Consider the following 47,855-nt stretch of genomic DNA (forward strand, 5'->3'; position numbering starts at 1 on the left):
GCGGGTCCTTTTCGCCGTCGGCTGCGTTGCTCTTCCTCGCGTGGTACCCGCCACTGCTCGTCATCGCGCCTTGCCGACGACAAAAATGCCCTCGCGGATACATCAAGCTATTTGTGACGCAGGACACTAGCCTGCTTTCCGTGGAGAACCTGTTGATGAACCGCTTGGCCAACGAGACTAGCCCGTATCTGCTGCAGCACGCCGGCAATCCGGTGGACTGGTACCCCTGGGGCGAGGAGGCCTTCGCCAAGGCGCGGGCGGAAGACAAGCCGATCCTCCTGAGCATCGGCTACTCGGCCTGCCACTGGTGCCACGTGATGGAGCACGAGTCCTTCGAGAACGAGTCCATCGCCGCGCTGATGAACGAGAACTTCGTCAGCATCAAGGTGGACCGGGAGGAGCGCCCCGACCTGGACGAGATCTATATGAATGCCGTGCAGATGCTCACCCGGCGGGGCGGCTGGCCCATGACGGTGTTCCTTACCCCCGAGGGGAAACCCTTCTTCGGCGGCACCTACTACCCGCCCGAGGACCGGCAGGGCATGCCGGGCTTTCCGCGGGTGCTCCTGGCGGTGGTGGAAGCCTACCGGAACAAGCGCCAGGACGTGGCCCGGAACGTCGACCAGATCGTGACCGCGCTGGACCGCATGAGCGTGCTCAGCGAGACGGGCCAGGAGATGAGCGTGGAGGTGGTGACGCGCGGGGCCGAGGGTCTCACGTCCGCCTACGACGCCGCCCACGGCGGCTTCGGCCGTGCGCCCAAGTTCCCCAACGCCGGCGTGTTCAACCTGTTCCTGCGGGCCTACCGCCTGTCGGGCAACCGCCGCTACCTGGAGATGATCACCGAGACCCTCCGGAAGATGGCCGAGGGGGGCATGTACGACCAGCTCGGCGGCGGCTTCCACCGTTACTCGGTGGACGACAAGTGGCTCGTGCCCCACTTCGAGAAGATGCTCTACGACAACGGCCAGCTCGCGCAGGTCTACGCCGAGGCCTACCGCATCACCAAGGACGGTTTTTTCAAGCGCGTCGTAGAGGAGACCCTGGAATACGTGCTGCGCGAGATGTGCCAGCCCGAAGGCGGCTTCTACTCCGCCCAGGATGCGGACAGCGAGGGCGAGGAAGGCAAGTTCTTCGTGTGGTCGCGCGACGAAGTCCTGGACCTCCTCGGCAAGGAGCGCGGCGACATCTTCTGCCGGGTCTACGACGTCACCGACCTCGGGAACTTCGAGGGCAAGAACATCCTCCACCCCATCCTGACCGTCGAGCAGGCGGCCAAGTACTTCCGCAAGGAAGAGCGGGAGATCGAGGCCGTCCTGGCGGAGTGCCGGGCACGCCTGTTCGAGGAGCGGGAGAAGCGGGTCAAGCCGTTCCGGGACGAGAAGGTCATCATTTCCTGGAACGGCCTGATGCTGTCGGGCGTGGCCGCGGCCTACGCCGTCACCGGCGACGCGCGCATCCGGGAGGCGGGCGCCCGCACGGTGGATTTCATCTTCACGCGCATGTTCGAGAACGGCCTGCTGCTGCACACCTACAAGGACGGGCAGGCCAAGCTGCTGGGCTATCTCGACGATTACGCGTTCCTCATCGCCGGCCTGCTGGATCTCTTCGAGGCGACCTTCGAGCCCGAGCTGCTGGAACGCTCCAAGGCTCTCGCCCGGACCATGGTGGAGGAGTTCTGGGACGAGGAGAACGGCGGGTTCTTCTATACCGGCAAGTCCCACGAGCAGCTCATCAGCCGCACCAAGCCCGGGTTCGACAGCTCCATTCCCTCGGGCAACTCGGTGGCGGCCATGGACCTTCTGCGCATCCACCACTACACCGGAGACCCCGACCTGCTCGACCGCGCCGAGAAGACTCTGCGCCTGCACTACGACGCCATGGCCAAGGAACCCTTCGGCCTGTCCAACATGCTCGGCGCGCTGGACTACCATCTCTCGCGGCCCGCGGAGATCGTGCTGGTGGCGGCCAGGGACGACGCGGCGGCGGGCGCACTGGCCAAGGAGATCCAGCACAGCTACCTGCCCAACAAGACGCTTCAGTGGGTCAGCCCCGAAGCCCGGCTGGAAGAGATTTCGCCGCTGCTGGAGGGGAAAACACAAGTCGGCGGCAAGCCCACGGTGTACGTGTGCCGGGACTTCACCTGCGCCCCGCCCGTGACGGACTGGGAGGGGTTGAAGCCGTTGCTGGAGGAGTAAACCAGGAGAGCGGACGAAAAAAACCCAGGGGGGTCGGATCTTGGACAATGACTTGGTTGTGTTAACCCACTGAATTCATACGAAAGGTAGAAGATGTCGGAGAAGATCAAGCTGGGAGTCATCGGCGCCAACCCCACGCGTGGCTGGGGTCCGCGCGCCCATCTACCCGCCATCGTGGCGAGCCGGGACGTCGAGTTGACCGCGGTGTGCACCAGCCGCAAGGAGAGCGCGGAGGAATCGGCCGCCAAGTTCAACGCGAAGATGGCGTTCCACGACTATCGCGAGATGCTGGCCTGTCCGGAGGTGGAGGCGGTGGCGGTGCTCCTGCGGGTGCCCGCCCACTACCAGGTGACGATGGATGCCCTTGCCGCGGGCAAGCACGTGTTCACGGAGTGGCCGCTGGGAAAGACCCGCGCGGAGGCGGTGGAGATGCGCGACCTGGCGGAGGCCAAGGGCGTCAGGCACATGGTGGGCCTGCAGGCCAGGGCCAACCCCGCCATCGTCCATGCCCGGGAGCTGGTGGCGGACGGCTACGTGGGCGAGGTCATGGCCTGCCACGTGAGCGTGGCCCGCGGCGGCGTGCTGCGGCGCCCGTCGGACCGGACGTGGCAGAAGGACAACGCGCTGGGCGCCACCACCCTGACCATCGCGTGCGGCCACACCATCGACGCGCTGCGCTACGTGGCGGGAGATTTCAGCCAGGTGTCGGGCCTGGTCAGCACCCAGGCGCGCCAGTGGTACGAGACCGACACCCAACGGTACGTGGACGTCACCGGCCCCGACAACGTGCTCGTGAGCGGCCGGCTGGCCAACGGCGCCGTCGCTTCGGTGTACGTGTCCGCTGTCCCTGTCGGCGTCGCCGGCTACCGCATGGAGATCTACGGCCGGGAAGGCACGCTGGTGGCGTCGTCTGACAACACGCCGCAACTCAAGGTCGTGCGCCTTCAGGGCATCCGCGCCGGAGACTCCGGCCTCCAGGACCTCGACGTGCCGGCCGACCGTGTGCACGCCCCGTCGGACACGCCCGAGGGCGAGCCCAAGAACGTCGGCGAAATGTACGTCCGCTTCGCCGGCGCCATCCGCAACGGCGGCGAGTGCGATCCCGATTTCAACGACGCCGTGGACACGCACCGGCTGATCGACTCCATTACGGAAGCGTCGGAGGAAGGGCGGACCGTGGGGTTGTAAATGGCCCGGACGAGCGCCTCCATCGGCTGGTTGGTCGCGGGATGCTGTTTCACGGTCGTCGGCGGCTCTCTCCTTCTCCTGACCTCGGTAGAAGAAGCGGGGATCGCGCTTATCCTGCTCGGCGCTGGTGCGTTCGGTTTCGCGGCGGGCCGCGTGCGATCGGCCAGCGTCGACCGAAGGCTCGTTACGGAGATCGAGCAGCACATCGACGAACTGCGTGAACGCGACCTGAGAGAGGTTGAGAAGCGCTGGCTTGCTGAAGGCGTGTCGCCGGTGGAGCAGGCTTGGAGCGTTCTCAACCGGTCGCACGCTTCCGAAGCGGACGGGGCACGGTCGGAACTCGACGTTCGGCTCGGGAGAATGATCGAGGCCCGCTGCGACCGCGTCTGGGACGGTATCCGCGACCGGCGCTACGTGAAGCAAGAGAATGGGGAAATCGGCGGCGTCGACGGCCGCGCCGTTTTCGAGGAAATCCGGGAGGTTGTGGTAGAAGTCGCCCAACTGTACGGAAAGGATGCCGAGAAGGCGGAGCGCGATGCGCGCATCGGTGACATCGCGCTTGCGGCGCGGTCTGCGATCGGCGACCTCCTGCAAGTCGCGCGGCAGGTGCCGGTCATCGACGTCACCGGTTGGACCGTGAGAGAAGTGATGGAGTGGCTCGAACGGGTGCAGAAGGTTCGCCGCCTCTACCGGATGTACACACCTTGGCAGCATTATGTGCGCGGCGCGGCGCTGGCTGCCCGCATTGCCCTCGGTGTGAATCCGGTGACGCTGGTAGCGTCGACTCTCGCTTGGGAGGCATCTACGCGGGTCGGCAAACACGTGACCCGGAAGTACGCCGAGGTCTGGCTGAAGGAACTGCTGGAAGGCTCGGTCGCGCTGGTCTATCTGCAGGTGGCGCGCACCTACGATCCGGCTCGTGTTGTCCGGAGCGTTGACTGGCTGGCACTCGTCGAGGCGCTTCGCATTCACAGCCTGGTTCCGGGCGTCGACCACAACCGCAAGCTCCTGCTGGACCATATTCTGCACGCGCAGATTCCGGACGAGTTCGCGAAGTTGACGTTGCTGCGCGCACTTGCCGCGGACGGTGAACCGGATTCCGCGTTGACGGCGCCCGTCGACTTGGCGTCCCTACGCCCGGCGCAACGCCAGGCAATCGCCGAGTGTCTCCGCGCGATCCTGCGGGACATGCGGGGATTGAATGAGCCGAAGGCCAGCCAGGCGATCGAGGAAGCGGAGAAACGGCTGTCGATGGGTTTGCAGGTCGATCTGATCGCTGCCGGCAGCCGTGAGGAGGTACGCATCGAAGAGGGGTTCATCCAGCTCGGGATGCTTGCCCGCGACTGGTGTCGACTCGACTTCCGGGAAGCGCGGCAGGTGATCGAAGGCAGCGCGTTCGCCGCGGCGGCGCGCAAGCGTATCGGTGACGCCGATGCGAACCGCACGCTGTTGGAGAAGGCGATGCCGGTCGCCTTCGACGATGGCGGTGTCGACTCCGACGCCGTTGGGGAATGCGAACGACAGTTGATCGAGCCGCCGCGCGATTTGGTCGGAGACCCGCTGGCCGAACCATTGATGGCGTCCTTCGTCGATCTGCTGGCGACGAAGGCTCCGGCGGATTGGCCGGTCGAACACGACCATATGGTGCTCTTCAATGCTTCGGTGTTGCTTCCGGAACGCAGGCAGGTCACTGAGGTCTGGTCGCGATATCTGCAGGCGGTGGAGTCGCGGCTGCGCGATCGCCTGAGGCACGGGACGCTGTCTACCGTCCCGCCAGGGTCGGCGCCGGCTGTCCTGCGGCAGATCGGCGATCAGGAACTCCCTGCGCCCGCGGGCCGCGTCGTCACTGCCGACGTTCGGAACCGGGCCGTCGCGGTGTTCGAGGCCTCGTCCGGCAACGGGCGGGCGCGCTGGGTGCTTCTGTTCGATGACCGTGTCGTTGTCGGGGCGGTTCCGAAGGAGGATCTGTCGCTCGACGACGGCGAGAGCTCGACCTACGTGATAGACGAGGTCCGGTTCGGCCGTCTGTCACGCACGCTGGCCGATGCGCTCGTCATCCATTGCGGTGAGAACCAGCCTCTGATCGTCGATGGTCCCGTGGCGGGCACCTTCGCGGGGTACTTCGGTCCCCTGCTCGAATCGCTGAGCCTCGATCCCGCTGCACTCGAGATCGAGAGCGTCCAGAACCCGTGAGATTGTCAAGAATCGGGCGCGCGCCCAGCCATCAAGCGCGTCGCACGGAACTCGGCAGGGAAGGACATTGCCGCGCAAGCGCGTTCCGTCGGTGGCAATGCGTGATTCAGAAGCCGGCTGAGAGTGGTCCGAAGGGCCTGCGGCGTTGGAGGGCGTCCGCAAAGAGTGCGACGGTGCTTGTTCAGCAACGCCGTGCCGCCGCGGCGCGGGCGAGGTCTTCGAGCATGGGGACGGTGGTTTCCCAGTCGATGCAGGCGTCGGTGACGCTCTGGCCGTAGGTGAGTGGGGTGTCGGGTTTGATGTCCTGGCGGCCGGCGACGAGGTGGCTTTCCATCATGACGCCACAGATGTTGTCGGAGCCCGAAGCGACTTGGGCGCACACGTCGTCGCATACCTCGGGCTGGCGCCGGTAGTCCTTCTGGCTGTTGCCGTGGCTGCAGTCGACGAGGATGCGATGCGGCAGATCGGCGGCGCGCAGGGCTTCCGCTGTTTCATCGACCACGCCTCGGTCGTAGTTCGGTCCGGCATTGGAGCCGCGCAGGATGACGTGGCAACTCGCGTTCCCGGACGTGGAGATGATTGCGGCGGTTCCCTGATCGGTGACGCCGAGGAAATGGTGCGGGTGCCGCGCGGCGCGCACGCCGTCGATGGCGATCTGGATGGAGCCGCCGGTGCCGTTCTTGAAACCGACCGGCATGGACAGGCCCGAGGCCAGTTCGCGGTGGACCTGACTTTCCGCGGTCCGTGCGCCGATGGCGCCCCACGAGACGAGGTCGGCGGTGAACTGCGGGGTGATGGTGTCGAGGAACTCGGAACCCGCCGGCACACCCATGTTCGCGAGCTCCAGCAAGAGCCCCCGGGCAATCCGTAATCCCTGGTTTATGTTGAATTTTCCGTCGAGGTTGGGGTCGTTGATCAGCCCCTTCCAGCCGACCGTGGTGCGCGGCTTCTCGAAGTAGACGCGCATCATGATGTAGAGGTCGCCGGCGAGACGGTCTGCTTCCTGTTTGAGACGGCCGGCATACTCCAGGGCCGCATCCGTGTCGTGAATGGAGCAGGGACCGGCGATCACCAGGAGTCGTCGATCCCGTCCGTTGAGGATTTCGTCAATGTCGTGCCGGGCATTGGTCACCGTGGCCGTGGCCTGGCCGGTAATCGGCAGCTCCTCGTTTACCAGGATCATTGGCGGCACCAGTGGGCGCAGGTTTTCGACTCTGAGGTCTTCGGTTGTCCGTTCCATGGCGTTAAGTCGGGTATCTAACACAGTTTTTCAGGATAGGCGAATACGGGGAGTTGGTGCTGTGCCGGGATGATGAGGCGGACGCGGGATTCCGCCGGATAGGATATAATGGTGCCCGCAAGCGCAGACCGGAGTCCTTCCTGATGTACCGAGCGGATACCATCGCGGCCGTGGCGACGCCCCCTGGCGAAGGGGGAGTCGCCATGGTGCGTTTGAGCGGACCGGATGCGGAGCGTATCGGGCGGGATATCCTTGCGCGGAAGGACAACGAGTGGGAATCGCACCGCCTGTATCACGGGAGGGTGCGGGACCCGGGCAGCGGCTCGGTGGTGGACGAGGTGATGTTTGCCTTCCTTCGGGAGCCCGGGAGCTATACCGGTGAGGACACCGTCGAGATCCATTGCCACGGGGGCCCCTACGTGGTGCGGCAGGTGCTCGGGCTGGCGCTCGCGCGCGGCGCACGGCACGCGGATCCCGGGGAGTTCACCAAGAGGGCTTATTTGAACGGACGGTTGGATTTGGCGCAAGCGGAGGCGGTGCTGGATCTGATCCGGTCACGCACCGACAAGGCCGCCGGGATCGCCCTGGGCCAGATGGAGGGCGGCCTTTCCCAGGAGGTTCAGGCTCTCCGCGAACAATTGGTGGATACGCTCGTACAGGTGGAGGCGGCCATCGATTTCCCGGAGGAAGAGATCGAGTTGCTGCAGCGTGAGGCGTTGAGCCGAAAGGTCGCGGGGGTGGTCGAAAGGGTTTCCACCCTCGCCGACAGCTACGAATGGGGCCGCTTGATCCGCGAGGGCGTGCGGGTGTGCATCGTGGGGCGGCCAAACGTCGGCAAGTCGAGCCTGCTGAACGCACTGTTGGGGGTCGACCGGGCCATCGTTACGTCCACGCCGGGGACCACTCGCGACTTCATCGAAGAGACCGTGAACCTCAACGGCTTGCCCGTGGTGCTGTGGGACACGGCCGGTATCCGGGGCGAGACCGAGGGCGTGGAGCAGATCGGCATCGACGTGACGCTGAAGAGGCTCGCCGAGAGCCAGGGATGTATGCTGGTCCTCGATGGGTCGGGTCCGCTAGCTCCCGAAGACATGGACGTGATGGAGCGGGTGCGCGGGATGGCGGGCCTCGTGGTCGTCAACAAGGCCGACCTGGAACAGCACATCGACTGTTTGGCGGTGTCCGGCCGTGTGCCCGACCTGCGGCAGGTGGCCGTGTCCGCTTTGACGGGACAGGGGCTGGATGCCTTGAAGGGCTTCTTGCGGGACTGTTTTCTGGACTCGGCGGAGGAGCCGGAGATCGTCGTGACCAATGTGCGTCACAAGGCAGCCCTGGACCGGGCCAAGGCGAGTCTTGTGGAGGTGCGTCGGGCCATCGACCAGGGCCTTCCGCCCGACATCGTGGCGGTAGACCTGCAGGAGGCTCGGGACAGTCTCGAGGAGATCATCGGCACCGTCACCAATGAAGACATCCTCGACCGCATCTTTTCACAATTCTGCATCGGCAAGTGACTGGTCCCACGCCTTGTTCGTGGAAGTCGGCCGAGCATTCTGCCACAATTGAGGTTCAAGCCATTCAGCAAAGGATGTTTCACGTGAAACAATCGTTTGGAGGAGCCGGCAGGATCTACGATGTCGTCGTCGTAGGTGCCGGGCACGCAGGCATCGAAGCGGCTTTGGCGGCCGCGCGCATGGGTTTCGACACGTTGATGTTGACCCTAAACCTGGACCATATCGGCCAAATGTCCTGCAATCCGGCCATCGGAGGCATCGGGAAGGGCCATTTGGTCAAGGAAATCGACGCGTTGGGCGGCGAGATGGCCCGGGCCATCGACGAGACCGGCATCCAGTTTCGCGTTCTGAACACCAAGAAGGGACCCGCGGTGAGAGCATCCCGCGCCCAAGCGGACAAGGCCCTCTACCGGCAGCGAATGAAGCGGGTAGTGGAGCGGTGCGAGAATCTCACCCTCAAACAAGCCAGCGTGGAAAGCCTGTTGTGCCGTGATGGCGTAGTGGTAGGGGTGGAAACCCAGATGGGTGAGGTGTTCGAGGGCAAGAAGACGATATTGACTACCGGTACCTTCCTGCAGGGCCTCATCCATGTCGGCGACCGCAACTACTCCGGGGGTCGAGCGGGGGATTTCGCCGCGCAGGGCCTCAGCAAGTCGTTAAGCGACCTGGGTTTGCGGCTGGGGCGCCTCAAGACGGGCACTTGTCCCCGTTTGCATGCCGATTCCATCAACTATTCCAAGTTGGATGTGCAGTACGGAGATGAGAACCCGGTCCCGTTCTCATTCGGCACCGAACAGATCGCGCAGAAACAGATCCCCTGCCATATCACCTACACCAACCGCGCGACCCACGACATCATCCGAGCGGCCATTCACCGCTCGCCCATGTATTCGGGAGTGATTCAGAGCCGCGGTCCACGGTACTGTCCTTCCATTGAGGACAAGGTCGTCCGTTTCGCGGACAAGCAGCGGCACCAGATCTTCCTGGAGCCTGAGGGGTACGACACGGTCGAGGTCTATCCCAACGGTATCTCCACGAGCCTTCCCCTCGACGTCCAGTTGGAGATGGTGCGCAGCATCCAAGGCCTTGAAAATGCTGAGATTATGCGGCCGGGCTACGCCATCGAGTACGACTACGTGGAACCCACGCAGCTCAAGCCCAGCCTGGAAACCAAGGCCCTTGAGGGTCTGTATCTGGCCGGCCAGATCAACGGGACCACCGGATACGAGGAGGCCGCCAGCCAAGGCCTTATGGCGGCCATCAATGCGTGTCTCAGCCTCAGGGGCGAGGATCCGCTGGTTCTTTCCCGTGACCAGGCATACATCGGTGTCCTGATCGACGACCTTGTCACCAAGGGAACCGACGGCGAGCCCTACCGGATGTTTACTTCGAGGGCCGAGTACCGGCTGCTGCTCCGGGAGGACAATGCCGACCTTCGACTCACCGAGCTGGGTTTTCGTATCGGTTTGGCCACTCCGGCGGCCCATGATCGTACGGCCCGAAAGCAGGAACAGATCGCCGAGTGGACCGGGAAACTGGAAGCCATCCGCGTCAATCCATCGCCATCCGTCCAGGCACGACTGAAGACCCTGGGAACGGCGCCCGTTCGCAACATCACGCCGCTGGCGCAACTGCTCCGCCGTCCGGAGATCTCGTTCGTGGATCTTCAGGCCTTCTGCGCCGACTTGACGGAGGTGCCTTCCGATGTGGCCCTCCAGGTGGAAGTATCAATAAAGTACAGTGGTTACGTGGACCGTCAGACGCAGGGATTGAAGCGGTTTCAGAAGATGGAGAACGTGGCCCTTCCCGAGGACCTCGACTACGCAACCATCGACGGGTTGTCGCGGGAGATCAAGGAAAAGCTCACACACGTGCGACCGCGCTCCCTGGGCCAGGCCTACAGGATCTCGGGGGTGACCCCGGCCGCCATCTCGGTGCTCTCCCTGTATCTCTACAAGTTGAAGGCAGGCTGAAGGGACCCTAGTGTCCTGCAACTAGGTGTTGTGAACGGTGTCGCGCAAAGACCTCGCCAGCGCCGAGCAACTCATGATCGACGGTGCGAGATCCTTCGATCTTGAGTTGTCGCCTCGCCAGCTTGCGGCCTTTGCCGGCTATCAACATCTCCTTTCCGTCTGGGGCGCCAGGCTCAACCTCACCGCGATCCGTGAAGACGCGCTCGTGGTGCGACTGCATTTCCTCGACTCCCTCTCGGTCGTGCCCCTCTTGAGCCGCGCGGATGCCCTCATGGACATCGGCAGCGGGGCGGGTTTCCCTGGAATCCCCATCAAGCTCGTGTCTCCGGAAAAACCGGTCTATCTGGTCGAACCGCGCCGCAAGCGTGCGAATTTCCTGCGGCATGTCATAAGGGAACTCGACTTGACGGATGCCCATGTGATCGAGAGCCGCGCCGAGGACATGCCGACCGCGGACATTCCCCCAATGATGGAGACCGTCACCCGCGGGTTTTCCGATATCCCGGAGTTCGTGAAGGCAAGCGGCAAGCTTCTCGGTCCGAACGGTACAGGCGTTCTCATGCAAGGCCCCAAGGGCCCGGCAAGATTGGATGAGCTTCGAGGTTGGCTTTCCCTTTATGGGTTCACGGAAGGCCCGACCGTTCGATTCTCCCTTCCTTTCGGAAGCGAGCAAAGGACGGTGCTCACCTTCAAGAAGGTGTAGGCTCGGACGGCGGTCCCATCCCTGCGCCGTTCCGGGTTCCGTTCGTTGTTTCACGTGAAACATGCACGACGCTTCCTTTCGAAGCCTCGGCGTGTTAAGAACTTGGGGTGCCTAGTTGGCACCTAACCTATTGATTATTAAAGAGTTTGAGCAGGATCATCGCCATAGCCAATCAGAAGGGCGGGGTCGGGAAAACCACCACGGCCGTGAATCTGGGCGCGTCCCTGGCGGTCGCCACCAAACGTACGCTTTTGGTGGACATGGATCCCCAAGGCAACAGCACGACCGGTTTCGGCATCGACCGCGACGCCCTCAACAAGAGCATCTACGATGTGATGATCGAGGACTGTTTCGCCACCGAGGCGCTATGCGCGACGGAATTGCCCCTCCTGTTCCTCCTGCCGGCCAACCGTGACCTCGTCAGCGCCGAGTTGCGCCTGATGGACATGGAGAACCGCGTTGAAAGGCTCCGGGACGCCCTGGACACGGTCAAGAACCGGTTCGACTACATCCTCTTGGATTGCCCCCCTTCCCTGGGACTGCTCACTCTCAACGCGCTGGTCGCCGCCGACTCCCTGCTGGTACCGCTTCAGTGCGAGTACTATGCGCTTGAAGGTCTCAGCGCGATTCTTGATACGATGAAGCGTGTGCAGGACGCGTACAATCAGGATTTGAAGCTCGAAGGGGTCGTTCTTTGTATGTACGACGCCCGCAGCAACCTGTCCGCGCAGGTGGCGGAGGATGTTCGCGATCATTTTCCGGAACAAGTGTTCCGCAGCGTCATCCCCCGAAACGTCCGCCTGAGCGAAAGCCCCAGCCACGGCAGGCCGGCGCTGCTGTACGACCCCAGGTCCAAGGGGGCACAGGGTTACCTGGGCCTTGCGGCCGAAGTAATGGACCGTCAGAAGGAGTCCACCCATGCAGAAGCCTAGACTGGGACGGGGCCTTGACGCCCTGTTGCCGAAGAGCACGCCGGCGGTCCGGGAACCCGCGCCAGAGCCCGCGCCCACGGCGGTGCATCCCTCCTTGATCATCCCCAATCCGAATCAACCTCGGCGGGTCTTTGACGAGGCCAAGATCGACGAGCTGGCCGGATCCATCGAGGCCAGCGGCATGCTGCAACCCTTGGTCGTGCGCACGAGCCCCAACGGCTACGAGCTGATCGCCGGCGAACGCCGCCTGCGCGCCGCCCAGCGGCTGGGCCTCTCCGAAGTGCCTGTAATCGTTCACGAAACACTGGACCCGAACACACTCTTGCTGGCCCTGGTCGAGAACCTTCAACGCGAGGACCTGAATCCCATCGAGGAAGCCGCCGCTTTCGCCGAGTTGCAGGAACAGTTCAACATGACTCAGGAACAGGTCGCCGGAAAGGTCGGCAGGAGCCGTTCCGCGGTGGCCAATTCGTTGCGCCTCCTGGCGCTGCCCGACGAAATCAAGCAACACGTGGCCCGCGGCGCGTTGCCCGCCGGCCAGGCCCGGGCGCTCCTCGCCCTGGAAGACCGCGCCCTGCTCGCGGCCGCCGTGCGCGAAGTCATGGCCAAGGACCTGTCCACGCGCGACACCGAGGCCCTGGTGAAGCGGCTCAAGCGTGAAAAACGTCCTAAAATTGAGAATCGACTGGATCCCGACCTCACAAACCTGGTCGAAACCCTGCAGCGCCGCCTCGGCACCCGTGTCCGTCTCATGCACCGCGCCCGCGACGGCAAGGGCAAGCTGGAGATCGAGTACTACTCGCAGGACGACCTGGGGCGGATCACCGACATGATGATGGGAAACGGGTAGTCGGAAACCGATGAACCGTCACTCGCACGCGCTTTGACAAGGTCGGACTTGGATGTTATAGAGCGACCCGTGGCAGTCAGTTGAACGAGGGGTGCCTTCCTCCGACTGCATGCGCAGACCCGTCAAGCACGGTCCGTTTGGGCCGTGTTTCGTGTATTTTCAGCAATACAACGCGCAGCAATGATCAGCGTAGACTTATCCTTGGTGGTCCAAATCGTCCTGTTCCTGATCCTGTGGAGCATTCTTCGCCGGGTGCTCTTCGGGCCGGTGGGGCGTCTGATGGCGGAACGGGAGCGCCGGACTGAGGGGGCGCACGCCGAGGCGCGTACACTGACCGACGAAGGCAAGGCGCTGCAGGAGCAGTACGACGCCGCCATCGCCAAGGCGCGGGCGGAAGGCGAAGCGATCAAGGGAGAGATCCGGGAAGAAGCCCAGCGCGCACGCAACGTGATCCTCTCCCAGGGGCGTGACGCGGCGACACAAAAGATCCAGGAGATCCGCGAAGAGGTCCGCAGGGAGATGGAGGCGGCGCGCGCGGTCGCCGCCGGCAACGCCGAGACGCTGGCGCAGGAGATGGCGGAGAAGGTGCTGGGCCGGAAGCTGACATGAGGGTCGTAACCGAAATGTTCGTGTCCGTGGCGTGGGCCGCGACCGGCGGCGAAGCCCACGCGCCGTCGATCACCGAGTTGTTCTTCCCGCTGATCAACTTCCTGATCTTCGCGTACCTGGTCAAACGCTTCGGTCTTCCAATCATCAGGGACCATCTCAAGCAGCGGCGCGAGGGCATGATCGCCGCGGTGGACACGGCCCAGAAGGCCAAGGCCGAGGCCGACGGATACGTTCGGAAGTATCAGGAATTGTTGAAGGTTCTGGACGACGAGTGCGAGCGGATGCGGGAGGGGTTGCGGGCGGAGGGCGAGCGCGAGCGGGCACGGATCGTGGCCGAGGCGGAGGAGTCCTCCGCCAAGCTGATGGCAGACGCGGACTTTCTGGCGGAGCAGGAGGTCAAGATGGCGCGCCAGGAGATCCGCGCCGAGATGGCCTCCCAGGCCGAGGCCGCGGCGATACGGCTGCTCCGGCAGCACATGGCCGCCGCCGACCAGGATCGCATGGTGCAGGGCTTCTCGCAGCAAATACAGGAGCTTTGACGCCGAACCCGGGGAAACCGGTCGTGCCGCGGATGACGCGACGAAATGACGTTGCGCCGCGGGCAATCGAGAGGACGCCAGGGTCTATAACCGATGACCGAAGGAAAGATCAGCCGCCGCTATGCCAGGGCGATCTTCGAGCTCGCCGCCGGCCGCGAGGAAGCCGTCGCGGCGGAAATCGACGGGTTTCTCGAAGCGTACGAGCAACCCGACCTCAGGCACGTGTTGGGCAACCCCGCCTTCAACGTGGAGCGCCGCAAGGATATCGTGGCCGAGCTGGCGGGACGGATGGGACTGTCCGAGTTGACCACCCACTTCGTCTCGCTGTTGTTGACGCGGGAGCGTCTGGATGGGCTTCCGTCCATCGCGCGCCACTACCACGGCCTGCTGGACGACGCGCGCGGACGCGTCAACGCCAAGGTCCTCGTCTCCCAGCCCCTGGCCGACGAGCAGCGCGAGAGCCTCGCGTCCGTGGTGAGCCGCATGACCGGCAAGACCGCCGTCCTCACCGAGGAACTGGATCCGTCCATACTCGGCGGCATCATCGTCGAGGTAGGCGGCAAGGTCTATGACGGCAGCGTGCGCGCGCAACTTCACAGCCTCAGGCAGAGCATCGAGAGGACTTACTAGGCACGCAACAGTCCAAGGGAGCCAGCCATGGAGATCGGCACCGCCGAGATAACCAGTATCATCAAGAAGCAGATCGAAGACTACGACAAGGCCGTCAAGGTCGAGGAAGTCGGCACGGTGCTTTCCACCGGCGACGGCATCGCGCGCATCTACGGTCTGGACAACGCCGCGGCGGGCGAGTTGCTGGAGTTCCCCAACGACGTGTACGGCATGGCGTTGAACCTCGAGGAGGACAACGTCGGCGCCGCGCTCTTCGGCGAGTCGCACCTGATCAAGGAAGGCGACCGGGTCAGCCGCACGGGCCGCATCGTCGAGGTGCCCGTGGGCGCCGCCCTGCGCGGCCGGGTGGTGTCTCCCCTCGGCGAGCCTCTCGACGGCCGGGGACCCATCGAGACCGACCAACGGCGCCGGGTCGAGCTCAAGGCGCCGGGCATCGTCGCGCGCCAGCCGGTCATGCAGCCGCTGCAGACGGGCCTCAAGGCCATCGATTCGATGATCCCCATCGGCCGCGGCCAGCGGGAGCTGATCATCGGCGACCGCCAGACCGGCAAGACCGCGGTGTGCATCGACACCATCATCAACCAGAAGGGCGGCGACGTCACCTGCATCTACGTGGCCATCGGCCAGAAGCGTTCCACCGTCGCGCAGGTGGTGGACGAGCTGCGGCGCGCGGGCGCCATGGACTACACCATCGTGGTGGCGGCCACGGCATCGGAGTCCGCGCCGCTGCAGTACATCGCGCCCTACAGCGGCTGTACCATGGGCGAGTACTTCCGCGACAACGGCCAGCACGCGCTGGCCATCTACGACGACCTCTCCAAGCACGCGGTGGCCTACCGGCAGCTCTCCCTGCTCTTGCGCCGGCCGCCGGGCCGGGAGGCCTTCCCGGGTGACGTCTTCTACCTGCACTCCCGGCTGCTGGAGCGCGCGGCCAAGTTGAGCGACGAACAGGGTGGGGGCTCGCTTACGGCCCTGCCGATCATCGAGACCCAGGCGGGCGACGTGTCCGCTTACGTCCCCACCAACGTCATTTCCATCACCGACGGCCAGATCTATCTCGAGACCGACCTCTTCTACTCGGGCGTCCGCCCGGCCATCAACGTCGGCCTCTCGGTTTCCCGTGTCGGCGGCAACGCGCAGATCCGCGCCATGAAGCAGGTCGCCGGCGGCCTTCGCCTGGACTTGGCCCAGTACCGCGAGATGGCCGCGTTCGCGCAGTTCGGCTCGGACCTCGACGCCGCCACCCAGCGGCAGATCGCCCGCGGCAGCCGGCTCGTGGAGATCCTCAAGCAGGGCCAGTACGAGCCCATGCCGGTGGAGCGGCAGGTGCTCATCATCTATGCCGGCACCAACGGCTTTGTCGACCAAGTCGATCCCGACAACCTGCAACGGTACCAGAGCGAGTTGTTCGAGTTCGTGGAGTCGCAGCACCCGGACCTGCTGCCGTCCATCGTCGAGAAGGGCCAGATCGACGACGACGTCAAGGGAACGGTCGAGAAGGCGTTGCAGGAATTCAACCAACGGTTCGAAGCGTAAGTGCCCTCCCTCAAGGACATAAGAAAGCGCATCGCCTCGGTGCGCAACACGCAGCAGATCACCAAGGCGATGAAGATGGTGGCGGCGGCGAAGCTGCGCCGGGCGCACGACGCCGCGGTGGAGTCGCGGCCGTACGCCGAGAAGATGAGGGAACTGCTGGCGAACCTGTCCGCGCGGGTGTCCGAGGACAGTCATCCGCTGCTCGTGGCGCGCGAGGAGAAGCGCATCGACGTGCTCTTCGTCACCACCGATCGCGGCCTGTGCGGCGGTTACAACAGCAACCTGTTCCGCCTGTCCGAGAACTTTCTCGGGGATCATCCGGAGCAGGACGTGTCCTACCGGTTCGTCGGGCGCAAGGGCGCGGACTTCTACCGCCGCCGCGGCAGGAGCGCCATGGACGACTCTCCGGTCACGTGGAACGCGCCGCCGGAGGAGATCGCGGCGGCGGCCGCCAACCGCTTCATCGGCCGTTACCTGCGCGGCGAGTCGGACGGCGCCTACATCCTCTACAGCCGGTTTCGCTCGGCGCTCTCGCAGGTGCCGACGGCGGCCCGGCTGATTCCCGTGGCGCCCGCCAAGGTGGACGAGGACCAGCAACTGACCGAGTACCTGCTCGAGCCTAGCATCGGCGACCTGCTCTCCACCCTGCTGCCCAAGAGCGTGGAGGTGCAGATCTACCAGGCCTTGCTCGAAGCGGTCGCGGGCGAGCACGGCGCCCGCATGACCGCCATGGAGTCCGCCACCAGCAACGCTTCCGACCTGATCAGCCACCTGACGCTCCAGATGAACCGGGCGCGCCAGGCGGCCATCACCAAGGAGCTGCTGGAAGTGGTGTCCACGGCGGAGGCACTGGGCTGAAGGACGACAGGACACTAGGGGAACGGCGCAAGGTCCACCTTGGACCGAGCCGGCAACCAAGAACGGGAGGCAGCCATGGCTGTCGCGAAGGGACGGGCTCCGCGCAAGCGTAGCCGCAAGGCACAGGAAACGATGAAAACCGAGACCCCGGCGCAGGCGCAGGCCACGAGAATGGGCAAGATCACGCAGGTTCTGGGCGCGGTCGTCGACGTGGAGTTCTCCGACGGCCAACTGCCGCCGATCTTCAACGCCATCAAGCTCAGCAACCCGGCCATCGACGAACGCGAGGGGAACCTGGTCCTGGAAGTGGCCCAGCACCTGGGCGAGAACACGGTTCGCTGCATCGCCATGGACTCCACCGAGGGGCTCGTGCGCGGCATGGACGCCCTGGATACCGGGGCCGGCATCAGCGTGCCCGTGGGCGAAAAGACCCTGGGACGCATCCTCAACGTCGTCGGCGAGCCCGTGGACGAAGGCCCGCCGGTGGGGGCGGAACAGCATTTTCCCATCCATCGGGACGCGCCGCCCTTCGAGGACCAGGAGACCCAGGTCCAGGCGTTCGAGACCGGCATCAAGGTGGTGGACCTGCTGGCGCCCTACGCCCGCGGCGGCAAGGTCGGCCTGTTCGGCGGCGCCGGCGTCGGCAAGACCGTCATCCTCATGGAGCTCATCAACAACCTCGCCATGAAGCACGGCGGCTACTCCGTGTTCGGTGGCGTGGGCGAGCGGACGCGTGAGGGCAACGACCTCTGGCTGGAGATGACGGAGTCCGGCGTCATCGACAAGACCACGCTGGTGTACGGCCAGATGAACGAGCCGCCCGGCGCCCGCGCGCGCGTGGCGCTGACGGCCCTGACCATGGCCGAGTACTTCCGGGACGAGGAAGGCCGGGACGTCCTGCTCTTCATCGACAACATCTTCCGTTTCACCCAGGCCAACTCGGAGGTCTCCACGCTGCTCGGGCGCATGCCTTCCGCCGTGGGCTACCAGCCGACGCTGTCCACCGACCTGGGCGAGCTGCAGGAACGCATCACCTCCACGCGCAAGGGCTCGATCACGTCGGTGCAGGCCATCTACGTGCCCGCCGATGACCTCACCGACCCGGCGCCGGCCACCACCTTCTCCCACCTGGACGCCACCACCGTCCTGTCGCGGCAGATCGCCGAGCTGGGCATCTACCCGGCGGTGGATCCGCTGGACTCCACCTCGCGCATCCTCGACCCTCGGGTGGTGGGCGACGAGCACTACGAGGTGGCGCGGCAGGTGCAGGCCATCCTCCAGCGCTACAAGGACCTGCAGGACATCATCGCCATCCTGGGAATGGACGAGCTGTCCGAGGAGGACAGGCTCACGGTCGCCCGGGCACGCAAGGTGCAGCGCTTCCTCTCGCAGCCCTTCCACGTGGCCGAAGTGTTCACCGGCGCCCCGGGCGTGTACGTCGAGCTCAAGGACACCATCGAGGGGTTCAAGGCCATCGTCGCGGGCGAGCACGACGACCTGCCCGAGCAGGCCTTCTACATGGTGGGCACCATGGAAAGCGCCATGGAGAAGGGGCGCAGGCTCGCGGCCGAGTAGATCATGGCCGGTGAAATCTCACTTAGAGTCGTCACGCCCGTCCGCCTGGTGCTGGAAGAGCAGGTGGACGAGTTGACCGCGCCCGGTCCCTTGGGCCAGCTCGGCATCCTGCCCGACCACGCCGCGCTCATGACCACCCTGGACGTCGGCCAGCTCAGCTACAAGCAGGGCGGCTCCAACTCGGTGGTCACCCTGGCCGGCGGCTACGCCGAGGTGCTCGACAACGTCGTCACCGTGCTGGCCGACGCGGCCGAGTTCCCCGAGGAAATCGACACCGCCCGCGCCGAGAACGCCCGCGCCCGCGCCGAGCGCGCCCTCGAAGAGACCGACCCCACCGACGAAGAAGTGCTCGTTGCGGCCCGAGCCGCGCTGCAACGCGCCCTGGTGCGCCTCGAAACCGCCGCACGGCGCTGAACCCTCCAAACATCCGCCAAGAACCGGCTTCGTCATTCCAACGCGTTTCGTGTGCGCTGGCCGGGGCCGCGCATTTGGGTTAAGGTATTGGACATGTTGCGTTATTTCACTGCAGGCGAGTCCCACGGGCCGTGCCTCACCACCATCATCGAGGGGGTGCCGGCGGGATTCGACATCGACATCGAGAAGGTCAATCACGATCTCTGGCGGCGCCAGCAGGGTTACGGCCGCGGCGGCCGGATGCTCATCGAGAAGGATGAGGTGCAGGTACGGTCCGGGTTGCGGTGGGGGAAGACCATCGGCTCGCCGGTCACCTTCGGCATCGACAACCGCGACTGGAAGAACTGGACAAAGAAGATGTCTCCGTACGCGGAGGACGAGGGTCAGGCGATCCCGGTCAAGAAGCCGCGTCCGGGGCACGCGGACCTCACCGGCGTCCTCAAGTACGGCCACTCGGACATCCGCAACATCCTCGAGCGCGCCAGCGCCCGCGAGACCGTCTCACGGGTCGCGGTGGGGTCCTTCTGCAAGCAGCTCATCGAGCCGTTCTCGGTCCAGGTGAGGGGCTACCTGCGCTCCCTGGGCGGCATCGAGGCGGACGTGGACGGGAAGAGCTACGACGAGATCTACGAGCTGGCGGAGAATTCCCCGGTGCGCATGGCGGACCCGGAAGCCGAGAAGAAGGCCATCGCCCTCATCGACGAGTGCAAGAAGGAAGGGAACACCTTGGGCGGCGTCTTCGAGGTGGTGGCCACCGGCGTCCCGCCGGGCCTGGGAAGCCATGTCCACTATGACCGGAAGCTCGACGGCCGCCTGGCTCAGAGCCTCATGAGCATCCAGGCCATGAAGGGAGTGGAGATCGGCCGCGGCTTCGACATGGCCATGCGACGCGGGTCCGAGGTGCACGACGAGATATTCTTCGACCCCCAGCACATGATCTCCGACACCAGGCCGCGAATGCAGCCTACGGACTTCTACCGTGGCAGCAACAACTCGGGCGGGCTGGAAGGCGGCATGACCACGGGCGCGCCGTTGGTGGTGCGGGTGGCGATGAAGCCGATCTCGACCCTCATGAGCCCGCTCCAGTCGGTGAACCTCGACACCAAGCAGCCCGAGGACGCCTCGGTGGAGCGCTCCGACGTCTGCTCGGCGCCGGCCGCGGCCGTCATCGGCGAGGCCATCGTGTCCTTCGAGCTGGCGCGGGCGTTCCTGGAGAAGTTCGGCGGCGACTCGCTGGCGGAAATCACCCGCAACTACGACGGCTACCTGGATCAGATCAAGAGCCTCTGAGGCCGCGTCATTACGGATTACGCGAACATCGCTCTGACCGGTTTCATGGCCGCCGGCAAGACCGTGGTGGGCCGGAGGCTGGCGCGGTCCCTCGGCTGGTCGTTCCTGGACCTGGACGCCGTCATCGAAGCCAAGGAAGGGCGCGCCGTGCGGGATATCTTCAGCGGTCGATATTCTGGCGGACGCGAAACGGATGCCGTGATCCGTGGTCTATTGACTGAAGAGGTGTTGGGCGGAGAGCACTATTTTCGAGAACTCGAAAAGGAGGCCCTGTCATCGGTTTTGGAAGGGTCCGGGCAGGTCATCGCCCTGGGCGGCGGCGCAGTGGTGGATCCGAACAACCTGACGCTGCTCAAGCAGCGCAGCCTGCTGATCTGGCTCAGGGTGTCGCCCCGAACGGTTTTGGGCAGGGTCGGACGGACCGAGGACCGCCCGTTGCTCCAGGGTCCGGACCGGCTCAAGCGGATCAAGGAGTTGTCGGCGCAGCGGGAAGGCATCTATGCCGAGGCCCATGTCGCCGTAGACACGGACGGGCTGACCGTGGACCAAGTGGTGCAACGCATCCAACAGCAGCTATGCAGACCGTAACCGTCGATCTGGGACAGCGTTCGTACCCCATCGAACTGGGAGAGGGGCTCCTGTCCCGTGTGGGCGAGTTGATGAAGGCCCAAGGGATAGGCGGCCGCGTCGGCGTCGTGTCGAATCCCGCGGTGGCGGACCTCTACGCCGGGGAGGTGCGGGAGTCTCTCCGCGACGCGGGCTACGAGACCGCGCTGGTGCTGATCCCGGAGGGCGAGGCGTACAAGAACACGGCGTCCCTGGGGTTGATCTACGACGCGCTGGTGGAGCACCGCTTCGACCGGAGCGCCACGCTCATCGCCCTGGGCGGCGGGGTCATCGGCGACGTCACCGGCTTCGCCGCGGCCACGTTCCTGCGCGGCATCGGCTACGTCCAGATCCCCACGACGCTGCTGGCGCAGGTGGACGCCAGCGTGGGCGGCAAGACCGCGGTCAACCACGAGCAGGGCAAGAACCTCATCGGCGCCTTTCACCAGCCGCGCCTTGTGGTCATCGACCTGGACACTCTGCGCACGCTGCCGCGGCGCGAGTACGCCGCGGGCATGGCCGAAGTCATCAAGTACGGCATCATCGAGGACGCGGCGTTCTTCGTTTTCCTGGAGCAGGAGATGGACGCCCTGCTGCGGATCGACGCGAACGCCGTGGAGCACGCGGTGGCGACGTCGTGCCGCATCAAGGCCGGGGTGGTGGAGCAGGACGAGCGCGAGACCGACCGCCGCGCCATCCTGAACTTCGGCCACACCATCGGCCACGCGCTGGAGGCCTTTACCGGCTACGAGCGCTTCCTTCACGGCGAGGCCGTGGCCGTCGGCATGATCCAGGCGGCGGCGCTGTCCGCGGGACAGGGCCTGTGCAGCGCCGCCGAGCTGCGGCGCATCGAGGCGCTGGTGCGCAGGGCGGACCTGCCCTGGCGGATCCCGGACGACATCGCCCTGGAGGACCTCATCGCGGGCATGGCGTTGGACAAGAAATCGCATGCCGGCAAGATCAAGTTCGTCTTGTGCGAAGGAATCGGCGGCACGCGTTTCCAATGGTTCTCCCCGGAAGAGATCGTCCGGGAGCTGGCGTCCGGCCTCTGATCCTCGCTCGGGCGTCCGTTCATCGGCCGGTGACCCGGGACATTGGAACGCACGGGGAATTCTCCCTTACCGGCACCGGCCTCGGGAGTTCACGATCATGCCTGAAACCAAGATCCTGGTCCTCCACGGACCCAACCTAAACCTGCTCGGGTCGCGCGAGCCGGAGATCTACGGCCGCGACACCCTCGCGGACATCGACTCCCGCGTGGACTCCCTGGCCGCCGAGTTGGGCGTCGCCGTCGAGGCGCGCCAGTCCAACCACGAAGGCGAACTGGTCACCTGGGTCCAGCAGGCCGGCGCGGGAGGCTTCGGCGCCGTGATCATCAACGCCGGCGCGTACACGCATACGAGCATCGCCCTGCGCGACGCCCTGGCCGCGTGCGGGTTGCCGGTGATCGAGGTGCACCTGTCCAACATCTACAAGCGCGAACCGTTCCGGCACACGTCGCTGATCGCCGACGTGGCGGTGGGGCAGATCGCCGGCTTCGGGGCCGGGAGCTACCTCCTGGCGCTGCGCGCCGCGGCCGGGATCCTGACGTAGAGGTCCTTCGACTTCGCTCCGCTACGCTCAGGACGAACGGAAGGTGAAACCTCTCACCGTTCGTCCTGAGCGTAGCGGAGCGCCAGCGGAGCGAAGTCGAAGGGCGGAACCCGATGACTTTTCCCCTGTTCATCCTCACCCTGGTCACGGTCACCCACGTCATCGGGGCGTCGGCGCAGTACGGCATCAACACGTTCGCTCCGTTCTACCAGGAGGAACTGGGTCTGACCCGCGCCCAGGTGGGCCTCTTCTTCACGGCCTTTTACATCGGCATGGCGGGCTTTTCCTTCCCCGCCGGCTGGTTGAGCGACCGTCTCGGCGTGCGCCGGGCGTCCTTCATCGGCCACGTGTTCGCGGGGACCGCGGTCCTGTTCGCCTCCTCGGCCGAGTCGTTCGGCTGGGCCTTCACCTGCTTTCTGCTGACCGGGCTGGGCTACAGCTTCCTCAACCCCGCCTCCACCAAGGGAGTGCTGATGTGGTTCCAGCGCCAGCGCGCCACGGCCATGGGCATCAAGCAGACCGGCGTGCCCGCGGGCGGGGTGCTCACGGCGCTGGTGGGCGCGCCCCTGGCCGCGGCTTTCGGCTGGCGCGCGGCCTTGGCCGGGATGGGGATCATCAACGTGGTCTTCGGCGTGGCGTTCTGGTTCCTCTGGCGCGAGCCCGACGGCATGGACGGGACGGCCGGCGTCCGGACCGGCGCGGCCGCGAACCCGCCGCTGCCCCTCCGAAGCCTGCTGGCCGTAAGCTGCGGCACCGCCCTGCTGCTCATCGGACAAATGTCGCTGCTGACCTACCTGCCCCTGTTCCTCAAGGAGCGGCTCGCCTTCTCCACGGTGCACGCAAGCCAGTGGCTGTCCATCACCCAGGGCGGAGCGGTGCTCGGCCGCGTGGGCTGGGGCACGGTGAGCGACCGCGTCTACGGCGGCAGACGCAAGGTCGTGCTGGTGCTCATCGGCGTCATCTCCGTGCTCCTGTGCGCGGGGTTGAGCGCGCTCGGCAAGGGGGTCTCTCCCTTCATCCTGGTGCCGTTGACCTTTCTCGGCGGGTTCACCATGATCGGCTATCAGGGCGTGTCCTATTCCCTCATCAGCGAGATCGCGGGCCAGTCCAGGGCGGGGATGGCCCTGGGCCTGATGATCACCATCAACGCGCTGGGCACCGTGGTGGGTACCCCTACGTTCGGCTATATTGTCGATGCCACCGGTTCCTACGTTATCGCATGGCAGGCACTGGCGTGCGTGCTGGCCCTGGGAACGGCGAACATCGCCGTCTTCGTCGCGGAGCCCCGCGGAGCCGAGTAGCAGCCTTTGTCGGGGGGTTGCCAAATGGCGCAGCAAGCGGTCCACGAGAATGCAGCCGGGTAGGGCAATGACGGAATTCGCGGCTTACGGCAACCGGCGGGTCCTGGTCGTCGACGACCAGAAGGAGATCCACGACGACTTCAGGGAGATGCTGATGCCCACCGTGGCGGAGTCGCCGGCTGATGAACTGGCGGCCGCGTTCGTCTCCGAAAAGACGCCGCGGGTCTTTCTGCCGGAATTCGAGCTTCTCCACGCGGGCACCGGAGCGGAAGCTTGCGCGATCGTGAGGGCCGGCAAGGAGGCCGGCCGTCCCGTCGCGGTCGCCTATGTCGACGTCAGAATGCCGCCCGGGATGGACGGTATCGAAACCATCCGCCGGTTGAGGGAAGCGGACCCCGAGGTGGAGATCGTCATCATGACCGCCTACAGCGACAGGCCGCTGCCCGAGATCCTCCGCGACGTCGAAGCGCTTCACAAGCTGCTGTACATCAGGAAGCCCTTCTCCAGGGAGGAGATTCAGCAGATGACGCTTGCGCTCGTGGGCAAGTGGAACGTCGAGCAGCAGTTGGCCGAGAAACGGCGCGAGGCGGCCGTCGGCCAACAGAGACTGAGAGCGGTGCTCGACGCCACCGAGGACGCCATCGCCATGTATGACCTCGCGGGTTGTCTGTTGTTTGCCAACAAGGCCTACGAGACGCTGTTCGGCGTGACCGAAGCCGAGTTGAAGCGCCTTCCGGCCGACGACCTGGCCGCGCGTCTCCTGGAGAACTTCGAGCAGCCGGAACAGTGGAACAGCGAGGGGAGAATTCGCTTGAAGAACTGCGCCGAACCGGAGGGCGAGACCGCCGGGAAGCAGTCCGGGTACGGTGTCTTCTATCGGTCCACGGGGCTCGTGCGCGAAGGCGGGGACGTGATCGGCAGTGTCATCGTCTACCGTGACATGTCCAAGGAAGCAGAGACGGAACGAGCCAAGGCCGAAGTCCTGCGGCTGCGCGGCGAACTGGAGGCCACGTACTCCTTCGACGGCATCGTGGGCGCCAGTCCGCAGATGCAGCGAGTCTACACATTGATGCGGCAGGCTGTCGAAAGCGACATCACCGTCCTGCTGGAAGGCGAGAGCGGCACGGGGAAGGAGCTGGTGGCGAAGTCACTGCACTTCAACAGTTGGCGCCGGGCGGGACCGTTTCTGGCCATCAACTGCGCGGCCATTCCGGAGACCCTCATCGAGAGCGAGCTTTTCGGCCACGAGCAGGGCGCCTTCACCGGGGCGAGCTGGCAGAGGGTCGGCGCCTTCGAGCGCGCTTGCGGCGGAACGATCCTGCTGGACGAGATCGGCGACATGCCGCCGGCCCTTCAGGCCAAGCTGTTGCGCGTGCTGCAGGAACGGGAGATCCAGCGGGTGGGCGGAGCCGTCATGATCCCCGTGGACGTCCGGGTCATCGCAGCGACCAACAGGGACCTGGAGGCCGCGATGAAGGCGGGCGATTTCCGGGAAGACCTGTACTACCGGGTCACGGCCTTCCCGATCGTGATCCCGCCGCTCCGCCAACGCCCCGAAGACATCCCGCTCCTGGCGGATCACTTCCTGAAGAAACACGCCCAACCGGCCGGCAAGCGCATGAGCGGCATCTCCACCGCCGCGATTGCCCTGTTGCTCCAGTATGACTGGCCCGGCAACGGACGGGAGTTGGAGAACGCCATCGAGCGCGCCCTTCTGCTGGAAGACACACCGGTGCTCCAGGTCCACAACCTCCCCACGCAAATCTTGCGGGCCGACGCTTCGCGGAACGCCCGCGGACCGATCCTCTCGCTGGTGGAGGCGGAGAGACGCACATTGGCCCGGGCGTTGGAAGTCAGTGGCAACAACGTCACCCGGGCAGCGCGGCTGCTGGGCATCAACCGGGGTACGCTGCACCGCAAGCTGAAGAGATATGGCCGGCTCTGCTAGAATGAGTGTTGCAAGATGCGACAGTGTCGCAAAATAGATAATGTATCTTTCTTGCCTCCAGCCCATCGGGAAAGTATGGTTTTTTGCTGATGGGGTGGTCTTGGTCCCGGCTAGGGTGTTGCAAAACGCAGCATGTCCGCCATCGCAACATGCCCTTTGGATTCTCTCAACTACTTGATTTATATTCAGTTTTTCATTCCCGACCCCTATGGCACCTGGTTTGCTCCACAACGCCGTCATACAGGGCCGATGGAGGCTCGTCCATCGGCGCCGTGTGGAGTCAGACATGCGACATGCACGTTCCAGGGTTCGGCTTGAGGTTGAGGTCATCGAAGAGTTCGACGCGCGAGAGTTCTCTCGCATGAGGACGGTCCAGTCTTATGGTTTGCCCACGGGTTGGACGCCCGCCAAGGTCAACGATCTGCTCCTCGCCAACGGATTGACACCCGAGGATACGTGGCTCCCGGCCCCCGAGGCGGTCCCGCCATTTTGGAGATCCGGCAACCGCGGTTGATCCGCTCCCGGCCCCCCTTCCGCGTCCCTCGCGGACGTATCCGGCTGCTCTGGTGCGTTGGCGTTCCCGGCGCGCAAATGCTATTATTGGTACTGAACTCGGCGTTCGTCCGAACGCTTCGTTCGATAGTGTCTCCGAACCCTCGAAATGTAAACGAAACCACCGAACCCGACTCAACCACACCAACCTATGGCTTCCTCCGAGTCCGACTATAAGGCCGACAACATCAAGGTTCTGGAGGGGCTGGAAGCCGTCCGCAAGCGCCCCGGCATGTACATCGGAGACACCGCCGAACGGGGTCTCCACCATCTCGTTTACGAGATCGTCGACAATTCCATCGACGAGTCCCTCGCGGGCGAGTGCGACCGCGTCGACATTACGATCCACATCGACAACAGCGTGACGGTGGTGGACAATGGGCGCGGCATTCCGGTGGACATGCATGCCACGGAGAAGCGCCCGGCCGCGGAAGTGGTGCTCACCAAGCTCCATGCCGGCGGCAAGTTCGAAAAGGGCGCCTACAAGGTCTCCGGCGGTTTGCACGGCGTGGGACTCTCGGTGGTGAACGCGTTGGCCGAGAGCCTCGAGGTCGAGATCAAGCGCGACGGCAAGGTGTATCAGCAGGCCTACGAGCGGGGCGAGCCGCTGGCGCCGCTCAAGGAGATGGGCACCACCACCGAGCGGGGCACGCGCATCACCTTCAAACCGGATCCGACCGTTTTCGAGACCGTCGACCTGAGCTTCGACCTGCTGTCCCAAAGGCTGCGAGAGCTGGCGTTCCTCAACCGGGGCCTGCGCATCCTCATCGAGGACCAGCGCAGCGACAAGAAGCACGAATTCTTCTACGAAGGCGGCATCGTCTCGTTCGTCGAGCACCTGAACCGCGTCAAGACCGCGGTTCACCCGAAAGTCATCTACCTGCAGGGCGAGAAGGACGGCACCGACGTCGAGATCGCGCTGCAGTGGAACGACAGCTACACCGAGACGATCTACTCCTTCGCCAACAACATCAATACCGCCGAGGGCGGCACGCACCTGATTGGCTTCAAGGCCGCGCTCACGCGCACCATCAACCACTACGCCACCGGCTCCAACCTGCTCAAGAAGGACGAGGACAACCTGCAGGGGGATGATGTCCGCGAGGGACTCACCGGGGTCATCAGCGTGAAGGTGCCCGAGCCCCAGTTCGAAGGCCAGACCAAGACCCGCCTGGGAAACAGCGACGTCAAGGGCATCGTGGAGGCCTTGATCAACGACCGCCTCGCGACCTATTTCGCCGAGCACCCGGGGGAAGCCAAGAAGATCGTCTCCAAGGGCATCGAGGCGGCGCGGGTGCGCGAGGCCACACGCAAGGCCAAGGAGCTGGCGCGCCGCAAGGGGGCGCTGGATTCCGCCTCGCTGCCGGGCAAGCTCGCGGACTGCCAGGAACGCGATCCCGCGCTGAGCGAGATCTTCCTGGTGGAGGGCGATTCCGCCGGCGGGTCGGCCAAGCAGGGGCGCGACCGGCGCAACCAGGCGATCCTGCCGCTCAAGGGCAAGATCCTGAACGTCGAGAAGGCGCGCTTCGACAAGATGCTGTCGTCCCAGGAGATCCGCCTGTTGCTGACGGCCCTGGGCGCGGGCGTCAAGGACGACTACGACTCGGAGAAGCTGCGCTACCATACCGTCATCATCATGACGGATGCGGACGTGGACGGTTCCCACATCCGGACGCTGCTGCTGACCTTCTTCTATCGACAGATCCCCGACCTGGTGGAGAAGGGCTACCTGTATATCGCCCAGCCGCCGCTGTACAAGGTCAAGCGGGGCAAGCAGGAGCGGTACCTGAAGGACGAGAGCAGCCTGGAGGACTACCTGATCGAGAAGGGTACCGAGAACCTCCGGGTCCGGCCGGCGGAAGCCAACGGAAACGGCGCCAGGGAGGTCAAGGGTACGGCGCTTCAGGCCTTCGTCAAGAAGGTCGTGCGGATGGACAAGCTGCTGCAGCTCATGGCCAGGAAGCACAAGGAGCGCGCCCTGGTCGAGGCGTTGCTGCTGCAGCGCGACTTCGACGCGGAACAGCTCAAGGACGAGGAGGGAGTGAAGGACCTCGCCGTTCAACTCGCCTCCTATGTCAACCTCGTGACACCGGAGATCGGGCCGATGTCCGAAGTCACGGAGCGCGATCCGGAGCACGATTGCTGGAAGCTCGTCTGCTCCACCCGCTCCAACGGCAGCGGTATCCGCACGGTCATCGACCGGGAGTTCCTGACCAGCCCCGAGTACCGCGAGCTCAAGCGGCTCCACGGCGAGTTGCGGGCCTCCGGCGATTCGCCTTTCATCGTGGAGGAAGGCGAGCGCACCGAACGCACCGAAGAAGCCCGCGCTCAAAAGGACCTGCGCTCCCACAGGGCCCTGTTGGAGTTCGTCATGGAGCGCGGCAAGAAGGGGCAATACATCCAGAGGTACAAGGGCCTCGGGGAGATGAATCCGGAGCAGCTTTGGGAGACCACCATGGATCCGGCGTCCCGCGTGCTGCTGCAGGTCCGGATCGAGGACGGCGTCGAGGCCGACGACATCTTCTCCACGCTCATGGGCGATCACGTGGAGCCCCGCCGGAAGTTCATCGAGGATCATGCCCTCACGGTGCGAAACCTCGATGTCTGATGTCTCCTGGTCTCCTTCGATCTCTCTTCGCCGCGGCCAGGACCATCGGACAGGCTGACATGGTCCGCCCGTACGCGGGGCGTAGCCCGGCGTAGCCGAAGACCCCGCCCGTTGCCGACAAGGAACAACCCTGCACAATGGAAGCCGGAATAAGACAACAGAAGGTCCCCGTCTACATCGAGGACGAGATGCGCCAGTCCTATGTGGACTACGCCATGAGCGTCATCGTGGGGCGGGCGTTGCCGGACGTGCGCGACGGCCTGAAGCCGGTGCATCGGCGTGTGCTCTTCGCCATGCACGACATGGGCAACCACTGGAACCACCCCTACCGCAAGTCCGCCCGTGTCGTGGGCGACGTCATCGGAAAGTACCATCCGCACGGCGACGCCGCCGCGTACGACACCATCGTCCGCCTCGCACAGAGCTTCTCCATGCGCTATTGCCTGGTGGACGGGCAGGGAAACTTCGGCTCCATCGACGGCGACCCCCCGGCGGCCATGCGCTACACCGAGATCCGCATGGCGCGCATCGCCCAGGAGCTGCTCGCCGACATCGAAAAGGAGACCGTCGACTTCCTCCCCAACTACGACGATTCCATGGAGGAACCGTCGGTGCTGCCGTCGCGGCTGCCCAACCTGCTCATCAACGGCGCCGCGGGCATCGCCGTGGGCATGGCCACCAACATCCCGCCGCACAACCTGAGCGAGGTCATCGACGGCCTCATCGCCATGGTGGAGCGTCCCGGCCTGACCATCGACGAGTTGATGGAGTACATTCCCGGCCCGGACTTTCCCACCGGCGGGTTCATTCACGGGCGCGAGGGCATCAGCCAGGGATACAAGACCGGACGGGGCAGCGTGCAGATGCGCGCGCGGGTCTCCACCGAAACCGTCAAACGTACGGGCAAGGAGCAGATCATCATCTCCGAGATCCCGTACATGGTGAACAAGACCCGCCTCCTGGAGCAGATGGCCAACCTGGTCAACGAAAAGAAGGTCGAGGGCATCGCCGACCTGCGGGACGAATCCGACCGCGAGGGCATGCGCATCGTCGTCGAGCCCAAGCGCGACGCGGTGCCGCAGATCGTCATCAACGCCCTGTACAAGCATACGAGCCTGCAGGAGACCTTCGGCGTCAACATGCTGGCGATCATCGACGGCCGCCCCAAGCTGCTGAACCTGAAGGAGATCCTGGAGGCGTTCCTCGAGCACCGGCGCGAAACCGTCACCCGGCGCACCGCCTACGACCTCAGGAAAGCCGAGGAACGGCTGCACATCCTCGAAGGCCTCAAGATCGCCCTGGACTACCTGGACGCGGTCATCACGCTGATCCGCCAGTCGCCGGATCCGCGCACCGCGAAGGAAGGGCTCATGGCCGGCGCCTTCGCCGGGACCGCGGCGCCCGACCCCAGTCTGCAACTCTCGGAAGCCCAGGCCCAGGCCATCCTGGACATGCGCCTGCAGCGGCTCACGGGGCTCGAGCGCGACAAGATCATCGAGGAGCACCGGGCCGTGGAGGCCACCATCGCCGAGCTGCGCGGGATCCTGGCCGACGAGCAGAAGGTGTTCGCCATCATCGTGGACGAGTTGCGGGAGATCAAGGAAGCCTACGGCGACGCGCGCCGCACGGCCATCGTCGACAAGGCCGAGGAGATATCCATCGAAGACCTCATCGTGGAGGAGGACATGGTGGTCACCGTGTCCCACGAGGGGTACATCAAGCGCAACCCCATCACCCTGTACCGGGCGCAGCGCCGGGGCGGCAAGGGCAAGGTGGGCACCACCACCCGCGACGAGGACTTCGTCGAATCCCTGTTCGTGGCCTCCACCCACTCCCACATCCTGTTCTTCACCACCATCGGCAAGGTGTACCGCATCAAAGTGCACGAGCTGCCGCAGGGCGGCCGCGCCGCCAAGGGCCGGCCGGTGGTGAACCTGCTGCAGCTTCAGGAAAACGAGAAGGTGTCGGCGTTTCTCCCGGTACGGGAGTTCGAGGAGGGCCGCTACATCATCTTCGCCACCCGGAACGGCTTGGTCAAGAAGACCGATCTCATGGCCTATTCCAGTCCCCGGGCCACCGGCATCCGCGCCATCGCGCTGGAGGAAGACGACTCGCTCATCGAGGTCCGGCTTACCGACGGCGACCAGGACATCCTGCTTTCCACCATGGACGGGCAGTCCATCCGCTTCAAGGAAGAACAAGTGCGCGCCACGGGCCGCGACACCATGGGGGTCATCGGCATCCGGCTGGAGGAGGGGGACGAGGTGGTGAGCATGGAGGTGCTGCACCCCGGCGCGTCCATCCTCACGGTCTCGGACAAGGGCATGGGCAAGCGCACCGGCACCGACGAATACCGGACCCAGGGGCGCAGCGGCCGCGGTCTGATCACCATGAAGACCACCGAGCGCACCGGCCGCGTGGTGGGCGTGCAGCAGGTGACCGACGAGGACCAGTTGATGCTCATCACCGACGGCGGCAAGATCATCCGGCTGCGCATCGCCGACATCCGCGTCATCGGCCGCAACACCCAGGGCGTGCGCCTCATCGACCTCGACAACGGCGAGCGCGTCGTCTCCCTCGCACGGCTGGCCGAAGACGACAGTTAGGCGGCATTCCCGCATCCCCGCCAGTTCGCGGAACAGGCTGTGTCACATGTGCCGGACACGAAATGGCACGAACGCCACTTACCGTCATTCCCGCGGAAGCGGGAATCCAGGCGGGGCGGGGTTTGGGCAGCACAACCCTCATAGACTCCGGTCATGTCCATCGGCATCATAGGCGCGGGCGGCTGGGGCACCGCCCTGGCGGTGCTGCTGTGCAGGAAACACGACGATGTCTCCTTGTGGTGCCATTCCGCGGAAACGTTTGCGCGTATCCGGGAGACCGGCGAGAACGCCGTCTACCTGCCCGCCGTCAAGCTGCCTGACCGCCTCCAGGTCACCCGTTCCCTGGAAACTGCGGCATCCGGCCGCGAACTGCTCCTGTGCGTGACACCGTCCCACGCTCTGCGCGAGGTCATGACGCGGGCGGCGGCTTTCGTGACACCCGACACCATCGTGTGCTGCGGCTCCAAGGGAATCGAGGAGTCCACCCTGATGACCATGGGCGATGTCCTGGCGGAGGTTGTGGGTCACCCTCGCCGGCACGCGTTCCTGTCCGGACCCACCTTCGCCCTGGAGGTGGCGCAGGGCCGGCCGGCCGCCATCACGGCGGCGAGCGCCGACCCCGATGTGGCGCGCGAGGTGCAGGAAAGCCTCGGCTCCCCTGAACTCCGGGTCTACTCGTCAACCGACGTGGTGGGCGTCCAGATGGGCGGCGTGATCAAGAACGTCATCGCCATCGCCGCCGGCGTCAGCGACGGCCTTGAGTTGGGCCACAACGCCCGGGCCGCGCTCATCACCCGAGGGCTCGCCGAAATGACCCGTCTGGCGGTGAAGATGGGCGCCGATCCGGTCACCCTCGCCGGCCTTCCGGGCCTCGGCGACCTCGTGCTCACCTGCACCGGCCAGCTCAGCCGCAACCGCAAGGTCGGCTTCGAGCTCGGCCAGGGACGCCGGCTCGCGGACATCGTCGCGGGAACCCGGATGGTCGCCGAGGGCGTCCGAAACACCCGAACCGTCCACCTCCTGGCCCAGCGGTACGGCGTCGAGATGCCCATCGTGGAGCAGATGCACCGCGTCCTCTACGAGGACAAAGCCCCGCTCCAGGCCGTCCGCGACCTCATGGGCCGCACACAGAGAGCGGAGGCGGATTGAAAGGGCAGAACCAGGGATCGACGCGATTCCTTGTCCGCCTAATCGCCAATCATAAACATTTTTGAGTTTTTGGTAGACAGGTGTATCCTGAGCAATGCATCTGCGGCACCTGGGTTCAAATGAGGCCTCGCCGCGGAGGTGGCTGGCGGTGAGCGAGCCGAATCCAAGGTCCAGCCGCAGGTCGGCAACGGGCGAAAACAAGGAATAGTCATGCTCAGGTATGCCGAGGAAATCCTGGTTCTCGTTCTTGACGAAGGGCGAGGGGAATTGGCTCCAGGCATTCCAGAGCGCTCGCTCGCCCTGGCGCTCGCCGGAGCGGTGCTGATGGACCTTGCACTCGAAGACCGCATCGATACCGATTCCGAGCGGCTGATTCTCCTGGATGCCACTCCATTGGGCGACGACATCCTCGATCCGACGCTGGCCGAGATCGCCGGCGCCGACCATGCGCATGACACGGGCTACTGGCTCGAAAGGACGGCCGGACGGGGAGACCGGATCCGTGAGGCCGCGCTCACGCGTCTGACCGATCGCGGCATTCTGAGGTCCGAGGCGGACGGGCTGCTGTCGCTGGTTCCCTCGGTGTCTCGCGCGCGGCGCTATCCCGTGGCGGACGGTCAGTGGGTCGAAGAGACCAGGCTGCGAATCATGCGGCTTCTGTTCAGCGACGATATTCCCGATCCCCGCGATGTCGGGATCGTCGCCCTTGCCGACGCGTGCGGCATATTTCGCACTATTCTGGCGCCGGACGAGCAGTCGCAGGTGCGTGACCGTATCGACCTGATCCGGAAGCTCGACCTGATCACGAGGACAATGGGCCGGGCGATCGAGGACCTCGGCACGCCGGACGAACCGCTTGCGAAGCCTGCGCGACCGAAAGAGATCCCGGTCGCCCCGGGTCTTCCCTTCTTGGGCAACGGCCTCGCCATGAGTAAAGGGCTGGCGCCTTTCCTCGTCCGCCAGTACAGGGAACTCGGACCGATCTTCAGGATTCGCGCTCCCGGACGCGCATTCATATGCATGGCCGGCCCGGAGGCGACCGACTTCCTTGCGACTCACGGTGGCAAGGTATTCCGGTCGCTGGAGCCGATGGCGAACTTCCACAACCAGATGGGCGCCTCGCGCTCGATCCTGACCATGGACGGCGTCGACCACACCACCATGCGGAAGGTCCAGGCCAAGGGATACTCCGCAAGCGTCGCGAGGGACAACGGCATGGAGATCGTGGACATCGCGCGCGCTGAGATCGCGGATTGGCCGGTGGGGAAACCGTTCGAGGTGTTGCCGGCGTTCCAGCGACTCGTTGCCGAGCAGATGGGCCACATGATGACGGGTCTTTCGCCCCGCGGCTACACGAATGACCTGACCACGCTGCTGCGCGGGCTGCTTCTGAGTTCGGCGGTGTTCCCCAAAATCATGAAGTTGCCGCGTTTCAGGCGCGCCCGTGCGCGCGCCTTCGAGTTGGCGGAGAAACTCCTCGCACACAAGGAGCGCAATGGTCCGCGCAAGAGGAACCCGGATTTCGTGGATCTCATGCTCGAGCTCCGCGCCATCGATCCGCAGCTCGTTCCCGAGACCAACATGCCTCTGAATGTAGTGGCCCCGTACCTGGTGGGACTGGACACGACCGCGAGTACCTGTTCGTTCATGCTCCACAACGTCTTGAAGCGCCCGGATCTCATGGAGCTCATGACCGCCGAAGCAGACGCCTTCTTCGACGAGGGCCTGGAGCCGGACGAGGGGCTGCCGCGGCTGGATGTCTCGCGCCGGGCGGTGATGGAGACGCTTCGGCTCCATCCGGTCTCACCCGCCGTGCTTCGAACGGTCAGCAACTCTTTCGTGTTCGCGGGTCACACCGTTCCCGCGGGCCGGCTCGTCATGATCGGCACGTCGGTGGGACACGGGCTCGAAGAGTACTTTCCCCAGCCGGAGAGCTTCGACATCGACCGCTACACGCCGGCTCGGGGCGAGCACCGGCAGCGGGGCGCCTACGCCCCCTTCGGGGCCGGCGGTCACCGGTGTCTCGGAGCCGGTCTTGTTCCCGTGCAGCTCGTCCTCACCATGGCGACGATCCTGCGCGAGCTTGTTCTGCAGCCGCTCGATCCCCACTACGCGTTGCGGGTGCGGTCATTCCCGACGATGCAGCCCGTCGGTTTCAAGGTCCGTATCCTCGGTCGCCGGTCACGCCACGGCTCGGCGACGAACTAGAAGCGTGCGGGACAAACTCACCGCGAAGCAGGGATCACCACACGGCGTGCCGGAAGCCACACTCAGTCCAGTAGCCGGTGTCCGGCCCCAGGCAACTATCCCGCGGTACCATTCGCTCGACCGGCTGCGCGCGATCGTGATGATGCTCGGAGTGGTCCGGCACTCCGCGATGAGCTACGAACCCACGGTTTTCGCGGCGTGGCCGTACAGGGACGCCGATGCCGACATCCTCGCTCACTGGGTGATCGTCTTCATCCGTGTGTTCCAGTTGCCGGTCTTCTTCGCGATTTCGGGGTTCTTCGCCGCATACCTGCTCGAGACGCGCGGCATCCAGGCGTTTCTGCGGCAGCGATGGAGCCGGATCGGGGTGCCGTTCCTGGTGGCTTGGCCCGTCCTGGCAGTGACGATGTATTTCATCGTGCCGTTCACCGCCCAGTTCAGTTCCGTCCCGCCGACCCACGTCTACAGCCTGGAGGAGCTTACGTCGTCCGGCGCACTGCGCTACCTGTTCATGCATTTGTGGTTCCTCTACCACCTGATGATCCTGTGCGTGGTCGCCGGCGCAATGAGCCTGCTCGCCCGCCGCATCCCCGCGGCCGCGCGTGAACGTGTGCTGGACTTTCTCGAGCGCGTGGTGCACCGGGGAGGCATCGGGGTCCTGGCTGTCCTGGCGGGCGTCGTCCTGTACCGGATGGAGTCGTGGGCGATCGACTACTACGCGGGCCCGCTCCCGCCCCTGCGCATGCTGGGGCTGTTCGGCCTTTTCTTCGCATTCGGGTGGCTGCTTTTCCGCCGCCGGGAAGCGCTGGAGGGCTTCAAGCGCCCTGCATGGATCTCCCTCGCCGCGGGAGCCATCTGTTTCGTGGGGTACCTCGCCTTCCTCGAACTCGGCTGCAACCCTGATCCGGGCAAGACCTGCACCGGGACTTCGGAGGTCCATCATCTGGGGGCAGTGGTTTTCCTTTCGCTGTCCATGTGGTTCCTGGCCTATGGCCTGTTCGGGTTGTTCCTTCGCTACATGAACCATCCGAGCCCCCGCTGGCGGTACATGGCGGACGCCTCTTACTGGATCTACATCGTCCACGTGCCGTTCGTTATCCTGCTGCCCCTGCTCCTCGCGAACATGCCGGCACCGGGGATCGTCAAGGTCGCGCTGGTCGTGGCCATGGCAACCGGCCTCATCCTGGTAACCTACCGGTACTTCGTGCGGTCGACGTTTATCGGGGAACAGCTTAACGGTCGCCGTTACCCGCGGGCCGCGTCTTGACCGCCGCAGACAGGTACAACGGCGAGGCGTTGTGCCGCCTACCGGCGGCGCCTTCGGCAAATTGACAAGCCCACCCCTGTATGCCAGAAATAGGGACATTGACGAATGAAGGTGCGGAAATGAAACGGACGTATCAACCGAGCAATCTGAGGCGCAAGAGAACCCACGGCTTTTTTGCACGAATGGAGACCCCCGGCGGGCGGAATGTCCTGAAGCGCCGGCGGGCCAAGGGAAGAAAGCGGTTGACCGTCGTCATCCCACCCAAGGGTCCTCGCTCCTAGGACGGCCCGTTGTCCCGTGTGCGGGAGAGTTTCCCGAAGGAAGCCCGCCTGACCAGACGTTCCGAGTTCCTGCTGCTGGGCCGCAGGGGCCGGAAGTTCTTCACGCCGCACTTCATCATCATCCGTAAAGACAACGACCAGCTCGGCAAACGGCTGGGGGTCACGGTCAGTTCCAAGGTGGGGAACGCGGTGGTGCGCAACCGCGTGAAGCGCATGCTGCGCGAGTTCTTCCGCCGCGGGCAGGAAAACTTTCGCTCTGATCAGGATACCGTGGTGATCGCGCGCAAGGGTGCGGGAGATCTGAGCTACGCGGCGGTGACCGCCGAGCTCCGCAAGGTGATCGGTCCGAAGCCGAAAACCCGGTAAGAGGGATGACGACCATCGCCCGCACCGTCGTGCGCATCTGCATCAGGGCCTACCAGCGGCTTCTCTCGCCGTTGCTGCCGCCCTGCTGCCGCTACTTCCCCACTTGCTCGGCCTACACCCTGCAGGCGGTGGACCGTCACGGCGTCGTCAAGGGCCTCTGGCTGGGCGCCCTGAGGATCCTGCGCTGTCACCCGCTCCATGCCGGCGGCTATGACCCGGTACCGTAGGCGTTCATGGAAAAACGAGCTTTCATCGCGGTCATCATCTCGATCCTCATCATCATCCTCTACCAGGAGTACATGAGGCGGTTCTATCCGCCGGTGGAGCCGCCGGCGCGGGAAACCGCGACGCAGCCCCGCAAGGAGCAGCCGGCCCCGAACCTGGTTCCGGAGCAAACCCCGTTGGCCGTGCCGGCGCCGGCGACGCCCCCGTTACCGGCGCCGCCCCCATTGCCGGAAACCGCGTCGCCGGGCACGGTCCCGGTTGAGCAGGGACCGAGGCCTTCCGTCAGGGAAGTGACGGTGGAGACCTCCGGCTACATCGCGCGCTTCACCAGCCAGGGAGCCCGGCTCACGAGCTTCCGCCTGAAGCGCTACCGTGACGATATCGCCGAGAACAGCCCGCTGATCGACATGGTTTCCCACCTCCCCGGCATGGAGTACCCGTTGGGGCTGCGCGTGCGCGGCACGCGGTCGGGGACGGACCAGGGCATCGTGTACGACGTCCAGGGCGCGGACCTCAAGCTGGGAACGGCCGACAGCGGCAGCCTCACCTTCTCGGGCGTTACGCCGGCGGGGCGCCGCGTGGTCAAGCAGTTGACCTTCAGCGGTTCCAGCTACGCCGTGGACGTCGCCGTGTCGATGGAAGGGTCTCCTCAGGCGCCGGGCCTGCTCTTTACGACTCACGGCCAGAGCAAGGGGGTCAAGAAGGACGCCAGGTTCGAGGGCGTCATCGCGTTGCGCGGCGGCGACCTCCTGCGTCCTTCGGAAATCGACACCAAGACCCCGCTCAAGCTGGACGGTGGGCTCTCCTGGGTCGGTTTCGGCCAAACCTATTTCGTCAGCGCGTTCCTGCCCCCGGAGGGCGTGGACACGAGCGCCACGGTGGTCAACAATCTCTCGCCGGAACGGCGGGAAGCCATGTCCGGCTGGTTCTCGATGGCGGACTATTCGGACACGGTATTCGCCCTGGAGATCCGCACCCTGGGCAGCGCGGGTGCGCCGGGCACTGCCCGCTACCAGCTCTTCATGGGGCCCAAGGTCCTCAACCTGCTCAAGTCCTTCCGGCGCGGCCTCGATGAGTCCATCGATTTCGGCTACTTCGGCTTCATCTCGGTGCCGATGCTGCAGGCGATGCATTTCTTCCAGACCTATACCGGGAACTACGGCCTGGACATCATCCTGCTCACGCTCATCATCAAGCTGCTGCTGTGGCCGCTGACGCAGAAGAGCTTCGTCTCCATGAAGCGCATGCAGAAGCTCCAGCCGCAGATGCAGCGCCTCAAGGACAAGTTCGGAGACGACAAGACGCGGCTCAACAAGGAGATGATGGACCTCTACAAGCGGAACAAGGTGAACCCGCTGGGAGGCTGTCTGCCGATGCTCCTGCAGTTCCCCTTCTTCATCGGCTTCTACAACGCCTTGCTGACGCCCATCGAATTGCGCCACGCGAGCTTCCTGTGGATCAAGGACCTGTCGCGTCCCGACTGGGAGTCGCTGCCGTTCACCCTGTTCGGGTTCGAAGCCGGCATACCGGTGCTGGTGCTGCTCATGGGAGCGAGCATGTTCATCCAGCAGTGGATGTCGCCGGCCATCGGCGACCCGAACCAGCGGCGCATGATGATGCTGATGCCGCTGATATTCACCGTGATATTCGTGAGTTTCCCGTCGGGGCTCACCATCTACTGGTTCGTCAACAACCTGCTGAGCATCCTTCAGCAGTACATGATCAACCGCAAAGAGCGCTGACAGCCCGCGACGGCAGTCCCGCAGGCTGTCGCGCCCCGTGGAGGAGAGGCCTGTGATGAAGCAAGTGGAAACGGAAGGGGAAACCCTTGACGAAGCCATCGCCAAGGCGCTGAGTCTGCTGGGCGTCGAGCGGGACGAGGTGTCCCTGGATATTCTGGCGGAAGAGAAGGCGGGAGTGCTCGGTTTCGGGCGCCAGAACGCGCGTGTCCGCGCCACCGTTCGGACGGCGGTGACGGCCGTGCCGGATGAGGCGGCGTCCGATCCGGGTTCCGGAGATGGGGCGCGGGAGAGCGAACCCGTGGAAGCGGCGGTCGAGGTCGACGCGCCCGGCGCCGCCGCCGATCTGTCCGGGTCGGACGAGCCCGCGGAAGATCCGTCCGCGGATGTCGACGAGAGCGTGGCGGAGGCCCGGAAGGTCGGTGTCGAGGTGCTCACGGAGATACTGCGCCTGATGGGTGTCGATTCCAGGGTCGTGGTCAAGCCGGGGCACGATTCCACGGAAGTCGTGCTCGACATCCAGGGCGACAGCGGCGCCCTCCTGATCGGCCGCCGGGGTCAGACCTTGGAAGCGCTGCAGCACATCGTCAGCCGCATCGTCGCGGAGAAGGTCGGACCGGACGGTCCGCAGCCCATCGTCGACGCCGAAGACTACCGCGGCCGGCGTGTCCGCACCCTGGAGGACATGGCCCTCCGACTGGGCGAGAAGGCCAAACGCAGCCGCAAGACCCAGAGCATCGACGCGCTCAACGCGCGCGACCGGCGCGTCGTCCACATGGCGTTGAAGGACGACCCTTGGCTCACCACCAAGAGCCAGGGCCAAGGCGCCTTCCGCCGCCTCCTCATCGTCCCCGAGGGGGACCGGCGTTCGCTCGACGAGGAGGGCGTCGGCGACGACCGGTGAGGGGTTCCCCGCGCTCCGGCAAGTTCCGAAAAAATTCTCCGCAAGGGTGATCCGGCCTATTGACTTGGGTGGGTGCAGGTCTATAATTTTCATTGACCGGCTGGCCGGTCATGTTGAGAAATGCCTATCGTTGTCGACAAGGAGCGCAAACGCGCCGAGATCCTGGAAGCGGCGATGCTGGTCTTCGCCAGCAAGGGCTTTCATCGCGCCAAGATGGAGGAAGTGGCGGCCGCCGCGCAGATCGGCAAGGGCACCATCTACGAGTACTTCACCAGCAAGCCGCAAATGCTGCAGGCCCTCCACGGCCACATGCTGGGCAAGCTCAAGGACTACTACAGCGAGAAGCTCAAGGGCATCGAGGAGCCTCCGGAGATCCTCGCCCACTTCCTGGCCGCGGCCCTCGCGAGCTTCCGGGAATGGGAGCCCTTCTTCTACGTCTTCTGCGACGTCTGGGCCGAAGCCGGCCGGGCCGAGCAGCAGAACCTCCTGCGGATGCAGTTGCGCGAGTCCTACCAGTCCTCCATCGACGACCTCACCGGGGTGGTCGAGGCGGGGGTGGCCGGCGGATTCTTCCGTTGCGAACAGCCCCGGCTGGCGGCCGAGTACATTCTCGCCTGCGTCGACGGGCTGGCGCTCCACTGGCTCTATGACCAGGAGGCGTTCGACCTGGGCGAGATGACCGAGTCCCTGACCCGGACGGTCCTGAGGAGCCTGTCGTGAAAGTCCGCATCGCCGTCTCCGTATTGTTGATCCTGCTCCTGAGCGCGGTGACCGCGGTGGGCGTGTACGTGATCCAGGACGTGGAGGAGAAGCCGCCGGTCGAGCCCGAAGCGGTGCCCGTGCCCGTGGAGGTGGCCGCGGTCACGGCCGCGGACTTCGTGCACCGGATCGAAGCCTTGGGGAGCATCGCCGCGGTGCGCGAGGGGCCGGTCAGCGCCGAGGTCGCCGGCCGCATTGTCGAGATCCCGGCGGACGTCGACCTGGGGAGCGAGGTGGCGGCCGGCGATCTGCTGGCCAGGGTGGATCACCGGGACTACGAGATCGCGGTAAGGAAGGCCGCGGCCCAAGTGTCCGGGGCCAGGGCGCGGCTGCGCAAGGCCGCGGTGGACATCGAGCGGCAGCGCAAGCTGGTGAGCCTCAACGGGGAACAGTTCCGGCTCGCGCGCGCGGAGCACGACCGCCTCGTCAAGCTGCGCGAGAAGGGGCTCGTGTCCAGTCAGGAAGTCGAACGGCAGGAGCTTTCCTGGCGGCGCATCGAGGAGGAGCTCGAGTCGGCCCGGAGCGGACAGCGCCAGACCGAAGCCCTGTACGCCATCGCCCAGGCGGACCTCGACCTCGCCGGCGCGCAGTTGGAACAGGCTCGGGAGACGCTGCGCGACACCGGGATCCGGGCGCCCTTTGCCGGCATCATCGCGCGCAAGAGCGTCACCCTTGGGGAGCGGGTCGCGCCGGGCCAGGTGCTCTTCCAGCTTTCCGACGTGGAGACGGTGAAGCTCGACGTGCGTATCCCGGCCTCCGAGATTCAACAAATCGACCCGCGGGTCGCCGCCAGCGTGCGGGTGACCGGTCTCGAGCGGGAACTCACCGGACAGGTGGCCAACATCGGCCCGCGCGCCGACCCGGGCACACGCTCCTTCCCCGTGGAGATCTTCCTGTCCAATCCGGAGCGCCGGCTTCTTCCCGGAATGTTCGCGCGGGCCATGATTCCGGTCCGCGCCTATCCGGCGGCCATTCTGATCCCGCGGGAGAGCGTCCTCTTCGAGGGCGGCGGAGCCACCGTCTTCGTGGCCGACCCTGATTCCGGCCGCGCGGCGCGGCGCGCGGTGCGCATCGCCGGGCGTTTCGGCGCGCGCTACATGATCGCCGGGGGCCTTGAGCCCGGAGACCTCCTCGTCATCGCCGGGCAGCGCCTGCTGCTGGACGGCGCGCGCATTCGCGTGGTCACGCGCCGGGATCTCTCCTCATGAAGAGGGTGATCGAGTTCTCGATCGGGAACCCCGTCATCGTCAACCTGGTGGTGCTCCTGATCCTCATCTCGGGCGTGATCGCCTTCGTCGGGATGAAGCGGGAGTTGTTCCCCGATTTTTCCCGCCGCGTGATTCGGATCGACACGACGTATCGAGGGGCCTCGCCCGAGGAGGTGGAGGAGCTCATCACCGCCAAGATCGAGGACCGGGTCCGCAACGTGGACGGCGTCAACGAGATGCTCTCCACTTCCCGCGAGGGACAGTCCGAAATCCGCCTCCGGATGCAGTCGGATACCGAGATGAGCCGCGCCCTGGGGGACGTGCGCGCCGCCCTGGACCGGGTCGTCGGACTGCCGGAGGAGGCCGAGGAGCCCCGGGTGAGCGAGGTCCTGTCCGCCATCCCGGTGATCACCGTCGCCTTGAGCGGCGACATCCCCGAGCGGGAGCTGGGGGAGATCGCCAAGGATGTGCGGGACCAACTCAGGCGCGTGGACGGCGTCGCCACCGTCTCGATCTTCGGCTTGCGCGAGAACCGGATCCTCATCGAGATCGACCCGGAACGGCTCGACCAGTACCGGCTGAGCCTGGACGAGATTCGCGCCGCCGTGGCCAATCAGAACCGCAACGTGCCCGGCGGCGCGCTGAAGACCGCCCGCGGCGAGATCCTGGTGCGGACCCTGGGGGTGGCCGGAGGCGTGGCCGACGTGGAGCGCATGATCCTCCGTTCCACCGACACCGGGCACGCCCTTACGGTGGGCGACGTCGCTACGGTGCGCGAGTCCTTCGAGGACCCCACGGCGCTGTCGCGTTACGGCGGCAGGCCGTCGATGAACCTCGTGGTCATCAAGGAGGACAGCGGCGATGCCATCAGCGTCTCGGAACGCGTCCGCGACTCCGTGGCGGATCTCCGCGGGACCTTGCCGGAAACCGTGTCCATCGGCATCTTCAACGACTTCTCGGTGTACATCCGGAACCGTCTGGGCACTCTGGGCGAGAGCGGCGCCATCGGCCTGAGCATCGTGCTGGCCACGCTGTGCCTGTTCGTGCGCGGACGCATCGCCGTGTTGACCGCCCTGGGCATACCGTTCGCGGTGCTGGGCTGTCTGGTGCTGATGTCGGTCTTCGACTACAGCCTGAACATGATTTCCGCCTTCGGCCTGATCCTGGTCCTCGGCCTGTTGGTGGACGATGCCGTCATCGTGACCGAGAACGTGTACCGCTACGTGGAGCAGGGTCTGCCGCCCAAGGAGGCGGCGCTCCAGGGCACCTACGAGGTCGCCTGGCCGGTGGTCACCACCGTGGTCACCACGGTCGCCGCGTTCGTTCCGTTCCTGCTGATCCCGGGCACCATCGGCTTCTTCATGGAGCCTCTTCCCATCGTTGTCACCTTCGCGCTGCTGCTCTCGCTGCTCGAGGTGCTGTTCATCCTGCCGTCGCACCTGTCGGACGTCATCACGCCCGCTTATGCGGACAAGCTCCGGCGCGGGGAGCGCCTGTGGCTCACCCGAATGCGCCGTCGCGAGCGCCTGATCGGTCTCCGCCGCATGCACGTGCGTGGCCAGCGCACATGGCTCGCCGGCCTGCGCGGGGCCTACGAAAAGGTCCTCGGAGTCGCGGTCCGCTGGCGTTACGTGGCGGTGAGCGTGATCGTCGCCGGCAGCGTGCTGCTGGCGGTGGCGGCCCAGTACCGGGTGCCCTTCGTGCTCTTCAGCGAGTTCGAATCGAGCCAGTTCTTCATCAACTTCGAGACGTCCGCCAACGCCAAGCTGGAAGACACCGAGGCCGTGGCCGTTCAGGCGGAGGAGATCGTGCTGGGGTTGCCGCCCGGCGAGCTCAGGTCCCTTTCCACCACCGTCGGCGTCGCCTTCCTGGACGCGAACCGCGTGGTGCGGGGAAGCAACGTGGGGCAGCTCACCCTGGAGCTGCAGGACGACCGCGTGCGCAGTTCGGCCGAGGTCATCGAGGACCTCCGGGGCAAGATGGAACGGATACCGGGCATCACCAAGCTCCAGTTCCTCAGTCTCCAGGCCGGTCCCGGCGGGCCGGACATCGAGGCCCGCGTCATCGGCGAGGACCTCGCGAGCCTCCGGCGGCTGACCGATGAGGTCAAGGCCTTTCTGGCCACCCTGCCGGGCGTACGGGACATCCGTGACGACATGGTCGCCGGCAAGGACGAGATCCGCATCAGCCTCAAGCCGGAAGGCCGCGCGCTGGGTCTCGACGTGAGCGGCATCGCACGCCAGGTGCAGCAGGGATTTCAGGGGGTCGAGGCTTCGAGCATCCAGCGCGGAGACGAAGACGTGCCCATCGTCATCCGGTTCCCCGGGGACCAGCGCGGCCAGGTCGACACCGTGTCGCGCATGAAGCTCACGCTGCCTTCCGGCGAGCGGGTCTTCCTGAGCGACGTCGCCGACATCGGCACCGGCATCAGCGCGACGCAGATCAACCGGGACGACCAGAAGCGGGCGTTGAGCGTCTTCGCCGAGGTGGAGACGGGCAAGACCACCGTGGTGGAGGTCACGAACGCGTTGCAGCGGCAGTTCGCCGACGCCGGCCGCCGCTACCCGGGCCAGCGGGTCGTGGTCAAGGGCGAACGGCAGGAGATGGAGGAGTCGCTGGGTTCCTTGCCGCAAATCTCCCTGATCACGTTGTTCGTCATCTACTTCGTGCTGGGCTCCCTGTTCAAGTCGTTCGTGCAACCGTTCATCGTCATGGCCGCGATCCCCTTCTCCTTCGGCGGCATCGTGATCGGCCATCTCGTCATGGGCGAGAACCTGAGCTTTCTGTCCCTCCTGGGTTTCGTCGCCCTGGCGGGGGTCGTGGTCAACGATTCCCTCATCCTGGTGGACTTCATCAACCGCAGCCGGAGGAGGGGCACGTCGGCCTACGACTCCATCATCCAGTCCGGCGTCATGCGCCTGAGGCCCGTCATGCTGACCACCGTCACCACCGTGGGCGGCCTCGTCCCGCTGGCCTTCTTCGCCACCGGCCAGGCCAAGTTCCTTTCGCCCATGGCCATCTCGGTGGTGTGGGGCCTGTCCTTCGCGACCATCCTGACGCTGATGCTCACGCCCTGCCTCTACGCCATCCTCGACGACGTCAAGGCCTTCGCTCGGCGATTGTTCCGCGTCGGCGCCGCGACGCCCCTGGAGGCTTTTTCCGAGAATCCACTTGGCAGCCTTCCGACCCCCTCTCCCTCTGGGAGAGGGCCGGGGTGAGGGTGCCCGATCGGGAATTTGACAGCCTCCAAGGCGCTTCCTATAAGTGATCGCATGCGCTGGCGAACGTCGTTCATACCCACCATCAAGGAAGAGCCGTCGGACGCGGAGGTGGTCAGCCACCGGCTGCTGGTGCGCGCCGGCATGATCCGGCAGGTCAGCCGCGGGGTGTACGACTTTCTCCCGCTGGCGTTGCGCACCCTGCGCAAGATCGAGGCCATCGTGCGCGAGGAGATGAACCGGGCCGGCGCCCAGGAGCTGCTGATGCCGGTCACCTCGCCGGCTGAGCTGTGGCAGGACAGCGGCCGCTGGGAGGTCTACGGCAAGGAGCTGCTGCGCTTCAAGGACCGTCACGAGCGGGACTTCTGTCTCGCCCCGACCCACGAGGAGGTCATCACCGACATCGTGCGCCGGGACGTCCGCTCCTACCGCGAGCTGCCCATGAACCTCTACCAGATCCAGACCAAGTTCCGTGACGAGGTGCGCCCGCGCTTCGGCTTGATGCGCGGCCGCGAGTTCATCATGAAGGACGCCTACAGCTTCCACCTGGACCGGGAGGACGCCGAGCGCGAGTACCGCAACATGTACGACACCTACCGGCGCATCTTCACCCGCTGCGGCCTGAGCTTTCGCGCGGTGGAGGCCGACTCCGGCGCCATCGGCGGCAGCCTGTCGCACGAGTTCCAGGTGCTGGCGGAGTCGGGCGAGGACGCGCTGGCCGCGTGCGGCGCCTGCGACTACGCCGCCAACGTGCAGAAGGCGGAGTCGCGGCTGGCGGAAACCGAAGGCGGCGCGGGCGGCGCCGAGCCGGAAGTCGTGCCCACGCCCGGCCTCAAGACGGTCCCGGAGGTGTCCGAGTTCCTGAAGGTCCCGCCGGAGCGCTTCATCAAGACCATGATCTACCGGAAGCCGTCCGGCGGGCTGCTGGCCGTGCTGGTGCGCGGCGACCACGAGGTCAACGAGACCAAGCTGGGCAACCTGCTGGACACCATCGCGGTGGAAATGGCCGACGAGGACGAGGTGCTTGAGGCCGTGGGGGCGCCGCCGGGTTTCCTCGGGCCCATGAACCTGCCCCTGGAGGTATGGGCGGACCACGCCGTTCAGGGCATGACCGACGCGGTCACCGGCGCCAACCAGGGCGACGCCCACACCGTCCACGTGGACCAGACCCGGGATTTCACCCCCGCCCGCTTCGCCGACCTGCGCCTGGTCCGGGCCGGAGACCGGTGCGCGCGTTGCGACGAGGGCGTCATCGAGGAGCATCGCGGCATCGAGGTGGGACACGTCTTCTATCTCGGGAGCAAGTACAGCCAGGCCATGAACGCCACGATCCTCGACTCCGGGGGGCAGGAGCGCATCATGGAGATGGGCTGCTACGGCATCGGCGTCACCCGGCTCATGGCCGCCGCCATCGAGCAGAACAACGATGCCGACGGCATCATCTGGCCTCTGTCCATCGCGCCCTTCGCCGTCGAGCTGCTGCCCCTCAACTACAAGGAGGACGCCGTGCGGGAGGTCACCGACCGCATCTACGACGGCCTGCGCGAGGCCGGCCGCGAGGTCCTGCTGGACGACCGCGACGAGCGCCCCGGCGTCAAGTTCAAGGACGCCGACCTCGTGGGCATCCCGCTGCGGGTCACCATCGGCGCCCGGGGCCTGGCCAAGGGGAACGTGGAACTGCGCTGGCGCAAGGACGGAGCCACCGAGGACGTCCCGGTGGACGAGGCCGTGGCGCGCATCGGCGCGGCACTGGAGAGTGCGACAACATGACGGCTGATGGCTTCGGAGTCAAGGAACGGCTGATCGTCGCGCTGGACTTGGCCGACCCGGAAAAGGCCTGGTCCCTCGCGACCCTGCTGGCGCCGGAAGTCGGCATGTTCAAGGTCGGCAAGCAGCTTTACGTGAGTGCCGGGCCGGACATCGTCCGCACCATCCACGAACTCGGCGGCGAGGTCTTCCTCGACTTGAAGTTCCATGACATCTCCAACACCGTGGCCGCCGCGGCCGTGGAGGCTGCCCGGCTCGGGGTCCGGCTGTTCAACGTCCACGCCTCAGGAGGCCCGGAGATGATGCGGCAGACCGCGGCAGCGGTGGAGAAGGTCTGCGGGGAGGAAGGCTTGCGGCGCCCCTCGGTGCTGGGCGTCACGGTCCTTACGAGCCTCGACGACTCGGACCTCGAGACGCTGGGGATTCAGGGAGGCGTGCGCGCCCAGGTCTTGCGGCTGGCGGGGATGGTTCAGGAGGCTGGCCTCGCAGGGGTGGTCTGCTCCGCCCAGGAGGCTTCGGACATCCGGCGCTCTTGCGGCGAAGCCTTCCTGCTGGTGACGCCGGGCATTCGCCCCGCGGGCCGGCAGGCGGGCGATCAGAAGCGGATCATGACCCCCGGGGACGCGCTGCGCGCCGGCATCGACTACATCGTGGTGGGCCGGCCCATCACCGGGGCGGACGACCCGGCGGCGGCGGCGCGGGCGGTGGTGGCGGAGATGGCCGAGGCTGCCGGGTGACCTGGTGTCGACCCCGCCCCTACAACGTTCACCATTGAGATGTTAGGTTAGGAACCCATGCCCGTAGCCACCATTGAAGAAGCGCTGGAAGACATCCGTCAAGGCAGGATGGTCATCCTGATGGATGACGAGAACCGCGAGAACGAGGGCGACCTCACCATGGCCGCGGAACTGGTCACCCCCGAGGCCATCAATTTCATGGCCACCTGGGGACGGGGCCTGATCTGCCTTCCGCTGACCGAGGACAAGGTCGCCCAGCTCGGCCTCACCATGATGGTGCGCGACAACACGGCCCCCTATGGCACCGCCTTCACGGTCTCCATCGACGGCGTCAAGAACGTCACCACCGGTATTTCCGCCTCCGACCGCGCCGAAACGATCCTTGCCGCCATCGCGGACGACGCCGCCCCGGGAGACCTGTGCACACCCGGGCACATCTTCCCCCTGCGCGCCAGGAACGGCGGCGTGCTCGTGCGCACCGGCCAGACCGAGGGCTCCGTGGACCTGTGCCGGCTGGCGGGGCTCAAGCCCGCCGGCGTGATCTGCGAGATCATGAAGGACGACGGCACCATGG

38 protein-coding genes are annotated in these 47,855 nt (G+C 65.6%); 37 read left to right on the top strand and 1 reads right to left on the bottom strand.

All coding sequences use genetic code 11. The annotated features are described in order from the left end of the window. Nucleotides 1–155: 155 nt before the first annotated feature. The 3 genes from OXU42_04350 (at nucleotide 156) to OXU42_04360 (ending at nucleotide 5,579) form a co-directional block, all read left to right on the top strand. Entirely contained in the window at nucleotides 156–2,198 is a 2,043-nt protein-coding gene (locus OXU42_04350; protein MDE0028622.1) for a thioredoxin domain-containing protein, read from the top strand. Between the two features lie 93 nt (nucleotides 2,199–2,291). Continuing rightward, nucleotides 2,292–3,386, top strand: coding sequence for a Gfo/Idh/MocA family oxidoreductase (locus OXU42_04355; GenBank protein MDE0028623.1), 1,095 nt, complete (start codon nucleotides 2,292–2,294; stop codon nucleotides 3,384–3,386). After that, nucleotides 3,387–5,579 carry a hypothetical protein gene (locus tag OXU42_04360; protein ID MDE0028624.1) on the top strand — a complete coding sequence of 731 codons (2,193 nt, stop codon included), beginning with the start codon at nucleotides 3,387–3,389 and terminating at the stop codon, nucleotides 5,577–5,579. A gap of 181 nt (nucleotides 5,580–5,760) precedes the next feature. Here the strand turns inward: OXU42_04360 and OXU42_04365 are convergent, their stop codons facing one another. Then, nucleotides 5,761–6,819 (bottom strand): 3-deoxy-7-phosphoheptulonate synthase, encoded by a 1,059-nt coding sequence (locus tag OXU42_04365; protein MDE0028625.1) that lies wholly within the window; start codon nucleotides 6,817–6,819, stop codon nucleotides 5,761–5,763. 143 nt (nucleotides 6,820–6,962) lie between these two features. Here OXU42_04365 and mnmE point away from each other — a divergent pair, with 143 nt between their 5' ends. The 34 genes from mnmE to ribB form a co-directional block, all read left to right on the top strand. Then, the gene (gene mnmE, locus OXU42_04370) at nucleotides 6,963–8,330 is read left to right on the top strand and encodes a tRNA uridine-5-carboxymethylaminomethyl(34) synthesis GTPase MnmE (protein MDE0028626.1); all 1,368 of its coding nucleotides are present in this window, start codon (nucleotides 6,963–6,965) and stop codon (nucleotides 8,328–8,330) included. An 83-nt stretch (nucleotides 8,331–8,413) separates the two neighbouring features. Further along, nucleotides 8,414–10,303, top strand: coding sequence for a tRNA uridine-5-carboxymethylaminomethyl(34) synthesis enzyme MnmG (mnmG, locus tag OXU42_04375; GenBank protein MDE0028627.1), 1,890 nt, complete (start codon nucleotides 8,414–8,416; stop codon nucleotides 10,301–10,303). Between the two features lie 37 nt (nucleotides 10,304–10,340). Next, nucleotides 10,341–11,006 carry a 16S rRNA (guanine(527)-N(7))-methyltransferase RsmG gene (rsmG, locus tag OXU42_04380; GenBank protein ID MDE0028628.1) on the top strand — a complete coding sequence of 222 codons (666 nt, stop codon included), beginning with the start codon at nucleotides 10,341–10,343 and terminating at the stop codon, nucleotides 11,004–11,006. Nucleotides 11,007–11,152: 146 nt separating this feature from the next. Continuing rightward, nucleotides 11,153–11,938, top strand: a complete 786-nt coding sequence (locus OXU42_04385; protein MDE0028629.1) for an AAA family ATPase — start codon at nucleotides 11,153–11,155, stop codon at nucleotides 11,936–11,938. Further along, nucleotides 11,925–12,788 (top strand): ParB/RepB/Spo0J family partition protein, encoded by an 864-nt coding sequence (locus tag OXU42_04390; GenBank protein ID MDE0028630.1) that lies wholly within the window; start codon nucleotides 11,925–11,927, stop codon nucleotides 12,786–12,788. The genes OXU42_04385 and OXU42_04390 overlap by 14 nt, the downstream gene beginning before the upstream one ends. 204 nt (nucleotides 12,789–12,992) lie before the next feature. Next, the gene (locus tag OXU42_04395; protein ID MDE0028631.1) at nucleotides 12,993–13,397 is read left to right on the top strand and encodes an ATP synthase F0 subunit B; all 405 of its coding nucleotides are present in this window, start codon (nucleotides 12,993–12,995) and stop codon (nucleotides 13,395–13,397) included. Further along, complete coding sequence (locus OXU42_04400) at nucleotides 13,394–13,936, top strand: ATP synthase F0 subunit B (protein MDE0028632.1); 543 nt, start codon at nucleotides 13,394–13,396, stop codon at nucleotides 13,934–13,936. Before OXU42_04395 ends, OXU42_04400 begins: the two co-directional genes overlap by 4 nt. A gap of 93 nt (nucleotides 13,937–14,029) precedes the next feature. Further along, nucleotides 14,030–14,566 carry an ATP synthase F1 subunit delta gene (gene atpH, locus OXU42_04405; protein MDE0028633.1) on the top strand — a complete coding sequence of 179 codons (537 nt, stop codon included), beginning with the start codon at nucleotides 14,030–14,032 and terminating at the stop codon, nucleotides 14,564–14,566. 27 nt (nucleotides 14,567–14,593) lie between these two features. Continuing rightward, entirely contained in the window at nucleotides 14,594–16,102 is a 1,509-nt protein-coding gene (gene atpA / locus OXU42_04410) for a F0F1 ATP synthase subunit alpha (protein MDE0028634.1), read from the top strand. Beyond that, nucleotides 16,103–16,960 (top strand): ATP synthase F1 subunit gamma, encoded by an 858-nt coding sequence (gene atpG, locus OXU42_04415; GenBank protein MDE0028635.1) that lies wholly within the window; start codon nucleotides 16,103–16,105, stop codon nucleotides 16,958–16,960. 171 nt (nucleotides 16,961–17,131) lie between these two features. Next, entirely contained in the window at nucleotides 17,132–18,535 is a 1,404-nt protein-coding gene (gene atpD / locus OXU42_04420) for a F0F1 ATP synthase subunit beta (protein ID MDE0028636.1), read from the top strand. A gap of 3 nt (nucleotides 18,536–18,538) precedes the next feature. Beyond that, nucleotides 18,539–18,949, top strand: a complete 411-nt coding sequence (locus OXU42_04425; GenBank protein MDE0028637.1) for a F0F1 ATP synthase subunit epsilon — start codon at nucleotides 18,539–18,541, stop codon at nucleotides 18,947–18,949. A gap of 93 nt (nucleotides 18,950–19,042) precedes the next feature. After that, entirely contained in the window at nucleotides 19,043–20,239 is a 1,197-nt protein-coding gene (gene aroC, locus OXU42_04430) for a chorismate synthase (protein MDE0028638.1), read from the top strand. 45 nt (nucleotides 20,240–20,284) lie between these two features. After that, the gene (locus OXU42_04435; GenBank protein ID MDE0028639.1) at nucleotides 20,285–20,827 is read left to right on the top strand and encodes a shikimate kinase; all 543 of its coding nucleotides are present in this window, start codon (nucleotides 20,285–20,287) and stop codon (nucleotides 20,825–20,827) included. After that, nucleotides 20,815–21,897 (top strand): 3-dehydroquinate synthase, encoded by a 1,083-nt coding sequence (gene aroB / locus OXU42_04440; protein MDE0028640.1) that lies wholly within the window; start codon nucleotides 20,815–20,817, stop codon nucleotides 21,895–21,897. Before OXU42_04435 ends, aroB begins: the two co-directional genes overlap by 13 nt. 97 nt (nucleotides 21,898–21,994) lie before the next feature. Further along, nucleotides 21,995–22,438: a type II 3-dehydroquinate dehydratase gene (aroQ, locus tag OXU42_04445; GenBank protein ID MDE0028641.1), complete on the top strand. Its 444-nt coding sequence runs from the start codon at nucleotides 21,995–21,997 to the stop codon at nucleotides 22,436–22,438. Nucleotides 22,439–22,551: 113 nt separating this feature from the next. Beyond that, nucleotides 22,552–23,739: an MFS transporter gene (locus OXU42_04450; GenBank protein MDE0028642.1), complete on the top strand. Its 1,188-nt coding sequence runs from the start codon at nucleotides 22,552–22,554 to the stop codon at nucleotides 23,737–23,739. Between the two features lie 67 nt (nucleotides 23,740–23,806). After that, complete coding sequence (locus OXU42_04455; GenBank protein MDE0028643.1) at nucleotides 23,807–25,687, top strand: sigma 54-interacting transcriptional regulator; 1,881 nt, start codon at nucleotides 23,807–23,809, stop codon at nucleotides 25,685–25,687. Between the two features lie 703 nt (nucleotides 25,688–26,390). Further along, nucleotides 26,391–28,847: a DNA topoisomerase (ATP-hydrolyzing) subunit B gene (gene gyrB, locus OXU42_04460; GenBank protein ID MDE0028644.1), complete on the top strand. Its 2,457-nt coding sequence runs from the start codon at nucleotides 26,391–26,393 to the stop codon at nucleotides 28,845–28,847. Nucleotides 28,848–28,984: 137 nt separating this feature from the next. Beyond that, on the top strand, nucleotides 28,985–31,453 hold the full coding sequence (gyrA, locus tag OXU42_04465; protein MDE0028645.1) for a DNA gyrase subunit A: 2,469 nt from the start codon (nucleotides 28,985–28,987) through the stop codon (nucleotides 31,451–31,453). Between the two features lie 153 nt (nucleotides 31,454–31,606). Further along, nucleotides 31,607–32,602, top strand: coding sequence for an NAD(P)-dependent glycerol-3-phosphate dehydrogenase (locus tag OXU42_04470; GenBank protein ID MDE0028646.1), 996 nt, complete (start codon nucleotides 31,607–31,609; stop codon nucleotides 32,600–32,602). A gap of 210 nt (nucleotides 32,603–32,812) precedes the next feature. Then, entirely contained in the window at nucleotides 32,813–34,810 is a 1,998-nt protein-coding gene (locus OXU42_04475; protein MDE0028647.1) for a cytochrome P450, read from the top strand. A 46-nt stretch (nucleotides 34,811–34,856) separates the two neighbouring features. After that, a complete protein-coding gene (locus OXU42_04480; GenBank protein ID MDE0028648.1) occupies nucleotides 34,857–36,077 on the top strand; it encodes an acyltransferase family protein in 1,221 nt (406 codons plus the stop codon). A gap of 119 nt (nucleotides 36,078–36,196) precedes the next feature. Then, the gene (gene rpmH, locus OXU42_04485) at nucleotides 36,197–36,358 is read left to right on the top strand and encodes a 50S ribosomal protein L34 (GenBank protein MDE0028649.1); all 162 of its coding nucleotides are present in this window, start codon (nucleotides 36,197–36,199) and stop codon (nucleotides 36,356–36,358) included. 18 nt (nucleotides 36,359–36,376) lie between these two features. Beyond that, nucleotides 36,377–36,724, top strand: coding sequence for a ribonuclease P protein component (rnpA, locus tag OXU42_04490; GenBank protein ID MDE0028650.1), 348 nt, complete (start codon nucleotides 36,377–36,379; stop codon nucleotides 36,722–36,724). A 5-nt stretch (nucleotides 36,725–36,729) separates the two neighbouring features. Further along, nucleotides 36,730–36,951: a membrane protein insertion efficiency factor YidD gene (yidD, locus tag OXU42_04495; protein ID MDE0028651.1), complete on the top strand. Its 222-nt coding sequence runs from the start codon at nucleotides 36,730–36,732 to the stop codon at nucleotides 36,949–36,951. A gap of 6 nt (nucleotides 36,952–36,957) precedes the next feature. Then, nucleotides 36,958–38,691, top strand: coding sequence for a membrane protein insertase YidC (gene yidC, locus OXU42_04500; protein ID MDE0028652.1), 1,734 nt, complete (start codon nucleotides 36,958–36,960; stop codon nucleotides 38,689–38,691). Nucleotides 38,692–38,746: 55 nt separating this feature from the next. After that, nucleotides 38,747–39,592, top strand: a complete 846-nt coding sequence (locus tag OXU42_04505; GenBank protein MDE0028653.1) for a Jag N-terminal domain-containing protein — start codon at nucleotides 38,747–38,749, stop codon at nucleotides 39,590–39,592. A 120-nt stretch (nucleotides 39,593–39,712) separates the two neighbouring features. After that, nucleotides 39,713–40,312 carry a TetR/AcrR family transcriptional regulator gene (locus OXU42_04510; protein MDE0028654.1) on the top strand — a complete coding sequence of 200 codons (600 nt, stop codon included), beginning with the start codon at nucleotides 39,713–39,715 and terminating at the stop codon, nucleotides 40,310–40,312. Continuing rightward, a complete protein-coding gene (locus OXU42_04515) occupies nucleotides 40,309–41,559 on the top strand; it encodes an efflux RND transporter periplasmic adaptor subunit (GenBank protein ID MDE0028655.1) in 1,251 nt (416 codons plus the stop codon). Before OXU42_04510 ends, OXU42_04515 begins: the two co-directional genes overlap by 4 nt. Continuing rightward, nucleotides 41,556–44,777 (top strand): efflux RND transporter permease subunit, encoded by a 3,222-nt coding sequence (locus OXU42_04520; protein ID MDE0028656.1) that lies wholly within the window; start codon nucleotides 41,556–41,558, stop codon nucleotides 44,775–44,777. The genes OXU42_04515 and OXU42_04520 overlap by 4 nt, the downstream gene beginning before the upstream one ends. A gap of 54 nt (nucleotides 44,778–44,831) precedes the next feature. Continuing rightward, on the top strand, nucleotides 44,832–46,547 hold the full coding sequence (locus tag OXU42_04525; protein MDE0028657.1) for a proline--tRNA ligase: 1,716 nt from the start codon (nucleotides 44,832–44,834) through the stop codon (nucleotides 46,545–46,547). Continuing rightward, nucleotides 46,544–47,281: an orotidine-5'-phosphate decarboxylase gene (gene pyrF, locus OXU42_04530; protein MDE0028658.1), complete on the top strand. Its 738-nt coding sequence runs from the start codon at nucleotides 46,544–46,546 to the stop codon at nucleotides 47,279–47,281. The genes OXU42_04525 and pyrF overlap by 4 nt, the downstream gene beginning before the upstream one ends. A 57-nt stretch (nucleotides 47,282–47,338) precedes the next feature. Beyond that, nucleotides 47,339–47,855, top strand: a 517-nt coding sequence (ribB, locus tag OXU42_04535) for a 3,4-dihydroxy-2-butanone-4-phosphate synthase (GenBank protein ID MDE0028659.1), incomplete at its 3' end; no start/stop codon positions are given.

It is taken from the genome of Deltaproteobacteria bacterium (genome assembly GCA_028818775.1).
Taxonomy (GTDB): Bacteria; Desulfobacterota; Binatia; order UBA9968; family JAJDTQ01; genus JAJDTQ01.

Excerpts from the sequence above, each read along its gene's own strand:
- OXU42_04435 (MDE0028639.1), top strand. The coding sequence starts at position 20,285 with ATGGCCGCCGGCAAGACCGTGGTGGGCCGGAGGCTGGCGCGGTCCCTC.
- OXU42_04390 (MDE0028630.1), top strand. The coding sequence starts at position 11,925 with ATGCAGAAGCCTAGACTGGGACGGGGCCTTGACGCCCTGTTGCCGAAG.
- OXU42_04525 (MDE0028657.1), top strand. The coding sequence starts at position 44,832 with ATGCGCTGGCGAACGTCGTTCATACCCACCATCAAGGAAGAGCCGTCG.
- pyrF (MDE0028658.1), top strand. The coding sequence starts at position 46,544 with ATGACGGCTGATGGCTTCGGAGTCAAGGAACGGCTGATCGTCGCGCTG.
- aroB (MDE0028640.1), top strand. The coding sequence starts at position 20,815 with ATGCAGACCGTAACCGTCGATCTGGGACAGCGTTCGTACCCCATCGAA.
- OXU42_04520 (MDE0028656.1), top strand. The coding sequence starts at position 41,556 with ATGAAGAGGGTGATCGAGTTCTCGATCGGGAACCCCGTCATCGTCAAC.
- yidD (MDE0028651.1), top strand. The coding sequence starts at position 36,730 with ATGACGACCATCGCCCGCACCGTCGTGCGCATCTGCATCAGGGCCTAC.
- atpH (MDE0028633.1), top strand. The coding sequence starts at position 14,030 with ATGACCGAAGGAAAGATCAGCCGCCGCTATGCCAGGGCGATCTTCGAG.
- gyrB (MDE0028644.1), top strand. The coding sequence starts at position 26,391 with ATGGCTTCCTCCGAGTCCGACTATAAGGCCGACAACATCAAGGTTCTG.
- mnmE (MDE0028626.1), top strand. The coding sequence starts at position 6,963 with ATGTACCGAGCGGATACCATCGCGGCCGTGGCGACGCCCCCTGGCGAA.
- OXU42_04360 (MDE0028624.1), top strand. The coding sequence starts at position 3,387 with ATGGCCCGGACGAGCGCCTCCATCGGCTGGTTGGTCGCGGGATGCTGT.
- OXU42_04350 (MDE0028622.1), top strand. The coding sequence starts at position 156 with ATGAACCGCTTGGCCAACGAGACTAGCCCGTATCTGCTGCAGCACGCC.
- OXU42_04470 (MDE0028646.1), top strand. The coding sequence starts at position 31,607 with ATGTCCATCGGCATCATAGGCGCGGGCGGCTGGGGCACCGCCCTGGCG.
- OXU42_04455 (MDE0028643.1), top strand. The coding sequence starts at position 23,807 with ATGACGGAATTCGCGGCTTACGGCAACCGGCGGGTCCTGGTCGTCGAC.
- yidC (MDE0028652.1), top strand. The coding sequence starts at position 36,958 with ATGGAAAAACGAGCTTTCATCGCGGTCATCATCTCGATCCTCATCATC.
- atpD (MDE0028636.1), top strand. The coding sequence starts at position 17,132 with ATGGGCAAGATCACGCAGGTTCTGGGCGCGGTCGTCGACGTGGAGTTC.
- OXU42_04475 (MDE0028647.1), top strand. The coding sequence starts at position 32,813 with ATGCTCAGGTATGCCGAGGAAATCCTGGTTCTCGTTCTTGACGAAGGG.
- atpA (MDE0028634.1), top strand. The coding sequence starts at position 14,594 with ATGGAGATCGGCACCGCCGAGATAACCAGTATCATCAAGAAGCAGATC.
- rpmH (MDE0028649.1), top strand. The coding sequence starts at position 36,197 with ATGAAACGGACGTATCAACCGAGCAATCTGAGGCGCAAGAGAACCCAC.
- aroQ (MDE0028641.1), top strand. The coding sequence starts at position 21,995 with ATGCCTGAAACCAAGATCCTGGTCCTCCACGGACCCAACCTAAACCTG.
- OXU42_04425 (MDE0028637.1), top strand. The coding sequence starts at position 18,539 with ATGGCCGGTGAAATCTCACTTAGAGTCGTCACGCCCGTCCGCCTGGTG.
- OXU42_04510 (MDE0028654.1), top strand. The coding sequence starts at position 39,713 with ATGCCTATCGTTGTCGACAAGGAGCGCAAACGCGCCGAGATCCTGGAA.
- OXU42_04355 (MDE0028623.1), top strand. The coding sequence starts at position 2,292 with ATGTCGGAGAAGATCAAGCTGGGAGTCATCGGCGCCAACCCCACGCGT.
- aroC (MDE0028638.1), top strand. The coding sequence starts at position 19,043 with ATGTTGCGTTATTTCACTGCAGGCGAGTCCCACGGGCCGTGCCTCACC.
- OXU42_04450 (MDE0028642.1), top strand. The coding sequence starts at position 22,552 with ATGACTTTTCCCCTGTTCATCCTCACCCTGGTCACGGTCACCCACGTC.
- OXU42_04365 (MDE0028625.1), bottom strand. The coding sequence starts at position 6,819 with ATGGAACGGACAACCGAAGACCTCAGAGTCGAAAACCTGCGCCCACTG.
- OXU42_04505 (MDE0028653.1), top strand. The coding sequence starts at position 38,747 with ATGAAGCAAGTGGAAACGGAAGGGGAAACCCTTGACGAAGCCATCGCC.
- OXU42_04400 (MDE0028632.1), top strand. The coding sequence starts at position 13,394 with ATGAGGGTCGTAACCGAAATGTTCGTGTCCGTGGCGTGGGCCGCGACC.
- gyrA (MDE0028645.1), top strand. The coding sequence starts at position 28,985 with ATGGAAGCCGGAATAAGACAACAGAAGGTCCCCGTCTACATCGAGGAC.